This is a genomic window from Xanthomonas translucens pv. cerealis, assembly GCF_006838285.1.
Classification (GTDB): domain Bacteria; phylum Pseudomonadota; class Gammaproteobacteria; order Xanthomonadales; family Xanthomonadaceae; genus Xanthomonas_A; species Xanthomonas_A cerealis.
Genome location: NZ_CP038228.1, coordinates 2,748,142 through 2,803,940, shown reverse-complemented (window position 1 = coordinate 2,803,940; position 55,799 = coordinate 2,748,142). Strand labels below are relative to the sequence as shown.

Here is a 55,799-nt window from a genome sequence, read left to right as displayed (position 1 = left end):
CACGCACATCCCGAGAACGCGCGCATCTGCACGTCACGCGCGTGGCAATTGAATGGCAATATCAGAGGATGCACCGTGCCTAAAATCAGAACGACCAAGCAGACCCCACTGGATCCCTCGCAATCCACGCAATCTGCACCGCCCCCCCCGGACCCGGGGGCAAGCGCAAGTGCGTCTACTGACGTTGTGGCGCCCTCCGCGCAACTCCGTGGGCTTGCCATCAGGCCGCCGAGGCCGGTCAGAGCGTCCAGAGCAAATGCCTCATCGGCATCGTCGGCCAACGCCAGGGACCTCAGTGCTGTGCTCTTTGCCCCAACGCCTGCCTCGCAAGGACCAGATCCTTTCGACGTATTGACCAAGGCCTTGTCGAGGCTGGAACTGTTCAACCACTTGGCAACAAACGTAGCGCCGACCGATCCGGCGGACACAAAGGTCCTGGAAGCAAGACTCAGGTCCGGCGCGTCCGCCATCAAATCCGCTCGACAAGGGTTGCAGGCGCTGTCCGAGTTGAAGATCAAAGAGCGGATGCCACTCTCCAAACTCGAATACTACGAGAGTCGGTTGGTTATGAATCTCGGACAAGCCGCAGCGCTGAACAAGGAATCATGCCAAAATATGATCGATGAGAAGATGGAAAAGGAATTGGGCTATGTGCACACGGGAAGGTGCGCTATGGTGGCGTTTCCCCACGAAGCCATCCTTCTGCAACAGCCGGAATCATGGCTTGCGTTACGCGCTCATCTTCTTGATGCCATTGCAGCGTTGGAGGAAGTTTGCCGACGCATCAAGTCGCCGATGACGGATCAAGCGCCGCCCGACTCGCTCAAGGCCCAGCTGCCGATCGTCAAGGCGACGATAGGAGGTTGCCACGAGCTGATGCAGGCCGTCCGCGGAATAGTCGTCGAAATACATTCAAAGAGACTCTTCGAGCAGGCCAGCGATTGCGGCCTACCACAGGTGCTGGACGGACTTAGAGAGCTTGAAGAAGTCGATAGCTATATGGACGCCGAGGTGAGCGAAGCGCTCATAGAACTGATCAATGTCCATCTCGAACGCCTTTCCGCAACCGAGCACTCGCTGACACCGGAGGAGCTGGCCATGTACAAAGGCCTAGTTATCGAATACGCCGAGATTCGTGGCCGAGCAGGCATGCAGCTGTGTGTCGATGCTGCCGCGCTCATCGAGGAAGGGAATCATTCCAGAGATCATCTATGGCCGACCATGCTCGACCTCGCAAAGGCGCTCACCGATCAACGCCAGGCGTTTCTCGATCTGTGTCAGTTCGCTGTCCAAGACAGGCAGCTGATTGGCGCAGCGAAGGCCCCGGCCGAACAAGCATCCGCATCAGTGACGCCACGATTAGGGATAACGACATCAGGCGAATCGGCCAAGTCACGCAAGGTCCGCAAGGAGACGCCCGCTGCCTCCAGCTCGACGGCAGTGCCCGCACGGCTGGCAAACGATGATCGCAGCGCAGCGCAGAAACAGGCCGACGAGGTGCTGAGGGGTACCCCCTTGGAGCCGTCACTTGTGGCCGAACTCGGGGGAGATTTCATCAAGATCGCCAAACGCCTTGGCAAGGACACCACAAACGTAGAGCGACTGATCGGCGATTCCAGGCATGACGCTGCGACGGCCTTCGATTTTGCCAGGACCTCCATGCAGGGCTGGTTCGGATCGAGAGAGCGTCTGCTGCAACTCAAAAGCAAGCTTCCCAGGCAAGACCAACGCCTCGCGCAACTCGACACGCGGTTGCATCTTCTCCAGATGATCGAGCACGATTTCGATCGGCGCGAAGCCGATGCGCTCAAGACCGATCCGCAGCCGCGCGCGCCGCATTTGCAGCGCTTGTTGGCAATGAAGGGACTGGCACGCGTCGCGACTCCGAACCGCCTTCCCTCGGAGGGCGACCGCGGCAACCGTGGCAGGCTGTTCGAAGTGCGTATCGACCACATGCCGCAGTCGAATGGCAGCCTCCCTGCGCCCTGGTTCGTACACCTGCATACCGAAAACCTGGTAACCCCCGCTGCGCTGCGCTCGCTTCCCTATAAGGACTTTACCGCTGTCCACCTCAAGACGGCGAGGGAGGTGAACTTGGGCTCACGTTGGGAAGAAGTGATGCGCGCACTCGGGAACACCGATGCCAAGGTGCACCGGGCAACGATTGGCGTCAAGCTGCTCGGCCAGCTTTGGGCGGCTGGCTCTGGTGGACAGAGGTAACTGGCTCGACCAACCGGCTGGACCGGCCAGCCTTTCGTAAACACCTAAGAGCCATAACATAATTCAGGCAATCGAGGAGGTCCTGCATGAGCGGCAAGCGATATACGGATGAGTACAAGATCGAAGCGATCAAGCAGCCCAACTCTGAGTCTTGCGATAGAGCCGCACATCTTTTTCGTTGTCGATCTGCCAGCGCTCACTGACGGTGCCGTCTGGTGCTTGGGCGACGATGAAGGGATAGATCTTTCTGACTCTCGGCACGGGTCGAGCGCTCAACGAGCGCATCCACATCCTTGGTGCTCATCCGGTCCATCGACAGTCCCCGAACTGCGTTGAAGACCTGAGCATAGCTCGACGCAAGCCTGATGGCTTGGATCTGCGCTTGTCGCAGTTCGGTGGTTCGAAGCGTCCGCTTGATGACCCGTCTCCCAAGCCTGGCTTGGAGGTCAAGGAGCACTCTCTGTCGGAAAGACCATCGGCCAGAGGCGGAGCGAATCAAATGATGGGGAATTCTCATCGGGATGTCGACGTAATCAAAACTGGCTTTTGCAGTTGTTGGGGGAGGTAGGAAATCAGGTTTTCGTGAATTCCCCGAGCTCGGCTATTCGCGCAGACAACAAGATGCTTCAATTAAGGGCAGCGAGCGAAGTCGGTCTCTCACCACCCAAAAGCTACTTCGGATCAAGCATTGATCGGGTAAAGGAAATATTTGGCAATACAAACAAATTAGTTATCAAACCGTTCGAGCCGTTCAGCTGGCGCTATGCCGACGGCCGTACTAGGTGCGCCTTCGCATCAAGAGCCAGTATCAGTCTACTAGACAACTATGAGGCTGGGACGGTCTTGGCAGCGCCGGCCATATTCCAGGAAGAGATCGTCAAGGACTTTGACATTCGCGCATTTGTCTTTGGCGATCAAATTCACGCCTATAAAATTTATCAGACCTCTGGCCGGCTAGACTCTCGAGAAGATCTGACTGATAGCAACGTGACCACAATTAGCAAGATGGACCTTCCTTTAGAAGTTCAAGAAAAGGTAGGTCTTTTGATGTCAAAGATGGGTGTCGAGGTAGCCTGCATGGACCTCGTTCCAGATAGGAATGGCGAATACCACTTCTTGGATCTAAATCCGTCCGGAAACTGGTTGTTCCTGGAATCCAATGTTCCGGATTCAAGTATTCTTTCAAAATTTCCTGATTAGCCCCGACTCTCAGCCATGAAAATTGCTCGCTGCACGTAAAACCGGCTCTGGGCATGGTGTGGATTGCATCATGGCCGTGGCAAGTCGTGGCAGCATCTCGCGCAAGCGGAATCGACGATTAAAACGATAGGCCGCTTCTCCCAGGTAACGCCTTGCGTATTTGCCTTGCGCGATGGCGTGATACACGCCACTGATGGCGCGTTTGAGATTGCCCAGCACCACGTTGAGCCAACGTGCACCGGCCGTTTCGGTCGCGGCACGACCACCGCCAGTGTCCAGCGTGGTGTGCGCGTGGCCGGCGTCTTCTAGCCGGCGCAAGCAGGCCAGCCCATCGGTGTAGACCTCGCATTCGGGCGCCAAGCGACGGGCAATCCAGTCCTGCAGCGAGGTGTTATCGAAGCTGCGCACCGGCTCGATCACCACAAAGCGCGGCGCGGTGAAGGTGGCATCGGTCTGCACCGCAATCAGGAACGCTTGTTTGTTCTCTGATCCGCGTCCGGCCTTGCCACCGTTACGCTCGCCGCCGAGATAGGCATCGTCGATCTGCACGAAACCCGCCAGTTTCCGCATGGATTCGCGCTCGGCCATAACCTGCATGATCTTGTGTTTCATCCGCCAGGCCGTCTTGTAGTTGACGCCCAGATGCCGCATCAACTCCAGCGCGGCCATGTTGGTGTTGGTCGAGGTCAGCAGGTGCAACGCCAGCATCCAGGTGCGCAGCGGCAGTTTGGTGCCTTCGAACATCGTGCCAGCGATCAGGCTGGTCTGATGCCGGCACGCGCTGCATTGGTAGTAGATCGCAGCACCCCGCTTGAAACGCGACCGCGCCCGTCCAGCACAGGATGGGCAGCGAAATCCCTGCGGCCAGCGCCACTTGTAGAGCGCGCGATAGCACTTGGCCTGGGTGCCGTAGGACGCGAAGAACTCAGACATCGACAATCCAGCTTGGAACTGCACGGCATTGATGCTCATCAGGCCACCTCGTTGGCTTCAGGTGACAGCAGCATCCACCCAGCGCGGCGCAGATCCTGCGACAGGCAGCTGAAGGTCAGGGCTAATCAGGCAAAATTTTGCTCATACCTTGCAAGCAAGGCCGGTGTTCCTCTTCTCCAGACGCCTCCAAGCTACGCAGACTATAAGGCTTCCGTTGCCTTTGAGGAGATGCAGGATCGCATAAGTTCGCTTGGAGTAAAGTTCTCTGCTAGGCAACGAAATGATGAGTGGGTGGAACATTCATGAAACTACGATCGGCATCTCTACTTTTTATTGCTATTATTTTAGGAGCCGGGACTGTGACTGCATCGAACTTGGCGAATGAGTCTAGTGAGGTCGCGGGCCATCCAACTGACAAACCTTCATTTGCTGCGATCGCGCAGCAATTGATTGCTCTCGGCGAAGAAGATCAGCGTGATCGCAAGAAGGCCATGACCCCTGGATTCAATGACGCGCGACTTGCCGAGGCAGACCGGCGCCGCGAGGCAGCATGGCTTGAGATGACGTCCGGAAGGCTGCTGGGCCTGAGCGAAGTTGGCGAGGGCGCGGTGTCCGCGCAGTTTCTTATGCTCCAGCACTCTGGCGACCGCGCCCTACAAGCGAATATGGCTCGCCAGATGCAAGAGCTTGTAGAGAAGGGAGACTTCCCGAAGGATGCCTTCGCTACATTCATTGATCGCCAGCTGGTCTACGATGGAAAGCTGCAACGATTTGGCACACAAGCAAATGAATCTTTTGAGCTATATCCAATTGAAGACGAAAGCAGCGTAGACAAGCGGCGTGAATCCATGGGGCTGCCACCTATCGCTCAGTTGCGCGCAAAGCTACAGCAAGTCAAGAACGCCGTGGCGTCCGGCAAAGGTCTTGGCGAATAGCTTGGTGTCATGAGGCACCCCTGGTATCACTGCTCTTCTTGAAGATAGCGCTGCGCCTAAACAGCCTCACGGACCGACGCACCCGTCTACGATCGAGTGCGAAGCACCCATAGGCGCGATGGACGGCGGCCAGCCGTCCATGAACCTAGTCAAGAAACACGAAGCTTGCGGGCGACCCTGAACCGCCCCGGAAGGACCAGAGCCCGGAGGGCGAGCGAACGAGATGATGAGGGATGCGCATCGTGAGATGTGTCCCGATTTGTGTCCCGTCGAGGGTCACCCCAGAAAAGCAAAAACCCCTGCGTTAACAGGGGTTTGCTGAATCTGGCGGAGAGAGGGGGATTCGAACCCCCGAAGCGCGGTTTAGACGCTTACACACTTTCCAGGCGTGCTCCTTCAACCACTCGGACACCTCTCCGGGTCTGCCGGCGCGAGGTAGCCGACGGCAGGGGCGGGATTCTAGCCGTCGCGGGCGCGGTTAACAAGGAGATCGGCCTGCGGAGGCCGGACCTGCTGCCAGCGTCTGTTCCCGCTTGCGGAAGAATGCCGATCGGCGCCCGGACTCCTGGCGCCCGTCCGGCTGCCGCTCCCACTGAACGATCGACGCGGCGTGGCATGGCACAATGGCGGTTCAGATGAAGACGGTTGCCTGATGTCCTATCTCGTTCTCGCCCGCAAGTGGCGCCCCAAGCGTTTTGCTGAGCTGGTGGGGCAGGAGCACGTGGTCCGCGCGCTCACCAATGCGCTGGACAGCGGGCGCGTGCACCACGCGTTCCTGTTCACCGGTACCCGCGGCGTCGGCAAGACCACTATCGCGCGGATCTTCGCCAAGTCGCTGAACTGCGAGCAGGGCACCAGTGCCGACCCGTGCGGGCAGTGCCCGGCGTGCCTGGACATCGATGCCGGCCGCTACATCGACCTGCTGGAGATCGACGCCGCGTCCAATACCGGCGTGGACGATGTGCGCGAGGTGATCGAGAATGCGCAGTACATGCCCTCGCGCGGCAAGTACAAGGTGTACCTGATCGACGAGGTGCACATGCTGTCCAAGGCAGCGTTCAACGCGCTGCTGAAGACGCTGGAAGAGCCGCCGGAGCACGTCAAGTTCCTGCTGGCCACCACCGACCCGCAGAAGCTGCCGGTAACAGTGCTGTCGCGTTGCCTGCAGTTCAACCTCAAGCGTCTGGACGAGGAGCAGATCCAGGGGCAGATGACCAGAATCCTGGCCGCCGAGCAGATCGAGGTCGATGCCTCGGCGATCGTGCAGCTGGCCAAGGCCGCTGACGGCAGCCTGCGCGACGGCCTGTCGCTGCTCGACCAGGCCATCGCCTACGCCGGCGGCGCGCTGCGCGAGGACGTGGTGCGGGCGATGCTGGGCACGGTCGATCGCACCCAGGTCGGGGCGATGCTCGAGGCGCTGGCCGATGGCGACGGGCAGCGCCTGCTACAGGTGGTCGCCGGGCTGGCCGAGTTCTCGCCGGACTGGGGCGGGGTGCTGGAAGCGCTGGCCGAGGCCTTGCACCGGATCCAGGTGCGGCAACTGGTGCCGGGCGCGGCGGTGGCCGGCCTGGACGGGCTGGACCCGGCGCCGTTCGCCGAGCGCCTGCGTCCGGAAATCGTGCAGCTGTGGTACCAGATGGCCTTGAACGGTCGTCGCGATCTGTACCTGGCGCCGAGTCCGCGCGCCGGGTTCGAGATGGCGGTGCTGCGCATGCTGGCGTTCCGCCCGGCGGGCGCGGCGCCGCTGCCGGCTGCATCCGGGTCGGGTACGACGACGGAAGGCCGCAAGGCTTCGGTGGCAGTGGCCGAGGCACCCGCTGCTGCCGCAAACGTCGCGGTGGCGCCCCCGGTCGCCGCGCCCGCCGCGCCGATGATGGCGCCGGCGCCTGCCGTGGCCGCGGCGAAGCCGACACCCGCGCCTGCGCCGGTTGCCGCCGCCGCCGTGCTCGACCCGCCGTGGGAAACTGCGGCACCTGCATCCGCGCCTGCGCCGGCAACGACGCCCGCGGCGACTGCGGCGACTGCGGCGCCGCTCGCATCACGCCCCGCAGCCTCGCCCGAGCCTGAAATGGCGATGGTACCGCCGCTGACCGTCGCTGCGCGCAGGCCGCTCGACTACGCTGCACCGCGCGTGCTGCATGCGGCCGAGGACTGGCTGGAACTGGTCGCCGATTGCGGCCTGGCCGGGCCGTCGCGGCAGCTCGCCGCCAACGCGGCCTTCGTCAGCCACGCCGACGGCGTGCTGCGGCTGTCGCTGTCGCCGGGCTTCGAATACCTGCAGTCCGAGCGCTCGCTCGGCGAACTGTCCGCGGCGCTGGCCGATGCGCTTGGCAGCCGGCCGAAGATCGTGATCGAAAGCGGCATCGCGGTCGATGCTGAGACCCTGCACGAGCGCTCGCACCGACAACGCGGCGAGCGCCAGAGCGCGGCCGAAACCGCGTTCCTGCAAGACCCGGCGGTGCAAGCGCTGATCCAGCAGCAAGGCGCTCGGGTCGTGCCCGATTCCATCCGCCCTTACCAAGAGTAATCAAGCATGCGTGGAAACATCGCCCAATTGATGCAGCAAGCGCAGAAGATGCAGGAAAACCTGCAGCGCGCGCAGGAAGAACTGGCCCAGCTGGAAGTCACCGGCAGCGCCGGTGGCGGCATGGTCAGCGTGACCCTGACCGGCGCCAAGGAATGCCGCAAGGTACGCATCGATCCGAGCATCCTCTCCGACCAGGAGATGGCCGAGGATCTGATCGCCGCCGCCTTCAACGATGCGTCCAACAAGATCGACGCCGAGTCCAAGTCGCGAATGGGCGCGGCCACTGCCGGCATGCCGATCCCGCCGGGCATGAAGCTGCCGTTCTGAAGCCGGGACTCGGGACGGGGGACTCGTAGAAGCGGGCCATTGCGCGCGTCGCCTTTCAGGACATGGCACTGCGATCAGGTCCTACCCCCGCGTCGCTTTTTCGAGCCCCGAGTCCCCAGTCCCGACCAATAATGAGCTCCTCCCTGCTAGAACAACTCATCGACGCATTCCGCGTGCTGCCCGGCGTCGGCCAGAAGTCGGCGCAGCGCATGGCCTATCACGTGCTCGAGCGCGAGCGCGAGGGCGGGCTGCGCTTGGCGAACGTGCTTGCCGAGGCGGTGGTGAAGGTCGGCCATTGCACGCAGTGCCGCGATTTCAGCGAGACCGAGCTGTGCGCGATCTGCGCCAGCGCCAGCCGCGACCGCCAGCAGCTGTGCGCGGTGGAGTCGCCGGCCGACCGCCTGGCGATCGAGCACGCTACCGGCTATCGCGGGCTGTACTTCATCCTGCAGGGCCGGCTGTCGCCGCTGGACGGGGTCGGCCCGCGCGAGCTGGGCCTGGATGGACTCGCTGCGCGGCTGGCGCATGGCGAGATCGCCGAGCTGATCATCGCCACAAATTCCACCGTCGAGGGCGAGGCCACCGCGCATTACCTGGCGCAGCTGGCGCGCCGCCACGGGGTGCGCCCGAGCCGGCTGGCGCAGGGCCTGCCGCTGGGCGGGGAGCTGGAGTACGTGGACCGCGGCACGCTGTCGCACGCCTTCGGTAGCCGCAACGAGGTCCCGCGCGGCGGCGCAGGCGAGTAGCGGCACACTTGGCAATGGCGGCGTGCCGCCGAATTGGGCTATAACGACTGCCCATTTCCGCTGTGCGAGCCGGCCCATGGACACCATCTTCGGCAAGATCATCCGCCGCGAAATTCCCGCGAGCATCGTGTATGAGAACGACGATGTGCTCGGCTTCAAGGACATCGCGCCGCAGGCGCCGGTGCACGTGCTGTTAATTCCCAAGCAGGTGGAGATCCCCACCCTCGACGACCTGACGCCGGACCAGGCCACCCTGGTCGGCAAGCTGGTGCTGGCCGCGGCCGCCTACGCGCGCGAGCAGGGCCTGGCCGAGGACGGCTACCGGGTGGTGATGAATTGCCGCGAGCATGCCGGGCAGACCGTGTTCCATCTGCACCTGCACCTGTTGGCCGGGGCGCCGCTGGGCCGTTTCGGCACGCCCTGAGCGGCCGCAGCGGGGCGAGGTGCCGGGTAAACGGAAAACGCCGCTTTTCAGCGGCGTTTTCTTCTCCATCATGGCACAACGTGTGCCAGCAGGCTTACCACCAGCCGCGGCCCCAGCCCCAGCGCGGACCCCACGGATCCCACGGGCCATACGGACCGTAGGGGTAGGCGGGGACCACGTCGACCTGGCGCACCACCGGCCACAGGTAGACCACGTCGGCATCGATCTTGGGCAGACGGTAGTCGTACTCGCCGATGCGGGTGCTTTCGTAGCCGGACACGTGACCGATGAAGGTCACCTCGCGGCCCGGTTCGAACACCGCCGGATCGTAGAAGCCGGCGCGGCAGGCGACGAAGCGGCCGTCGCTGGCGTCGGCCGCATCGCTGTCCGGACGGCCGCTGGCGCTCAACGGCCGCGACAGGATCTGGAAGCAGGTTTCGCCCTGGCTGGGCTTGGTCTGGATGATCTTGCCGCCCCAGCGCACCGAGGCGCCGACCTGCTGGCCGGCAACCGAGTCGCGCGGGGTGACGGTGGCGAACTGACCTTGCAGCGGCTTGGGCGCGGTCGCGCAGGCGCCCAGGGCAAGCACCGCCATGACGGGGAACAGCAATCGGATCTTCATCGAGATGCTCCGGTATGCGGACGGTGCCTGCGCAGGTCGCGCAACAATGAAGCCCTGTCCGAATCCGCGCCAGCGTAGCGCGAATCGGCGAAACGCTGGCTGAGCGAAAGCAACGCGTTTGCCTCCCTCACCTGGTGGACACGCCGCGCCCACGCCAGCGCCGGTTCGTGCGCTTCGCGGCCCAGGCCGAGCCGGGCGTAGCGCCGGCCCAGCCGGCGCCAGGCGCGCAGCAGCGGGTCGCGCTCGCGTTCGCCGCGGGCCAGCAGCCAGGCCATCCAACCCAGCAGCAGCGCGGTGCAGCCGGCGAACAAGGCGACCAGCTGCGCCGGCTCGAGCCTGGCGATGCCCAGCTCGCTCAGCAGCCGCTGCTGGCGGTTGGCGTCGAACGACAGCACCAGGTCGTTCCAGCCGCGGCGCAGCCAGTCGCCGACGTCGCGCAGCTGCCAGTCGGCGCCGCCGCCCTGGGCGCCGGCATTGTTGCCGAGGCGGTCTTCGAGGGTGTCGTAGATGCGTTCCGGGGCGACCGCGGCGGTCGGGTCCACACGCACCCAGCCGCGCTGTGGCAGCCAGACCTCGGCCCAGGCATGAGCGTCCATGCGCCGCACCACCCAGTAGCCGCCGAACGGATTGCGGGTGCCGCCGGCATAGCCGGTGACCACGCGCGCGGGGATGCCGGCGCCGCGCATCAGCACCACGAATGCGGAACTGAAGTGCTGGCAGAACCCGGCCTTGTACTGGAACAGGAATTCGTCGACGCCGTTGCGGCCGGGCAGCGGCGTCTCCAGGGTGTAGGCGAAGTCGCGGCGGATCCACTGCAGCGCGCGCGCCACGATCGCGGCGTCGTCGGCGCCGGCCTGTTGCCGCCATTGCCGGGCCAGGGCCAGGGTGCGCGGGTTGTAGCCGGGCGGCAGCGCCAGCGCGCGCTGGCGTTGCGCCGGCGCCAGTGCGATCTCGAAGCGCAGCGGCGGCGCCGAGCGCAGGCGCCAGCGGGTCAGTGCGCCGAGCGGGCGCTCGCTGTGCAGCACGTAATCGGAGGAGAGGCGGGTGCCTTCCGGCACTTGCAGCGGCAGGTCCAGCGCGACAAGCTGGCGGCGGTCGGTCGGCTCCACTTCGATCTGGTAATCCCACGCGGCCGCACCGGTCTGTACCGCCGGCGCCGGCAGGTATGCGTTGCCGCGTTGCGCACGCCAGGTGCTGCCATCGAAATCCCACAGCACCGGCCCGCGCCAGTAGCGCTGCGCCGGCGCCGGCACGCGGCCGAAGAACTGCACGCGCAGCGCCGGGGTGTCGTCGGCCATCAGGTCCAGCCACTGGCCCGGGCTCATCGTGTCCGACAAACCAGGCCGCGCCAGCGCGCGCTCGGGCACGCCCCACAGCGGCGAGCCCAGGCGCGGGAACAGCCAGAACGCGGCCAGCGCCAGCGGCAGGCCCAGCGCCAGCAGCCGGCCGACGCCGCGCAGCTGGCCGCGCAGCGGCGGCGCGGCGCTGTGCCCTTCCTGGTCGGCCAGGCGCTGCATGCACAGCAGCGCGGCGATCACCGCGGCCAGCCCCAGCAGCATCGCGATCGGCCCCTGGTCGAGCAGGAACGCGGCGAACGGCGCGAACAGGGCGAAGCCGAGCAGGCTGCGCGCGTCGCGCAGCGTCTTCAGTTCCGACGGCTTGATCGCCAGCATCGCCGCGAGCATGGCGCAGCCGGTGTCGCGGCCGAAGCGCATGCCGACCTGCCAGTAGATCGCCGCCAGCATCGCCGCCACCAGCAGCAGGCGCAGCGCGGCCGGCAGCGGCCGCCATGCCGAGCTGGCGCCGATCAGCAGCGCGGTCGCCGCGAACAGCAGCGCCAGCGCGGTGGGCAACTGCAGCAGCAGCGGTAGCAGCGCCAGCAGGCCGGTACCCAGCGCCCAGTGGCGGCGGCTGTCGCGCAGCGCGGGCGAGCGCGACTCAGCCATGCGGCAGCAGCGCCAGCGCGCGCAGGCACAGGTGCCGGTGCTGCGGGCCGCGGCCCGGCCCCAGCGGCGGCTGTCCGGGCAGCAGCAGGCGGTAGCGGCGGCCGTCGCGCTCGGCCTCGTCGATCCAGCGCGCCAGCCGCGCGATGCGGCGTTCGTGGGGCAGCGCCGGCAGGGTGCGCCAGTCCAGCACCACGTCCACGCCGATCGGGCGTTCGTATTCGCGCACCAGCAGCGTGTCGCGGCGCGCCGAGTGCTTCCAGGAGATCGCGCGCGGCGCGTCGCCGGCGCGGTACGGGCGCAACTGCTGCAGTTCTTCGCCGAGCGCGTGCAGGCGGGTCTGGGTCGGGGTGCCGTCGCCGTGCGGCAGCGGCGGCCCGTCGTGTTCGGGGTTCGGATAGACCAGCAGCGGTGCGTCCGGCCAGAACCAGGCCCAGGCGCGCAGCAGGCCCAGCGGCTGGGTGGTGGAAATGCGGATGCGCTGCAGGTCGAGCCAGCCACGGCGTTCGGTGGGCAGTTCCAGATCGGCTTCGTTGGCGCCGTCGCCGTGCAGGTCGATGTAGGTGTGCCGGTCGGCATGCGCCACGCGCAGGCCGCGGCGCTGGCGGGCGTCGTCGGCGGCCAGCGCCAGGCGCAGCCGCAGCGGCGTGCCGGCCGCGACCGGCTCGGCCGACAGCGCGTCCAGGCGCAGTCCCGACAGCTGCAGGTGCGCCGCGATCGCGCTGGCGATGGCGGCCGCGCCGAGCAGCAGCGCCAGCAGCAAGGCGGGGTTGTTGTTGTAGTTCAGCGCGCCGAGCAGCATTGCGCCGAGCAGCAGCGCCAGGAAACCGCCGAACGGGGTGGGCAGGATGTAGATCCGACGCCGGTCCAGCCGCACCGGCAGCGGCTCGGGATCGCGCGGCCGCGCCAGCCGTGCCAGCGCCTGCCGCCACTCGCGCAGCCGTGCCCGCATCGGCCTCAGTCCACCGCCACGCTGTGCAGGATCGCCTTGGCCAGCGCTGGCCCGGAGGCCGATTCCTGTTCGGCCACCAGGCGGTGCTCGGCCACCGCCACGAACAGCGCCTGCACGTCTTCGGGCAACGCATGCGCGCGGCCGAGCAGCAGCGCGTGCGCCTTGGCCGCGCGCAGCAGCGCGATGCCGGCGCGCGGCGACAGGCCCACGCGCACGCCTGGATGCTGGCGGCTGCGCGCGAGCAGCGCCTGCACGTAGCCGATCAGCGCGTCGCTGGCGTGGATCTGCTCCACGCTGTGCCGCAGCGTGGCCATGTCGGTGTCGCTGAGTTGCGGTCGCGCCTGTGCGATCAGGTCGCGGCGGTCGCGGCCGCTGAGCAGCGCGCGTTCGGATTCGGGGCTGGGATAGCCCAGTGCCAGGCGCAGCAGGAAGCGGTCCAGCTGCGAGTCGGGCAGCGGGAAGGTGCCCGATAGGTCCACCGGATTCTGTGTGGCGATGACGAAGAACGGCGCCGGCAGCGGATGCGTCGTGCCGTCCAGGGTGACCTGCTGTTCGGCCATCGCTTCCAGCAGCGCGCTCTGCGTGCGCGGCGGCGCGCGGTTGATCTCGTCGGCGAGCAGCACGTGGGCGAACACCGGGCCGGGATGGAACTGGAACTGGCGCGATTGCGGGTCGTACACGGATACGCCGAGCACGTCGGCCGGCAGCAGATCCGAGGTGAACTGCACGCGCTGGAAGCTCAGGCCCAGGCTCGCCGCCAGCGCATGCGCCAGCGTGGTCTTGCCCAGTCCGGGCAGATCCTCGATCAGCAGATGTCCGCCGGACAGCAGCGCGACAAACGCCATGCGCACCTGTTGCGGCTTGCCCAGGACCAGCGCATTGACCTGCTGCTGGGCCTGCACGAGCGCCTCGCGCAGCGTATCGGTTAGCATTTCCGGCAAGCGGGGCGGAGTAGGCATCGCATTCTCGCAACGGGTTTAGGGGAGTCTAAGGGCAATGCAAGGCGAACAACGTGCACGCAACACCTTCATGGTGCTGTGGACGCTTGTCACCGCAGCCAAGCTGCTGGTGGCCGCGCGTCTGCCGTTGTTCGTGGACGAAGCGTTCTACTGGCAGGAAGGCCAGCACCTGGCCGCCGCCTATTCGGATCTGCCCGGATTGACCGCCTGGCTGGCGCGGCTGGGCGTGGCGCTCGGCGGCGATCACCTGCTGGCGCTGCGCGCGCCGTTCTTGTTGCTGTCGGCGCTGATGCCGTGGCTGATCGCGCGCATCGGCACGCGCTGGTTCGGCGCGGTGGCCGGCTGGCGTGCGGGCAGTCTGACCTTGCTGATGCCGCTGTCGGGCACGCTCGGCATCCTCGCCTTGCCGGACGTGCCGATGGCGCTGGCGACGATCCTGTGCATGGACGCCAGTGCGCGGCTGCTGCGCCAGATCGATGCGATGAGCGCGGTGGAACTGGCGCTGGGCCTGACCCTGGGCGCGCTGAGCCATTACCGCTTCGCCGGGGTGATCGGGGTCGGCGCGATCGCGCTGCTGCTGATCCCGCAGGGCCGGCGCATGCTGCGCGATCCGCAGGTGTGGGTGGCGCTGGCGATGGGCATCGTCGCCTGGCTGCCGTTGCTGGCCTGGAATGCCGACAACGGTGAGGCCGGGGTCAGGTTCCAGTTGATCGATCGGCACCCCTGGAGCTTCCAGCCCGGCGGCATCGCCTTCGTGCTGATCCAGGGCCTGCTGGTCACGCCGCTGCTGGCAGTGGCGATGTGGAAGGTGGCGCTGGTGGCCACGCGCGGCGGCGGCAGCGGCGGGGCGCGCGTGCAGTGGCGCTATTTCGGCCTGCTCGGCGGCGTGTCCACGCTGGGCATCTTTCTGCTCGGCTTCTTCACCGATGCAGAGCGCATCAGTTTCCATTGGCCGCTGCCGGGTTACCTGGCCTTGCTGATCGCTGCGCCGGTGATCCTGCACGGCTGGCCGAAACCGCTACGCCGCGCGACCTGGCTGCTGACCGGGATCGGCATGGTCGGCGCGTTCGGCTATTACCTTGCGGTGTCGGTGCCGTCGGTGCGCGAGCGTGCCGCCGGCGACAAGTACTACCCGCGCAACTTCGCCGGCTGGAAGCCGCTGGCCTCGGCGGTGCGCCGCGAACTGGCGGCGATGCCGGCGGGGACGCAGGTGCTGGCCGACAACTTCAAGGTCGGCGCCGAGCTCGGTTTCGAACTGGGCGATGCCGATATCCGGGTGCTGCCGCACGCGTTGAACGACAAGCACGGGCGCAGCGCGCAGCTGCGCCAGTGGGGCCTGCTCAGCGACGGCCGGCGCGATGGGCCGCGGCTGCTGGTGCTCTCGCCCAGCGACATGAAATACCGGCTGCTGCTGCAGCGCTATCACGCGGTGTGCGAGCTGGTCGGCCCGTTGCCGCCGCCGAAGGTGGTGTCCAGCGATCACGGCAACCAGCGCTTCCTGTTGTTCGCGCTGCCGGCGCAACGCTTGCCCGGGCCGTGCACGACGCCGGCGATGGCCTGGTTCAACGCGCCGGGCGCGGGCGCCAAGGTGGCACCGCATTTCGAGGTGTCCGGCTGGGCGTTCAAGGACGGCGTGGGCATCGCCCGGGTCGAGGTGCTGCTCGACGGCAAGGTCGTCGCGCAGGCGCGCTACGGCGAGAACTACGACATCACCGCGTTCTGGAAGATCTCCACCGATCCGGGCCATCCCAACGTCGGCTTCCGCGCCGAACTCGATGCAAGCGGATTGGCGCCGGGCACGCATTGGCTCGGCCTGCGCCTGCATGGCCGCGACGGCAGCGTCGAGGAGTGGTGGGAGCAGCCGATCGAACTGCGCCGCTGAGATGGATCGCGCGCCGTTCGGCACCGGCTTGGCGCCGTGCTTGCGGATCGCGATCCTGTACTCGGCGCTTGGAAAGCGCCATCGACATCGCAGCCGGCGACCGCCAGGCGCTGGTCTCGGCCGACCGGCAGCTGGCCCGCTACGGCCTGGCCTTGCAGCCGGAAAGCTGCGCGGTCAACGAAGTCCTGGATCGGGCAGGTGCGCTTCCCGTACCAGTGATGCCGGGTGAGCCGGCGCTGATCGCAGCGCGAGCTAGGGCAGCACGTAGCCGGCTTCGCGCAGCAGCCCGGCCAGGCCGATCAGCGGCAGCCCGACCAGCGCGGTGGGATCCTGGCTGTGGATCGCGCTGAACAGGCTGATGCCCAGGCCTTCGCACTTGAAGCTGCCGGCGCAGTCCAGCGGTTGCTCGGCAGCGACGTAGCGCGCGATCTCCTGGGCCTGCAGCGTGCGGAAATGCACTTCGGTCAGGTCGCACAGCTGCAGCGCCCGCTCGCCGCGCAGCAGGCACACCGCGGTATGGAAGCGCACGCTGCGCCCGGACATCGCCACCAGCTGCGCCTGTGCGGCGGCGACATGGCCCGGCTTGCCCAGCGGCTGGCCGTCGAGTTCGGCGACCTGGTCCGAGCCGATCACCCAGGCATCGGTGGCGCCAGCGGCCACCGCCGCGGCCTTGGCCCGCGCCAGGCGCTGGGCCAGCGCCCGTGGCGCTTCGCCCGGCAGCGGCGTCTCCTCGACCTGCGGGCGCACGCTGTCGAAGGGCAGGCGCAGGCGCTGCAGCAGTTCGCGGCGGTAGATGGAGGTGGAGGCCAGGATCAGGCGTGGCATCGGCGAGGTCGGACAGGGCGGCGCGTGCGCCGGGGCCGGCAGTCTGCGGCGCTGCGCGCGGCCGGGCAAGCAGGATGACGGAACGGTTTGACAGCGCCCCCGGCAGTCCTTAACATTCTGCGGCTTATGTCCGCGAACGTGCCCGAACTGTTGGATGCCTGGCGGATGGTCGCAGCGCGCAGGGTCTTCGAAGACCGCCTGCCGCTCTCGGCGATGACCCGTCTGCGAGGCAGTCTGGCCGATACCGAAGGCGAATGCCGCTACACGCTGGAATTCGGCCGCGATGCTGTACTGCAAGTGTCCTACGTCGAACTGACGCTCGAAACCGCGCTGCCGCTGATCTGTCAGCGCAGCCTGCAGCGCTTCCTGCTGCCGGTGTCGAGCGTGCAGCGGCTGGGGCTGATCCGCAGCGAGGCCGAGGAGGCCGCGTTGCCGCCGGAGTACGAGGCCTTGCTGGTGCCGGACGACGGCATGCTGCGGCCCGCCGATCTGGTCGAGGACGAGTTGGTGCTGGCGGTTCCACTGGTGCCGGTGGCGCCCGGAAGCGAGGCGGTCGAACAGGACTGGCCGGCGACCGAGGAAGAAATGAGCAAGGCCAACCCGTTCGCGGCGTTGGCGGCGCTGAAGAAACAGTAGCGGTCGGCCCTGCGGCCGGCCCGCTGCCTTGAAGGTTGTTGCCGGACGCGCGCGTCCTGCGCGACGTAATGACGACAGATGTAAACGAACCGAGTTTGGAGCAATCCCATGGCTGTGCAGAAATCCCGTGTCACCCCGTCCCGCCGCGGCCAGCGCCGTTCGCACGACGCCCTCAGCGCCAAGCAGCTGTCGACCGACCCGACCAGCGGCGAGATCCACCTGCGCCACCACATCACCGCCGACGGTTACTACCGCGGCAAGAAGGTGATCGCCACCAAGACCTCGCAGGTCGAAGAAGATTGATCCGTGCCCGTCCCCCGCGCCGCGGCGGACGGAGTCACCCATCTTCACAGGCCGCGCCACAGCGGGCGGCCTGCGTAACAGGCAACAGGAACCAGCATGAGCAAGCGGATCTATTCCAGGATCGCGGGCACCGGCAGCTATTTGCCTGAAAAAGTGTTGACCAACGACGATCTGTCGCACATGGTCGATACCAGCGACGAATGGATCCGTAGCCGTACCGGCATCCGCGAGCGGCACATCGCCGCGCCTGGCCAGACCGCCGGCGATCTGGGCTACGAAGCCGCGCTGAAGGCGATCGAGGCCGCCGGCATCGAAGTCGCCGCGCTGGACATGATCGTCGTCGGCACCACCACCCCAGACCTGATTTTCCCATCCACCGCCTGCCTGATCCAGGCGCGGCTGGGGGCGGTCGGTTGCGCCGCGCTGGACGTCAACGCCGCCTGCTCGGGCTTCCTCTACGCGCTCAGCGTGGCCGACAAGTTCATCCGCTGCGGCGACGCCAGGACCGTGCTGGTGATCGGCACCGAGACCCTCAGCCGCATCGTCGACTGGACCGAGCGCACCACTTGCGTGCTGTTCGGCGACGGTGCCGGCGCGGTGGTCCTGCGCGCCGATGCCGACGTCGGCATCCTCAGCACCCATTTGCATGCCGACGGCAGCAAGAAGGAATTGCTGTGGAATCCGGTCGGCATCGCCACCGGGCTCGGCGACGGCACCGGCGACGCTTCTGCCGGCGGCATCCAGATGAAGGGCAGCGAGGTGTTCAAGTACGCGGTCAAGGCGCTGGACGCGGTGGTCGACGAGACCCTCCACGCCAACGGCCTGAACAAGGGCGACCTGGACTGGCTGATCCCGCATCAGGCCAACCTGCGCATCATCGAAGCCACCGCCAAGCGCCTGGAGCTGTCGATGGAGCAGGTGGTGGTGACGGTGGATATGCACGGCAACACCTCGTCCGCCTCGGTGCCCATGGCGCTGGACGTGGCGGTGCGTTCCGGCCGCGTGCAGCGCGGCCAGCTACTGTTGCTGGAAGCCTTCGGCGGCGGCTTCACCTGGGGCTCGGCGCTGCTGCGCTACTGAGTCCGGGCATCCGCGCGGCATGGCGCCAGGCGTGCCATTGCCCACGGCAGGGCGGGCGCAGCGCGCGCCGCTCCGAATCACAGAATCTCGTTGCGACCGCTGCCCGCATGCGCCGACCTGGCGCATGGCGGCGGCGTTGCGGCGTGCGCGTCCAGCTGCGCGAGGGCATGCGCCGCAGGTCGCCGCGCGGGTGCGCGCAGCGCTGCCGTGGCCTGCGGCGGCGGCCCGCATCGGCTGTGGCGTTTGCCGTGGCCGCGGTCGCCCGGTGCCGCACAATACGCCCGGGTACAGACGCGCGGCCGGTTTCGCCCGTATCATCGCCGCTCGATTTTTGCAGGCGTATCCGCGTGACCGATTCCACACTCGCCTTCGTGTTCCCCGGCCAGGGCTCGCAATCGCTGGGCATGCTGTCCGAACTGTCCGAACTGCACCCGCAGCTGCGCGACAGCTTCGTCGAGGCCTCCGACGGCGCCGGCGTCGATCTGTGGGCGCTGACCCAGGGCGGCCCCGAGGAAATGCTCAACCGCACCGAATACACCCAGCCGGCGCTGCTGGCGGCGAGCGTGGCGCTGTGGCGGTTGTGGCTGGCCCAGGGCGGCGCGCGTCCGGCGCTGCTGGCCGGGCACAGCCTGGGCGAATACAGTGCGCTGGTCGCGGCCGGCGCGCTGTCGCTGCGCGACGGCGCCCACCTGGTGCGCCTGCGCGGCCAGCTGATGCAGGACGCGGCCCCGGCCGGGGTCGGCGCGATGGCCGCGGTGATCGGCGCCGAGGACGCGCTGGTCGAGGAGGTCTGCGCGCAGGCTGCCGGCAGCCAGGTGCTGGTCGCGGCCAACTACAACGCGCCTGGCCAGGTGGTGATCGGCGGCGACGCGGCGGCGGTCGAGCGCGCGCTGGCGCTGTTGGCCGAGCGCGGCGTGCGCAAGACGGTGAAGCTGGCGGTCAGCGTGCCCTCGCATACGCCGCTGATGCGCGAGGCGGCCAACCGCCTGGCCGAGGCGATGCGCGGCATGGCCTGGCACGCGCCGCAGCTGCCAGTGGTGCAGAACGTGGATGCGCAGGTGCACGACGGCGTCGATGCGATCCGCCAGGCGCTGGTCGAGCAGTTGTACCTGCCGGTGCGTTGGACCGGCTGCGTGCAGGCGCTGGCCGCGCGCGGCGCCACCCGCGTGGCCGAATGCGGCCCGGGCAAGGTGCTGACCGGGCTGATCAAGCGCATCGACAAGTCGCTGGACGGTCGCGCGCTCGCGACCCCGGCCGACTTCGCCAGCGCGCTCGAGACCTGGGCGGCCTGATCCCGCCGCAACCTCCTTTCCCCCCGGCGCTTCGTGCGCCGTCCTTCCCCAAGGAACAGCAGATGAGCAAGCCATTGCAGGGCGACGTCGCCCTCGTCACCGGCGCCAGTCGCGGCATCGGCGCGGCCATTGCCGACACACTGGCCGCGCAGGGCGCCACCGTCATCGGCACCGCGACCTCCGCCTCCGGCGCGCAGGCGATCGGCGAGCGGCTGGCCGCCCACGGCGGCCACGGCCGCGCGCTGGACGTTACCGACCCGGCCGCGGTCGAGGCACTGATCGAGGCGATCGGCAAGGAATTCGGCGCGGTCTCGATCCTGGTCAACAACGCCGGCATCACCCGCGACAACCTGCTGATGCGGATGAAGGAAGAGGACTGGCAGGCGATCATCGACACCAACCTGACCAGCGTGTTCCGCACCTCCAAGGCGGTGTTGCGCGGCATGATGAAGGCGCGCAAGGGCCGTATCGTCAACATTGCCTCGGTGGTCGGCGTGACCGGCAATCCGGGCCAGGCCAACTACGCCGCGGCCAAGGCCGGGATCATCGCCTTCTCCAAGTCGATGGCCAAGGAAATCGGTTCGCGCGGCATCACCGTCAACGTGGTCGCGCCGGGCTTCATCGACACCGACATGACCAAGGCGCTGCCCGAGGCGCAGCGCAACGCGCTTCTGGAGCAGATCGCGCTGGGCCAGCTCGGGCAGCCGGCCGACATCGCCAACGCGGTGGCGTTTCTGGTCGGCCCCGGCGCCGGCTACATCACCGGAGAGACCCTGCATGTGAACGGCGGGATGTACATGCCGTAAGCCTGCGGCGCAAGGACGGCGCCTAAGTGGCTGATCGGCAGGTGTTTGTACAGCGATGCAAGCGCCGGGCGGTTTCCACTACACTATCCAACGCGGCCATCGCAGCCCGATGGCGTATTCGAACCACCACTACTCCATCTGGAGCGATATCCCAATGAGCACCATCGAAGAACGCGTCAAGAAAATCGTCGTCGAACAACTCGGCGTCAAGGAAGAAGAAGTCACCAACAGCGCATCGTTCGTCGATGACCTCGGTGCCGACTCGCTGGACACCGTCGAGCTGGTGATGGCGCTGGAAGAAGAGTTCGAGTGCGAGATTCCGGACGAAGAAGCCGAGAAGATCACCTCGGTGCAGCAGGCCATCGACTACGTCAAGTCGCACGTCAAGAGCTGATACTTCGTTCGATCGCGATCGGCGCCTGCGTGGCCTCGATTCGCGTGACAATCCCATGGGGCCGCGCTTGCGGCCCTGTGTTTTTAAGGCGTCAACGCCGCGCGTACTGCGGCGAGGAGATTTCGCAATGAGTCGTCGCGTCGTCGTAACCGGCATGGGCTTGGTATCGCCGTTGGGCAATGACCTGGCCAGCAGTTGGGATGGAATCGTCAACGGGCGTTCCGGCATCGGCCCGACCACGCAGATCGATGCGTCGCAGTTCACCACCAGGATCGCCGGCGAGATCAAGGATTTCGATCCGACCAAGTTCATGTCCGCCAAGGACGTCAAGAAGATGGATTCGTTCATCCACTACGGCGTCGGCGCCTCGTTCATGGCGCTGGACGATTCGGGCCTGGTGATCGACGACAGCAACGCCGAACGCATCGGCGCGATCCTCGGTTCCGGCATCGGCGGCCTGTTCGGCATCGAGGAGCAGACCATCAAATTCCACGAGGGCGGCGCGCGCAAGATCTCGCCGTTCTACGTTCCCAGCACCATCATCAACATGCTGCCGGGGCAGGTGAGCCTGATCAAGGGCCTGAAGGGTCCGACCTTCTCGGCGGTGTCGGCCTGCGCCACCTCCAACCATTCGATCGGCACCGCGCTGCGCATGATCCAGCACGGCGATGCCGACGTGATGCTGGCTGGGGGCGCCGAGCGCGGTTCCGCGCCGACCTCGGTCGGCGGTTTCTGTGCGATGAAGGCCATGTCCACCCGCAACGACGATCCCGCCGCCGCCTCGCGGCCATGGGACAAGGGCCGCGACGGCTTCGTGCTCGGCGACGGCGCCGGCGTGCTGGTGCTGGAAGAATACGAACACGCCAAGGCGCGTGGCGCGCGCATTTACGCCGAGCTGGTCGGCTTCGGCGCCAGTTCCGACGCGTTCCACATGACCGCCCCGAGTGAGGACGGCGAAGGCGCCGCGCGCAGCATGCTGGCCGCGATCAAGGACGCCAAGCTCAACCCCGAGCAGATCGATTACCTCAACGCGCACGGCACCTCCACCCCGCTGGGCGACCTGGCCGAAACCTTGGCGATGAAGCGCGCGCTCGGCGACCACGCCTACACGACCATGGTCAGCTCGACCAAGTCGATGACCGGGCACCTGCTCGGCGCGGCCGGCGGCGCCGAAGCGATCTTCTCGGTGATGGCGCTGCACACCGGCATCATTCCGCCGACGATCAACCTGGAAGAACCCAGCGAAGGCTGCGATCTGGACTACGTGCCGAACGTGGCGCGCGAGAAGAAGATCGACGTAGCGATGTCCAATGGGTTCGGCTTCGGTGGGACCAATGGGACGTTGGTGTTCAGGCGGCTTTGAGGTTGGCTGAGTCGGGACCGGGGACTCGGGACTCGGGACTCGGGACTCATGGAGCCTAGCCGCTTGTTTGCATTGCGATCCGTTGATTCTCGGCTTGTTTTTTCTGATGCGGGAAAGGTGCTTGCACGGCGGGGATGACGCTTCCGGCGTTTCGCCGCCGTTCGCATGGCGGCATCGCATCACCTCCCATCCTTGTGCCGGATTCCCGATGCTGCGTACTGTTCCCCTGCCGGCCGATATAGATCTGCTGGCGCTGCACCGCCTGGCGCCGCAGCGTTATCCGTTGCTGCTGGAATCGGCGGCGTCGGGCACCGCACAGGGCCGCTGGGACCTGCTGCTGATCGCCAGCGGCGAGGGCCTGCGGCTGGACCGTGATGGCGTCGCCCGCGATCTGCGCGGTGCCGTCGCCGAAGGCGATTTCCTGGCCGCGCTGGACGCGCACTGGCAGGCCGAACGCTGCGCGCGCGACGAGCCGCGCTGGCCGTTTCGCGGCGGCTGGGCGCTGCTGCTGGATTACGAGCTGGCGGCGCAGGTCGAGCCGGTGCTGCAGTTGCCGCAGGCACAGGCGACGACGCCGACAGCGCTCGCGTTGCGCTGTCCGGCCGCGCTGCTGCGCGACCACGCCAGCGGCGAGTGCGTGGCGCTGGCGGAAATCGCGCATGCGGGGCTGCTGGACGCCGCACTCGCCGATCTGCAGGCGCTGCCCGCCGCCGCGCCGCTGCCGGCCTGGACTGCGCCGCTGGCGATCGACGAAGACCCGCCGCAGCGCTTCGTCGATGGCGTGCGCCGCATCCTCGATTACCTGTGCGCAGGCGACGTGTTCCAAGTCAACCTGTCGCGGCGCTGGTCGGCGCGTTTCGCCGCCGCCCTGGAGCCGGCCGCGCTGTACGCACAGTTGCGCCGCGCCAATCCGGCGCCGTTCGCCGGCCTGTTCGCCAGCCATGGCCGCGCCGTGGTCAGTTCCTCGCCGGAGCGGCTGGTGTCGGTACGCGGCGACGTGGTCGAGACCCGGCCGATCGCCGGCACCCGCCCGCGCGCGCCCGGCGACGACGAGGCCGCGCGCATCCGCGAGCTGGTCGGGCACCCCAAGGAACGCGCCGAGCACGTGATGTTGATCGACCTGGAGCGCAACGACCTGGGCCGGGTCTGCGCGCCGGGCAGCGTCGAGGTCGACGAGCTGATGACGGTGGAGAGCTACGCCCACGTGCACCACATCGTCAGCAACGTGCGCGGGCGGCTGCGCGCCGGGGTCAGCCCAGGCGAGGTGATCCGCGCCACCTTCCCTGGCGGCACCATCACCGGCTGTCCCAAGGTGCGCTGCATGCAGATCATCGCCGAGCTGGAACAGACCCCGCGCGGCGCCTACACCGGCGCCTTCGGTTGGCTCAACCGCGACGGCGACATGGACCTGAACATCCTGATCCGCACCGCCGAAGTCGACGGCGCACAGGCGCATTTCCGCACCGGCGCCGGCATCGTGGTCGATTCGCAGCCCGAGCGCGAACTCGACGAAACCCGGGCAAAGGCGCGCGGCCTGCTGCGCGCGCTGGAACCGTGAGCGGCACGCTGGCGATACCGGCCGATGCCGGCTGCGCGGTATCCTGCACCCCGTTGAATTCGCTTCGAGGTGGCCGTGGCTTGGGCTAAACGCGGGTGTCTGACCCTGCTGGCGACATTGCTGGTGCTTGGGCTGCTGGCCGCCGCGGCCGGTGCGTGGTGGTGGCAGGGCTATCGCGCCTTCGCCGAGCAGCCGCTGCACGCGGTGCAACCCAGCGTGGCGGTGGCGCGCGGCGATTCGTTCAGCGGCGTGCTGCGCAAGCTGCGCGCGGCCGGCGTCGAACAGGGCAGCAATCTGCAGTGGCAACTGCTGGCACGCCAGCTCGACGCAGCCGGCAAGCTCAAGGTCGGCGAATACGCGCTGCAGCCGGCGCTGACGCCGCGCGAACTGCTGCTGCGCATGCGCAAGGGCCAGGTGATCCACTACCGCTTCACCATCGTCGAAGGCTGGAACATCCGCCAGCTGCGCGCGGCGCTGAACGCGGCCACGCCGCTGCGCCACGTCGCCACCGAGCTCAGCGACAGCGCACTGATGGCCAGGCTTGGCCAGCCCGGGCAGCACCCGGAAGGCCGCTTCCTGCCGGAGACCTACCTGTACCAGCGCGAGGACAGCGATCTGGACGTGTTGCAGCGCGCCCATGCGGCGATGGACAAGGCGCTGGCCGAGGCCTGGGATGCGCGTGCCAGCGACTTGCCGCTGCAATCGCCGGAGCAGGCGCTGAGCCTGGCCTCGATCGTGGAGAAGGAAACCGGCCTGGCCGCCGAGCGCCCGCAGATCGCCGGCGTGTTCGTGCGCCGCCTGCAGCAGGGCATGAAGCTGCAGACCGACCCGACCGTGATCTACGGCATCGGCAGCGCCTACGACGGCAACATCCGCAAGCGCGACCTGGAAACCGATACGCCGTACAACACCTACACCCGCAGCGGCCTGCCGCCGACCCCGATCGCCATGCCCGGCCGCGACGCGCTGCGCGCGGCGACCAATCCGGCGCCCGGCGACAGCCTGTACTTCGTCGCGGTCGGCGACGGCAGCGGCGCGCACGTGTTTTCCGCCAGCTATGCCGAACACAGCGCGGCGGTGGCGCGCTATCTGCAGCGCTTGCGCCAGGCGCGCAGCGGCGCGGCGGTGACACCATGAGCGAGGCCGTGCTGCGCCACCATCGCTTCGTCAGCCTGGAAGGCGGCGAGGGCGCCGGCAAGACCACCGCGATCAACGCGATCCGCGACTGGCTGCAGGCGCAGGGCCACGAGGTGCTGCTGACCCGCGAGCCCGGCGGCACCCCGCTGGCCGAACGCATCCGCGAGCTGCTGCTCAACAACGCGCCGGCGCTGCAGCCGGCCGAGCCGCTGGCCGCCGAGACCGAACTGCTGCTGGTGTTCGCCGCGCGCGCCCAGCACGTGCGCGAGGTGATCCGCCCGGCGCTGCAGCGCGGCGCCTACGTGGTCAGCGACCGCTTCACCGATTCCAGCTACGCCTACCAGGGCGAGGGCCGCGGCCTGGACCTCGCCTGGATCGCCGACCTGGAACGGCGCGCGGTCGGCCTGCAGCCGGGCCTGACCCTGCTGCTGGACCTGGACGTGCAGATCGGCCGCGCCCGCACCAGCGGCCGCGACCTGTGGCCGGACCGGATCGAGAGCGAGCAGGACGATTTCTTCCAGCGCGTGCGCGCCGGCTTCCGCCAGCGCGCCGCGCAGGACCCGCAGCGCTTCCGCACCATCGACGCCAGCCAGCCGCCGCAGGCGGTGGCACAGGACGTGGCCGCCGCGCTGGCCGCCTGGGTGCAGCAGGAGCGCACGCCGTGAGCGCCGCTTCCACCGAAACGCTGCCCTTCGCGCCCTGGCAGCAGCGCGCCTACGAGCAGACCGTGGCCGCGCTCGACGCCGGCCGGCTCGGCCACGGACTGCTGATCTGCGGCCCCGACGGCTTGGGCAAGCGCGCGGTGGCGCTGCAGCTGGCCGCGCACGTGCTCGGCCAGGGCGAACCGGCCGCGAACCTGCGCAGCGCGCAGCTGATCGCCGCCGGCACCCATCCCGACCTGCAGCTGATCTCGTTCATTCCCAACCGCACCGGCGACAAGCTGCGCACCGAGATCGTCATCGAACAGGTGCGCGAGATCTCGCAGAAGCTGTCGCTGACTCCGCAGTACGGCATCGCCCAGGTGGTGGTGGTGGACCCGGCCGACGCGATCAACCGTGCCGCCTGCAACGCCCTGCTCAAGACCCTGGAAGAGCCGCAGCCCGGCCGCTACCTGTGGCTGATCAGCGCGCAGCCGGCGCGGCTGCCGGCGACCATCCGCAGCCGCTGCCAGCGCCTGGAATTCAAGCTGCCGCCGGCCGACGAGGCGATCGCCTGGCTGCTGGCGCAGGAGTTCCCCGAGAAGACCGCGCGCGAAGCGCTGGCCGCCGCGCGCGGCCACCCCGGCCTGGCCGCGCAGTGGCTGCGCGAGGACGGCTTGAAACTGCGCCGGCAGGTGGCTGCGGACCTGGAGCAGGTCGCCGCGGGCACGCTGGGCACGGTCGAAGCGGCGCAGCGCTGGAGCGCCGACGGCTTCGCCGAGCAGCGCCTGGGCCATGCCGCCGACCTGGCGCTGGCGCAGGCTTCGCAGGCCGGCTTGACCGACCCGGCGCGATTGCACAAGCTGGCCACCTGGTTCGACGCAGCCAATCGCACCCGCGACCTGCTGCGCACCACCGTCCGTGGCGACCTGGCCATCGCGGAACTGTTGTTGGCCTGGCGCGATGGCGATCGTCCGGTCCGGAGAGGGGCACAACGATGAGTGCGACGAGCGGACGTCAGGGCATCCTGTCGCTGGCGGTGAAGGACAAGCCAGCGCTGTACAACGCGTACATGCCGTTCGTGAAGAACGGCGGCATCTTCGTGCCCACGCCCAAGCGCTACTTCCTGGGCGACGAAGTGTTCCTGCTGCTGACCCTGCCCGATTCCAGCGAGCGCCTGCCGGTGGCCGGCAAGGTGATCTGGGTGACCCCGATGGGCGCCCAGGGCAACCGCACCGCCGGCATCGGCGTGCAGCTGCCGGACAACAGCGAAGGCGAGACCATCCGCAACAAGATCGAGACCCAGCTGGCCGGCACGCTCAACGCCGACAAACCGACCCAGACCATGTAGCGCGAGGCATAGGTGCGGCATCTGTGGGGGCCGTTGACGCCAGCCACGGCAGCCCTATAATGTGCGGCTCGCGACACGGGCGGTTAGCTCAGCGGTAGAGCATTGCCTTCACACGGCAAGGGTCGCAGGTTCGAACCCTGCACCGCCCACCAAAAAAGATCACTTGTTTCAGTAGGGATCCGCGAAACGGAAAAAGCCGGCCATGTGCCGGCTTTTTTGTTGCGCTTTATTTGTTTTGCGAACCGCTATTGGCGGCCGAGAGCCCGCACGCTGGAAGCGGCGAGACTACACGTAGTGGTAGCGCACCTGCGCGATCAGCAGGACGCCAGCCTCGACCTTGTACACGATGCGATGTTCGTCGTTGATGCGCCGCGACCAATAGCCGGCCAACGCATGGCGCAGCGGTTCTGGCTTGCCGACGCCCTGGAAGGGATCGCGTTGGATGGCTTTGATCAGATCGTTGACGCGCTTGAGCATCTTCTTGTCGGTTTGCTGCCAGTAGAGGTAGTCCTCCCAGGCATTGTCCGAGAACTGAAGCGTCACTCGGCCAGGTCCCGTGCCTTGCCGCGACCGGCCTCGAGCTGGGCGATGGATTCCAGCAGGCGCTGCGCGCTCTTCGGACTGCGCAGCAGGTAGGCGGTTTCCTCCATCGCCTTGTAGTCTTCAAGCGACAGCATGACCACGGATTGCTCGCGGCTGCGGGTGATGATCACCGGCTCGTGGTTGTTGACCACGCGCTCCATGGTGTCCGCAAGGGCAGCGCGTGCAGCGCTATAGGTGATGGTGTCCATGCTGGTCTCCAGTTGTACAAATAATTGTACATGTGGATTGGGGCGTGTCAATTTGGGCTTCCTGGGGTGACACGAAACAGTCCCAAGGAGGCGTCATGTCCATAGGTGGATCGTCGGCTCACGATCGGCTCACGGCCATTCCCGATACTGCGGCCATGCCCGAAGGTCCTTCGATCGTCATCCTGAAAGAAGAGGCGGCCGCGTTCGCGGGGCGCAAGGTGTTGCGGGTGTCCGGCAACAGCAAGCAGGAGCTGGCGCGGATGCGCAACCGCAAGATCCTGTCGCTGCGCAGTTGGGGCAAGCACTTCCTGATCGAGTTCGACGGGTTCAGCCTGCGCATCCATTTCCTGCTGTTCGGCAGCTATCGGATCAATGCGCGCGAGGAGGCGACGCCGCGGCTGAGCCTGGGGTTCGCCAAGGGCGAGGAACTGAATTTCTACGCGTGTTCGGTCAAGTTCATCGAAGGCGCGCTGGACGCTGCCTACGACTGGCGCGCCGACGTGATGAACCCGGACTGGGACGCGGCGCAGGCGCGGCGCAAGTTGCGCCTGCGGCCGCGCACGCTGGCCGCCGATGCGTTGCTGGACCAGGACGTCTTCGCCGGGGTCGGCAACATCATCAAGAACGAGGTGTTGCATCGCATCCGCGTGCATCCGGAAAGCGAAGTGGGGGCGTTGCCGCCGCGCAAGCTGGCCGAGCTGGTGACGCAGGCGCGCGAGTACAGCTTCGATTTCTACACCTGGAAGAAGGCCTTCGTGCTGAAGCAGCACTACCAGGTGCATACCAGGACCATCTGTCCGCGCGACGGCCATCTGCTGACCTATCGCAAGCAACTCGGCAAGGCGCAGCGGCGCGCGTTCTTCTGCGAGCATTGCCAGCGCCGCTATGCGCTGGACGCTTCAGTTGCTGAAACGCCTTAGCGATCCAGCGCGAGTTCGTCGCCGGTAAGCCGGTGGATTCCCAGTTCCGTATGCAAGCCGGCCCAGCCGCTGTCGGTGATGTGGATCGCGCGCGAGCCGTCGCTGCGGCGCAGCCAGCGTTTGGCGCAGAGTAGCGCAAGCAATTCGACGCCGAGCGAGCCGGCGAGGTGGTGCTTGCGTTCGGTCCAGTCCAGGCACTGCCGCGCTATGCCGCGCCTGCTCGAGGCGACACGCGAAACATCCAGGCCCATCTGCGCGAACCAGGTGGCGCCCTCGGTGGTCACCACGTATCGCTTGCCGCCGTCCCTGGCGATCAGCGCACGCTGTTCCAGCGCTTCGGCCACCGCCACGCCCAGTCGCCCGGCCAGATGGTCGTAACAGCATCGGGCCAGGCTCAGAGATTGTTGCTTGTGCCCGGCTTTCCGGCATCGCGGTGCGGCGGGTGCGGCGAGGGTCGCCAGGTTTTCCAGTGCGAACGCGACGTGGGAACCGGCCAGCCGGTAGTAGCGGTGGCGGCCTTGGGCTTCGACCGCCAGCAAGCCGCCGTCCAGCAGTTTCGCCAGGTGCGAACTCGCCGTCTGCGGGGTGACGCCGCCGGCGAAGGCGAGTTCCCCGGCAGGCAGTGCACGCCCGTCGATGAGCGCCATCAACATGGCGGCGCGGGCGGGATCGGCGATCAGGAACGCGGTCGCCGCAAGCTTGGGCTGTTCGACCGGCATGTGTGTACTCCTGGCGGGCGCCGTCATCATAGACCGCACCCTGCCGGAACGCTTCGATACGCATCGAAGCGACAGCGCCTGCCTGCCCCTAGACTGCGATGCACTACATCGGAGTCTTGCATGAGCGAAATCCAGGCGCAGTCGAACGGATCGGAGGGCGATGCCCGCCGCATCTTCGAGCAATGGCACCACAGCGTCGTCGAACGGGATCTGGACGCGCTGATGGCGCTGTATGCGCAAGACGCGCTACTGGAAACGCCGTTGGCGTATGTGGTCTGCGCAGGGCGGCAAGATGGCAGGCTGCAGGGGCGCGAGGCGATCAGGGCGTTCTTCGCGGCGTCTTTCGCACAGCCGGAGAACGGCCTTGGCCGCTGGTATCGCAGCGACCGTTGCCATGCGTCCCACCGCCAGGTGATCTGGGAATATCCGCGAGAAACGCCGGAGGGCGATCAGGTCGATCTGGTGGAAGTCATGGATCTCGATGCGCGCGGGCTGATCGCCTGCCATCGGGTGTACTGGGGCTGGAAAGGCGTGCAGACGCTGCTGGCGGGGCTGGGTAGATAGCCGTAGACCTCCGGCCTCTCCCAGGCTAAGTTCGCTCAGGTGATCGACGTGCAGATCGGCACGCTGGGCAATTGGGAGCAAGGTCGCCGGACGCCGACCGGCACCGCCAAGGCGTTGCTGCGCGCGATCAAGAACGATCCCGAGCACGTGCTCAAGGCGCTGTCCAGCTGAACACGTGGCTACAGCCTGGGTAAGCGCTTGCCCGGGGCGAGGTGGATATGGCTGTCCATCTTGATGTCTGCATGGCTAAGCAGTTTGCTCACGATTTGTCGCGCTCGACGCTAGCGACTATCAGTTTGAAAGTAGACGCTACCTATGCATCCCGATCATGCGGGAGATGGCTTGTGAACGGAATGCATCGTTGTGGGTGCGGTTCCGTCCAGGGCGGTGGATGAATTGTCTTCCTCTCCGATGGCCTGACGTATTCGATATCCCATCGCGCGATAGGCTCGCTGTCGCTTGTCCCACATCTTCAGCAGTGCAGGGTGGCCAGTGTCGACGAAATCGATGATCCGTACGTCGGTCTTGCTGGCGTGGTCTCGGTGCAGGCGGCCCGCATACTGCTGCAAAGTGCCCTGCCACGACACCGGCATGGTCAGTACCAAGGTGTCCAGCGGTGGATGGTCGAAGCCTTCGCCGACGAGCTTTCCGGTGGCGAGCAGGACGCGTGGCGCATCTGGCGGCAATGCGTCAAGCTCGCCAATCAGAGCGGCTCGCTGTTTTCTCGACATCCGCCCGTGCAGCACGAATGGTGTTGGCAATTGTCCCTGCAAAGCCAGGGTGAGGGCGTGTAGATGTTCCGTGCGTTCGGTCAATACCAACACTTTTCGGCCTTGCTCGAAGGCTGTCGCGATCTCGGTGGCGATGGCCTGGGTCCGGGATCGGTCAGCGGCCAAGTGTCTAAAGACATCTTGAATGCCTGCGCTAGCCGGAAGGTCGATGTGTGCGAGCCGTGATCGCGGTACGACCTCCAGATCGTGTGGCGCATTTTCCGGTCTGAGGGCTGTATGCCGGATTGGCCCGCACTGCATGAAGATGATGGGCTGTTGACCGTCGCGGCGAATCGGCGTCGCGGTAAGTCCCAGGACGAATTTTGCCTTGCTGCGCTTGAGGATGGCATCGAACGACGCGGCGCCTATGTGGTGGCATTCGTCGACGATGACCTGTCCGTAGCGTTCGACCAGCGCATTCACCTCCCCTCGTCGCGAAAGCGATTGCATCACGGCGATGTCGATTCTACCGGTAGGCTTGGCCTTGCCGCCGCCGATGGTGCCGACAACGCCCTTCTCGACGTCAAGAAAGGCTTGCAGCCGCTCCTGCCATTGCTTCAGCAATTCGGTGCGATGTACCAGTACCAAGGTGTTCACTGCGCGGCGAGCAATGATGGCCGCTGCCGTCACCGTTTTGCCGAATGCGGTCGGCGCGCACAGCACACCAGTCTCGTGGCGCAGCATGGCTGTGACGGCGGTCTGCTGGTCTGTGCGCAGTGTGCCGCCGAAGCTCGTATCGATGGGGTCGCCGGCGTAACGCTCGTCATGCAGATCGCAGCGGATGTCGTTCTCTTGCAGTAGCGTCAATGCTGCATCCAAACAGCCGCGCGGCAACGCGATGTGCTGCGGGTAGTTCTCGGCGTTGCCGATGACGCGCGGCTTGTTCCACACCGGCATGCGCATGGCCTGGGCCTTGTAGAACTCAGGGTTCTGAAAGGCGGCCAGCCGGATCAATCGATTGGCCAGCGCTTGCGGCAGCGCGTGCTTCTCGAAGTAGATGAGATTGGCCAGGGTCACGGTCAAGGCCTCGGGCATCGTGCCTGTCAGCTTTGGCGACCTGCCGGACTGGCTCCTCCATGGGGTAGCCAGATCTTCTTCGTCGATGAACGTCACATCCAGCGGATGTGTGCCGCCAGTAGCGCGAAGGATGGTAGGCTCTATGTCGTGCGGCACCATGGGTTGAATGGCTGCGAAAAACGCCCATTGGTCGCGGTGAGGGCGCAGTTCGGTGTCCACAAAGACGCTGCAGCCCCTTTCGCGCGGGTGCTTCTGTAGAGGAAGCGCGATCAGGTTGCCGAAGCCTCCCTTGGGCATCGTGTCCTGGTTGGGAAACAAACGGTCGTAAGATGCCAGTTTGAGTTGCCGGGTGCGCGCGCATGTGTGACTGATGACGGCGGTCCCGAGGCGCCGTGCATCCCGCGCCGAAACACGTTCTGCGAAGAATACCCAGGCATGTGCACCCTGGCCCGAGCGTGAGATCTCCAGCGTCGCTGGTATGCCTAGCTCGGTGCAAGACTGCATGAATGCCCTGGCATCCTGTCTCCAGTCGGCTTCGTCGAAATCGACCGCCAAAAAGTAACAGGTATCGTCTTCCAGCAGTGGATAGATCCCCACCGTATGCTCGCCGGCCAGGTGGTTGTAGATCACCGCATCCGATAGCGGCGTCAGTAGTCGGTGACTGCAGTCGCTGCACTTGATACGTGGCTTCTCGCAGACGCCGGCGCGCCACTCGTTGGCGCAAGCTGGCGCGTAGCCGGACTTGCCGGAGGCCTGGCTCTCCCAGCGCACCGGGTAGACATCCTTACGTCCTCGGAACAGCCGACGAAATAGCGCTACCTTCTGGTCGGTGGATAGGCTGGTGTGCGTCGCTTCCGGTGCTGCCGTGGCCGGCGCAGGCTGCGACGCCGTCAAGGATGGCTTGCGCCATTCGATACCGTGCGATTCCAGTAGCGCCACCAGCCGTGCGTTCTCGGCTCGCAGTGCGGCAAGGGCGTCACGCTCGATCATCGTCCTGTTGCGTGGCTAGCAGATCGTCCATGGCGTCACCCACGCCATAGCCGACGTTGTGGCAGGCTTTGCGAACGGCATCCAGGCGCGACCGCAGTGCCGGGCGCTGCGCAGGCGGCAAGCTGGCGATGGTATTCAGTGCCTGCTCGAACATTCTTGCCAGTGCGGCATAGTAGCCTTCGTCGTCCAGGCCGACATCGTTGCTGAAGCCTGCGGCCTGTTCGCAATAGAACACCATCAGCTCGGTAAGGCCTTCGGCCGTCCCCGCGGCCTTTTTGTAGTCCGCGATGGCCTTCTTGGCCTTGGTCACGGAAGTATCCTGGTGCTTGAACAGGTCCGGCCACAGCCAGCGGTCGATGGTGGTCTTGTACGGCTTGAGGACATCGCCGCCCAGGCGAAAGCGGGCATGCAGGAAGGCTTGGTTGTCCTTGCTGGCAGCGTAGAGGTCCTGTAGCAGGTCGAGCAGTCCGGCGCGGTCGACGTCGATCAGTTTGTCTTTGACATCGATCCAGGAGGGGGACGTCTTCTTTTTCGTAACCATGGCGAGAAAGTTTCGCGTGATCAATTGAGGTGGCCGCAGTGTTGAAAAACCTCGACGTGGCGACGCGCTTGGTCTGCGGCGAAGCGATCTTAGGTCAAACCCTTGGGGCTTGCGAGAGACTGGCCGTAGCAGGCTGGCGACCATCAGTGCATTGACGCCAGCTGCTTCGTCATGGCACGCGGCTAGTGGCAAGGTTTTGCAGGCCGCTGTTGTGTGCTTCGCTCAGCGGTATATCGGACCTCGTTGCTTTGCACTGGTGACAGACATGGTCGGCGAACCCGGTCGCAGCCCGAACATCGATGGTGGCGCCATGTCTGACATGGCCGTTGTCCGTGCCTGCGTGATCGGTCGCCATTGACGGTAGGGCTGCCGCATTTCGTTCCGCCGATTCGGTTTTTCGATCCGCCACCGCCAGGTTTCGTCGCAACGCGACAGGTTGCGGCGCCTGCCGTGGCTATCTTCCATCGGTGCTGTCTGCAACGGGGTGGATGGCGATACGCGCGGCTTGATGCCGTTGTGGACTGTTTCCAGGTGCTCTCGGCGCTGCGTGTGGCGATGCCGCCGCATGGCGCGCTGTAGTGATGTGCAGGGAGGTTCTGCAGCGCTTCAACTCTGCGTGGCCGCATGGGGACGGCGGTCTTCGTCTTCGCTTGGGAGTAGCTATGAGCAACGTATCTGCGGCGCTGGTTTTTTCGTGTTTGCTGATGGTGTGCGCGCCAGCACAGGCGGCACCGGTGGATTGCGCGAGCATGGCCGCGACGGCCAAGCTCGTGGCCAGATATCGCCAGCTGGGTGGGCCGCTGTCGGATATCGCCAGCCACGGTGCGATCGGGTCGAGCAAGGTCAGGCGCGAGCTGGCTGCCGCCATCTACCGCGAAGGCCTGGACGAAGCCGAGGCGGTGCAACGGGCGATGCAGGCATGCGGCAAGGCCGTGCAGGCGCCGTCGCAGTCGCCGTGACCTCCGTTCGCCGCGCAAGGCAGGTGTGGTTGCGCTTGCAGACTCAATGGAAATCGCGGCTGCGGATGTCCAGCCCCAGCAGCAGCGGGGTCAGGTCTTCGAGGTGGCCGGCAATCAGGTGGCGCACGCCATCGGCGCTTTCCAGGCGGCCGCGCACGGCCAACAGTCTGGATTCGATCAGGGCCTGACGCTGGCGTTCGGCCAGGCGTCGCCAGACCACCACGTTGACCAGGCCGTGTTCGTCCTCGAGGGTGAGGAAGGTGACGCCGCTGGCGGTCTGCGGGCGCTGGCGCATCGTCACCAGGCCGGCGATGGCGACCGCGCTGGCATGCGGCAGGGCGCGCAGTTCGCCGGAATGGCGATAGCGGCGCGCGCGCAGTTGCAGGCGTAGCAGCGACAGCGGGTGCTTGCCGAGGGTGGTGCCGATGGTCGCGTAGTCGGCGCGGATGTCCTCGCCGAGGCTGGGCAGCGGCAGCGCCACCTGGCGTTCCGGCGTGGCGGCGAGCGGCTCGAACAAGGGCCGCTGCGCTTCGACGCCGGCCACCGCCCAGCGTGCGCGGTGGCGGTGCCCGGCGAGCGCTTTCAGCGCGCCGGCGTCGGCCAGGCTGTCGCGTGCCTTGTCGTCGAGCGCGGCGCGATGGCACAGGTCGGCGAGGTCGTGGAACGGCGCCTGCGCGCGTGCCTGCTGCAGGCGCAATGCGGCGTCTTCGGCCAGGCCGCGGACCATGCGCAGGCCCAGGCGGATCGCCGGCTGCACCGTCGGATCGGCACTGTAGGCTTCCAATCCGCAATCCCAGTCGCTGTAGCGCACGTCCACCGGACGCACCTGCAGGCCGTGGCGGCGTGCGTCCTGCAGCAATTGGTCGGGGCTGTAGAAGCCCATCGGCCAGCTGTTGATCAACGCACAGGTGAAGGCCGCCGGTTCATGGCACTTGAGCCAGCAGCTGGCGTAGGTGAGCAGGGCGAAACTGGCGGCGTGGCTCTCGGGAAAGCCGTAGCTGCCGAAGCCCTTGATCTGTTCGAAGATGCGTGTGGCGAACTCGGCACTGTAGTTTCTCTCCAGCATGCCCTTCATCAGTTTTTCGCGATGCGGCTCCAGCCCGCCATGACGCTTCCAGGCGGCCATCGAGCGGCGCAACTGATCGGCTTCGCCAGGGGTGTAACCAGCAGCGTTGACGGCCAGTTGCATGACTTGTTCCTGGAACAAGGGGACGCCTAGAGTGCGTTTGAACACATCGCGCAGTTCCTCGGGCAATTCGTCGGGTATTTCCTCGCCGCTGCGGCGGCGCAGGTAGGGATGCACCATGCCGCCCTGGATCGGGCCGGGGCGCACGATCGCCACCTGGATCACCAGGTCGTAGAACTCGCGCGGTTTGAGTCGCGGCAGCATCGCCATCTGCGCGCGCGATTCGATCTGGAACACGCCGATGGTGTCGGCGCGCTGGATCATTTGGTAGGTGTCCGGGTCTTCGGCGGGAATGGTCGCCAGGCTGTAGTCCTGGCCGCGGTGCGCGCGCAGCAGATCCAGGGTGCGCCGCAGCGCGCTGAGCATGCCCAGCGCGAGCACGTCCACCTTCATCAGTCCGACCAGTTCCAGGTCGTCCTTGTCCCACTGGATCACGGTGCGCTCGGCCATCGCCGCGTTCTCCACCGGCACCAGCGTGTGCAGCGGATGTTCGGAGATCACGAAGCCGCCGGGGTGCTGCGACAGGTGCCGCGGGAAACCGATCAACTCGGCGCTCAGCGCCAGCAGCCGGCGCATCAGCGCAGTGTTGGGATCGAAGCCGCGTTCGCGCAGGCGTTCGTGCGGCGGGACTTCGTCGTCCCACTGGCCAAGCGTGGACGCCAGCGCGTCGATGCTGTCGCCGGGCAGGCCGAGGGCGCGCGCCACGTCGCGCACTGCGCTGCGGCCGTGGTACTGGATCGCCACCGTGGTCAACGCGGCGCGTTCGCGACCGTAGTGGTTGAAGATGTACTGGATCACTTCCTCGCGGCGGTCGTGCTCGAAATCGATGTCGATGTCCGGCCGTTCCTTGCGCTCTTCGGAAATGAAGCGCTCGAACAGCATGCCGATGCGGTCCGGGTCGATCGCGGTGATGCCCAGCGCGTAGCAGACGGCGGAGTTCGCCGCCGAGCCGCGGCCCTGGCACAGGATGTGGCGCGACCTGGCGAAGCGCACCAGGTCGTAGACGGTGAGGAAATACGATTCGTAGCCGAGCCGGGCGATCACGCCCAGTTCGTGTTCGATCAGGCGCCGCGCCTTTTCCGGCACGCCCTCCGGCCAGCGCGCGACGGCGCCCTGTTCGGTGAGCGTGCGCAGCCACTGCGTCGGGGTCTGCCCGGGCGGTACCAGTTCGTGCGGGTACTGGTAACGCAATTGACCGAGATCGAAGGTGCAGCGCTGGGCGATGCGCACCGACTCGGCCAGCAGCGCGTGCGGATACAGCGTGGCCAGGGCCGCGCGCGGACGCAGGTGGCGCTCGCCGTTGGCGAACAGATGCGCGCCGGCTTCGCTCAGCGGCAGGCGCTGGCGGATCGCGGTCAGGGTGTCCTGCAACGCGCGGCGACCGCGCGCGTGCATGTGCACGTCGCCGCTGGCCACCGCCGGCACGCGCAGGCGCTGCGCCAGTTGCAGGCGCGCGTGCAGCAGGGCGCCGTCGTCGGGGCCGCACAGCAGTTCCACCGCCAGCCACAGGCGCTCGGGAAAGCGTGCCTGCAGCCAGGCGCCGTCGTTTGCGTCGCCGTCGCCATCGGCGTCGCGCGGTAGCCACAGGCACAGCAGGCCGTCGAGGTCGTCGTCGAAGTCTGCGTGCAGCGCGCGGTAGCTGCCTTTGTCGGCGCGGCGGCGCGCCACGGTGATCAGCCGGCACAGCTGCTGGTAGCCGTGCAGGGTTTCGGCCAGCAGCACCAGCTTGGGGCCGTGTTCGATCTGTATCTCGCTGCCGACGATCAGCGCCAGGCCGGTGTCGCGGGCCGCCTGCCAGGCGCGCACGATGCCGGCCAGCGTGCACTCGTCGGTGATCGCCAGCGCGCGGTAGCCGTGCCGTGCGGCGCGTTCGAACAGTTCCTGTGCATGCGAGGCGCCGCGCTGGAAGCTGAAGTTCGACAGGCAATGCAGTTCGGCGTAGTCGGGCAATGCCGTGCGCGTGGACGTGGCGTCGTGCGCCGGGACAGATGGCGTGGCCGGTGCCTGTGCCGGCGCCGGCACGGCACGCAGGCGCGCGCGTGGCGGGCCGTGGCTCATGCGAACCAGCCGTGCAGCATCAGTGCGTCCGGCGCATCGGCCGGTGCGAACACCCAGGCGCGCTGGCCCTGGCGGGTGCGCACGATGTAGTAGTCGCGGCGCACGTCGCCATCGTCCCACCAGCCGCTTTCGATGCGTTCCGGGCCGGCCAGGCGTTCGGGGGCGCGCTCGCGCAACGGGATCGGCCGGGTCAGCAGCCAACCGGGGCGGGGCAGCGTGGCGGCGGCAGGCGCAGGGGCTTTGTTCGGCTTGCCCGACGCTGCCGGCTTGCCCGATTCGGCGCGCCAGGCCTGTTCGGGGCGATGGTCGGCATGCGCGCGCAGGCCGTGTACCGCGTCGTCGCCCAGGCGTGCGCGCAGGCGTTCGCGCAGCTGTTCCCAGGGCAGCGCCTGCTGCGCGCGGTCGTCGAACAGTTCGTGCGCGGCGGGCACGAACGGCGGCAGTTCGTCGGCGCGCAGGCGCATGGCCTGCACCGGCGCCGGCACGCTGGCGTGCTGCAGGCGGCCGCGGGCCAGTTCGAACAGCATCGCCGCATCGCGCTCGGCGGCGAGCAGCCCCACCGGCACCACGCTGTCGTCCAGGCCTTCGTGTTCCAGGTGCAACTGGAAGCGCTGCACGCCGCCGTCGCGCCCGGCCAGGAATGCGGCCAGGTCGGCAGTCAGCCGGCGCAGCGGGAACAGCAGGGCCTGGCTGGATTCCACCGCGTAGCCCAGTTCCAGCCGCGCATCGAAGCGGTCCGGCGGCAGGTAGTACTGCAGCGGCAGCGGCGCCTGCCCGCGCAGGGCGTCCAGGTGCTGCAGCAGCGCGGGCGGATAGCGCCGCGCCAGCGCCGTACGCGGCAGCGCGAACAGCTGCTGCAGCGTGCGCAGGCCCATCCGCGCGAAGGCCTCGGCCAGGCCCGGTTGCAGCCCCGCGCGGGCGATCGGCAATTGGCCCAGCGCGCACTGCAGCGCGGCGTTGTCGAGCAGGGCGATGCCGTCGTGCGCATTGGCCAGCACGCGCGCGGCCAGCGGATGCGGCGCGACCACGATGCGGTGGCGGAAACCCAGCGCGGTCAGTTCCTCGCGCAGGCGCGCCTCGAAGCGCGGCCAGGGCCCGAATAGACCCAGGCTGGCTTCGATTTCCAGCAGCAGCGCGCCGGGGTAATCGGTGCTGACCAGCGAGCTGAAGCGGTACGCCCACGCCGCCAGGAACTGCTGGCAGCGGCGGCTTTCCTCGGCATCGTGCAGGGCGGTGGCGAAGCGGTCGCACAGCGCCTGCGCGGTGGCCAGCGATTGCCCGGGCTGCAGGCCGCACGCGCGCGCGGCGGGGTTGACCGCCTTCAGCGTGCGCCGCTGCGGCGGGCCGGCGAGCAGCGCCAGCGGCTGGTCCGGCGTCGGCCAGCGCCGCAGCACCGTGTCGAGCGCCAGTTGCGGCAGCAGGATGCAGGCCCAGCGCATGCGCGTGTCCTCAAGCCGAGGCCGGCGCCGGCGCGGACAGCGCGATGGCGCGCGCCGGCGGCATGCCGCCGCGGCACTTGAGCACGCGCAGCTGTGCCGGTGCGGCATCGATGGCGATGCGCAACGCGGCCGGCGACGGATTGGCCGCGGCCTTCAGCGGCCGGTAGGCGAAGCCCAGCGCGCGCCCGGTCTCGGCCGCCACCTGCAGCCGCCGCAGGGTCTTGTCGTTGGCTTGCGCGGGCCAGCACAGCACCGCCGCGCAACTGCCCGAGCGCAGGCATTGTTCGGCGGCCCAGGCCGCGTCCGCGCCGGCGCGGACGATCTGCAGCCGCTGCAGCGCCACCCCGGCCTGTTCCCAGGCGCCGGGGTAGGGCAAGTAGGGCGGATCGACCAGCACGATGCGACCGCCGCCCTGCGACAGCCGCGCCAGCGTCGGCCACAGCAATTGCAGTTCGCCGATGCCGTCGGCGGCGTGCAGCAGTTCGGTCAGCGCCATCTCTGGCCAGCCGCGCGCCGGCAGCGCGGCGTCGAGCGCGGCATGCCCGGTGGGCTGCGCGCTGGGCGGCAGCGCGGTCGGCTGGCCGCGCCAGATCCGGCGTTCGGCCAGCAGGCGGTCGAGGGCGACGACGGCCGCCATCAGCCTTGCCGGATCAGCCCGCAGTAATGGCCTTCGATGGCGAAGTCCTGCCCCGGCTGCACCACGATCGGCGCATAGGCCGGATTGCGCGGCAGCAGCTGGATGCGTTCGCCGTCGTGCCGGTAGCGCTTGATGGTGAGTTCGCCGTCCAGCCGCGCCACCACGATCTGCCCGTTGCGTGCATCGGCGGCACGGCGCACTCCGACCAGATCGCCGTCGAGGATGCCGTCGTCGATCATCGAATCGCCCTGCACGCGCAGCAGGTAGTCCGGACGCAGCGCGAACAGCGCGCGGTCCAGCCGCAACTGCTGGTCCAGGCCGATATCGGCGCCGATCGGCGTGCCGGCGGCGACCCGGCCCAGCACCGGCAGCCGCAGCAGCCCGCTGCGCGGCTGCGCCTGCGCCGGTCGCAGGCTGCGTGCCTGCTGCGGCACATGCTCCAGCAGCCCGGCCTCGACCAGCGCCTGCACATGTTTGCGCGCGGCATTGCGCGAGGCGAAGCCGAAGCGTTCGGCGATCTCGGCCAGGCTTGGTGGCCGCCCGTCCTGCTCGGCGCAGTCGTGGACGTAGGCGAGGATGGCGGCGCGCTGCGGGGAGAGGGTGTCCATGGTGTACATTTGTACACCGTTGTGGACAGTTTGGCGATGCAGGTCAGCATCGGGTCAGCTTCTTTTTGCCTTGCAGGGGCAGTTGATGCGTGCGGCCGCTGACGCGATGGCGGTGGGCAATAGGTGCGAACGGCGGGGGCGCCTGCTGCGCAGGCGCCCCACTCAGCCCGACGCCACGCCATCGGGCATCACCCCGGCATAGCGCGCGCGCGGGCGGATCAGCTTGCCCAGCGCCTGCTGTTCCAGCGCATGCGCCAGCCAGCCGGACAGCCGGGCGGCGGCGAACAGGACCAGGGCGTGGGCGGCGGGCAGGTCGTGGATGAGGCACAGCGCTGCGAGCATGCCGTCGATGTTGGGCGCCTGGCCGCTGCAGTCCTGCGCCGCGGCGAGCACCGTTTCCACATGCCGCATCTGCGGATGCTGGCCGCAGCGTTCGCGCAGCAGGCGCAACGCTTCGGCCGCGCGTGGGTCGCCGTGCGGATAGAGCGCGTGGTGGAAGCCGGGCAGGTCGTCGCCGCGCTGCCAGCGTTCGGCGACGAAGGCGGCCGTGTCGGTGGCGTCCTGTGCATCGCGCAGCAGGGCGTGGGCGCGGGCGGTGGCGCCGCCATGGCGCGGGCCGGACAGCGCGGCCAGGCCGGCGCTGACGGTGGCGTGCAGCGGCGCGCCGGTGGAAGCGACCACACGCGCGGCGAAGGCCGAGACGTTGAGTTCGTGGTCGGCGCACAGCACCAGGGTGGCACGCACCAGTTCGGCGAAGTCGGCATCGCCGGGGCGCCAGTGGTCGGCGATCAGGCGGTGCACCGGACGGGTGTCCGGCGCGGTGCCGACCAGCAGCGCCGCGTTCTGCCGCAGCAAGGTGGCGGCGATCTCGCGGCGCACCGTCGGCGCGGCGTTGAGCGGCTGGCGCAGCTCCAGGGCCAGCAGCGGGATGCAGGCCATGGCGCGCTCCAGCGGCGGCAGGGTGGCGTCGCCGGCCAGGGGGGCCACGCGTGGCGGCCACGGCGCGACCGCGGCCGTGGCGAACGGGTCTTCGTCCTGGCACTCCCACAGCAACCTTGCGATGTCTTCCAGGCCGGCGCCTGCGCGCACCGCGGCGACCGCCGAGCGCCCGCGGTAGTAGGGGCTGTCGGGGCGGATCAGCGAGATCCGCGTCTCCAGCACCGGCAGGCCGCGGTCCAGGCTCTGCGCGGCGCCGCGCGCTGCACCGCGGCCGGCGCGCTTGCGCTGCGCCAGGCGCTCGACCTCCGCGCGCAGATAGGTGCGGCTGCGGTGGTCGCTGCCGGCGCGCGAACTGAGCAGGCCGCGGCTCACGTAGGCGTACAGCGTGGCGCTGCGGACGCCGAGCAGGGCGCAGGCCTCGGCGGCGCAGATCAGGTTGCGGTCGGCGGTGCTGGGCATGGCGATCCGTTGATAGGTTGATTGATTGAATCAAGATTGATCGGCGCGACCGAGAGTGCCAGATTGGAAGGCATCGCGAAACGGTCCTGCGCGGGCCGCCGCTCTTCTCAGGAGTCCGTCATGTCGCACGTTTCCGCCGGCGCCCGTTTCCGCGCCGCGTTGGCCGCCGAATCGCCGCTGCAGGTGATCGGCGCGATCAACGCCAACCATGCACTGCTGGCGCAGCGTGCCGGCTATCGGGCGATCTACCTGTCCGGCGGCGGGGTCGCCGCCGGGTCGCTGGGCCTGCCGGACCTGGGCATCAACACCCTGGACGACGTGCTGATCGACGTGCGCCGCATCACCGATGTCTGCGACCTGCCGCTGCTGGTGGACATCGACACCGGCTTCGGCCCGAGCGCGTTCAACATCGAGCGCACCATCAAGTCGCTGATCAAGGCCGGCGCGGCCGCCTGCCATATCGAGGACCAGGTCGGCGCCAAGCGCTGCGGCCACCGCCCCGGCAAGGAGATCGTCAGCCAGGGCGAGATGGCCGACCGGGTCAAGGCCGCGGCCGATGCCAGGACCGATGCCGATTTCTTCCTGATCGCGCGCACCGATGCGATCCAGGTGGACGGCGTGGACGCGGCGATCGCGCGCGCCATCGCTTGCGTGGAGGCCGGCGCCGACGGCATCTTCGCCGAGGCCGCCGACGACCTGGACACCTACCGCCGTTTCGTCGACGCGGTGCAGGTACCGGTGCTGGCCAACATCACCGAATTCGGCAAGACCCCGTTATTCAGCCGCGACGAACTGGCCCAGGCCGGGGTGGCGATCCAGTTGTTCCCGCTGTCGGCGTTCCGCGCCGCCAACAAGGCCGCCGAGGCGGTGTATACGGCGATCCGCCGCGACGGCCACCAGCACAACGTGGTGGACACGATGCAGACCCGCGAGGAACTGTACGAACGCATCGGCTACCACGCCTTCGAGCAGCGCCTGGACGCCTTGTTCGCCGGCAAGGGCGCATGATCCACGCCGGTTCCCCTGCCCGAGCACGTCCATGAACATCCACGCCGGTACCACGCCGCCACACGGCCGCATCGACCGCATCGACCGCCGCCAGACCGCGCGGCAGTTGCTGCAGACCGAGCTGGAGAAACTGCCCGACGCCGAGCGCGAGGTGGTGGAGCGTTTCATCGCCAAACGCCACGTGGCGCGCGACATCGTCAAGCAGGCCGATCACGACCGTTCGCTGGGCGAGCGCATCGCCGACCGCGTGGCCGAAGTCGGCGGCAGCTGGAGTTTCATCATCTCCTTCGGCGTGTGCCTGCTGTTGTGGATCGTGCTCAACAGCGTGGTGCTGGGCGGCGGCTTCGATCCGTATCCCTACATCCTGCTCAACCTGTGCCTGTCGTGCCTGGCCGCGATCCAGGCGCCGGTGATCATGATGAGCCAGAACCGCCAGGCCGCGGTGGACCGCCTGCGCGCGCAGAACGATTACGAAGTGAACATCAAATCCGAGCTGGAGATCCTGCAGGTGCACGAGAAGCTCAACCAGCTGCGCGAGCAGGACTGGGCGACGCTGGTCGAGCTGCAGAACCGCCAGATCGCCATGCTGCAGCAATTGCTCGAGCGCGCTGGCGGCTTGCCGCCGGACGTCTCCGTGCGCTGATTGCTACGCCGACACGACCGCGAACATCCGGGAGATTTTCCAATGAACGACACGACCGCCCCGCAGAACGCCACGCCCTTCAAGCCGAAGAAATCGGTGGCCCTGTCCGGTACCGCCGCCGGCAACACCGCGCTGTGCACGGTGGGCCGCAGCGGCAACGACCTGCACTACCGCGGCTACGACATCCTGGATCTGGCGCGCAGCAGCCAGTTCGAGGAGATCGCCTATTTGCTGGTGCACGGCAAGCTGCCCAGCAACAGCGAGTTGCGCGGCTACAAGGCCAGGCTGCGTTCGCTGCGCGGGGTGCCGGCGGCGGTCAAGGCGGCGCTGGAGCAACTGCCGCCGTCGGCGCATCCGATGGATGTGATGCGCACTGGCGTGTCGGTGCTCGGCTGCGTGCAGCCGGAGAAGGACGACCACAACCATCCCGGCGCGCGCGACATCGCCGACAAACTGATGGCGTCGCTGGGCTCGATGCTGCTGTACTGGTACCACTACAGCCACAACGGCAAGCGCATCGAGGTGGAAACCGACGACGATTCGATCGGCGGCCATTTCCTGCACCTGCTGCACGGCTTCAAGCCGCACGAGGAGTGGGTGCAGGCGATGCACACCAGTCTGATCCTTTACGCCGAGCATGAGTTCAACGCATCCACCTTCGCCTGCCGGGTCATCGCCGGCACCGGCAGCGACATGTACAGCGCCATCGCCGGCGGCATCGGCGCGCTGCGCGGCCCCAAGCACGGCGGCGCCAACGAGGTCGCGTTTGAGGTGCAGAAGCGCTACGGCACGCCCGACGCGGCGGAAGCCGACATCCGCGCGCGGGTCGCGCGCAAGGAAGTGATCATCGGCTTCGGCCATCCGGTGTACACCGTGTCCGACCCGCGCAACCAGGTGATCAAGGACGTGGCGCGCGAGCTGTCCGACGCGCAGGGCAGCCGCAAGATGTACGACATCGCCGAGCGCCTGGAAGCGGTGATGTGGGAGATCAAGAAGATGTTCCCGAACCTGGATTGGTTCAGCGCGGTCAGCTACCACATGATGGGCGTGCCGACTGCGATGTTCACGCCGCTGTTCGTGATCGCACGCACCGCCGGCTGGAGCGCGCACATCATCGAGCAGCGCATCGACGGCAAGATCATCCGCCCCAGCGCGAACTACACCGGGCCGGAGGATCAGACCTTCGTGCCGATCGACCGACGCAGCTGAAGTCTCCCCTCTCCCATCGGGAGAGGGGTCGGGGGTGAGGGTACGGGCGCAGCCTCGTGGCGTTTGGTTGGACCAGGCTTCGTTCGTGTCCTCATCCGCTTCATGTGGGCTCTCATTCGCATGAGGCTTCGCCCGTACCCTCATCCGCCCCTTCGGGGCACCTTCTCCCGATGGGAGAAGAGGTCTTCTTCGCTTTCTTCTACTGTAGCCAGCCATGAACAGCCACTACCGCAAACCTCTGCCCGGCACTTCGCTGCATTACTTCGATGCGCGCGCTGCGGTCGATGCGCTCCGCCCCGGTGCCTATGCCACGCTGCCGTACACCTCGCGGGTGTTCGCCGAGAATCTGGTACGGCGCTGCGATCCGGCCACACTGGACGCCTCGCTGACGCAGCTGATCGAACGGCGCCGCGACCTGGATTTCCCGTGGTTCCCGGCGCGCGTGGTGTGCCACGACATCCTCGGCCAGACCGCGCTGGTGGATCTGGCCGGGCTGCGCGATGCGATCGCCGAGCGCGGCGGGGATCCGGCGCAGGTCAATCCGGTGGTGCCGACGCAGCTGATCGTGGACCATTCCCTGGCGGTGGAGTTCGGCGGCTTCGACCGCGCTGCGTTCGCCAAGAACCGCGCGGTGGAAGACCGCCGCAACGCAGACCGCTTCCACTTCATCGACTGGACCAAGCGCGCGTTCGAGAACGTCGATGTGATTCCGCCGGGCAACGGGATCATGCACCAGATCAATCTGGAGAAGATGTCGCCGGTGGTGCAGGTACGCGATGGCGTGGCGTTCCCGGATACCTGCGTGGGCACCGACAGCCACACCCCGCACGTGGACGCGCTGGGCGTGCTGGCGATCGGCGTCGGCGGGCTGGAAGCGGAGAGCGTGATGCTCGGGCGTGCGTCGTGGATGCGGCTGCCGGACATCGTCGGCGTGGCGCTGCGCGGGCGGCCGCAGCCGGGCATCACCGCTACCGACGTGGTGCTGGCGCTGACCGAATTCCTGCGTGCGCAGAAGGTGGTCGGCGCGTATCTGGAGTTCCACGGCGAAGGCGCAGCGGCGCTGACCTTGGGCGATCGCGCCACGATCTCCAACATGACCCCGGAGTTCGGCGCCACCGCGGCGATGTTCGCGATCGACCGGCAGACCATCGACTACCTGCGCCTGACCGGCCGCGACGATACCCAGGTCGCGCTGGTGGAAACCTATGCCAAGGCCGCCGGACTGTGGGCCGACGACCTGGCCGCGGCGCAGTACGAACGCGTGCTGCCGTTCGACCTGTCCAGCGTGACCCGCAACATGGCCGGCCCGTCCAATCCGCACAAGCGCGTGGCGACCAGCGACCTGGCCGCGCGCGGCATCGCCGACGAGGCCAAGCTGGCATCGGGCAAGGCCGAACAGGCGCAAGGCCTGATGCCCGACGGCGCGGTGATCATCGCCGCGATCACCAGCTGCACCAACACCAGCAATCCGCGCAACGTCATCGCCGCCGGTCTGCTGGCGCGCAACGCCAATGCGCGCGGGCTGCTGCGCAAGCCGTGGGTCAAGACTTCGCTGGCGCCGGGCTCCAAGGCGGTGCAGCTGTATCTGGAAGCATCCGGGCTGCTGCCGGAGCTGGAACAGTTGGGTTTCGGCATCGTCGGTTTCGCCTGCACCACCTGCAACGGCATGAGCGGCGCGTTGGATCCGGCGATCCAGCAGGAAGTGATCGCGCGCGACCTGTACGCCACCGCGGTGCTGTCGGGCAACCGCAATTTCGACGGGCGCATCCATCCCTACGCCAAGCAGGCGTTCCTGGCTTCGCCGCCGCTGGTGGTGGCGTACGCGATCGCCGGCACCATCCGCTTCGACATCGAGAAGGACGTGCTGGGCGTGGACCAAGACGGCCAGCCGGTGACGCTGAAGGACCTGTGGCCTAGCGACGCGGAGATCGATGCGATCGTCGCCGCCAGCGTCAAGCCCGAACAGTTCCGCCAGGTCTACGAGCCGATGTTCGCGCGCAGCGGACTGGCCGCCGCGCAGGTGGCGCCGCTGTACGCATGGCGCCCGCAGAGCACCTATATCCGCCGCCCGCCGTACTGGGAAGGCGCGCTGGCCGGCGAACGCACGCTGCGCGGCATGCGCGCGCTGGCCGTGCTCGGCGACAACATCACCACCGACCATCTGTCGCCGTCCAACGCGATCCTGGCCGACAGCGCCGCCGGCGAATACCTGACGCGGATGGGCGTGCCGGAAGAGGACTTCAATTCCTACGCCACCCACCGCGGCGATCACCTCACCGCGCAGCGCGCCACCTTCGCCAATCCGCAATTGCTCAACGAAATGGCCGTGGTCGATGGCCAGCCGCAGCGCGGTTCGCTGACCCGGCTGGAGCCGGAAGGGCAGGTGCTGCGCATGTGGGAGGCGATCGAAACCTATATGGCGCGCAAGCAACCGCTGCTGATCGTGGCCGGCGCCGACTACGGGCAGGGCTCCTCGCGCGACTGGGCGGCCAAAGGCGTACGCCTGGCCGGAGTCGAGGCGATCGTGGCCGAGGGCTTCGAGCGCATCCACCGCACCAACCTGGTCGGCATGGGCGTGCTGCCGCTGGAATTCCGGCCCGGCACCACGCGCAAGACCCTGCGCATCGACGGCAGCGAGGTGTTCGACGTGCTCGGCGCGCGCACCCCCGGCGCGATGCTGACGCTGTCCATCGCCCGCGCTGACGGTACGCGCGTGGAGGTGCCGGTGACCTGCCGCCTGGACACCGCCGAGGAACTGGCGATCTACGAGGCCGGCGGCGTGCTGCAGCGTTTTGCGCAGGATTTCCTCGCGGCGTCCGCTACCTGATGTCTGGGGCGTTCTTCGGAAGCGACGTCGGTCGCGGCTTGCACCTGTCGGCTTGGCGATGCAGACTTTGGCAATCTTTGCCATTGGAGTGCGTATGGCTACCATGAATATCTCCCTGCCCGACGAGCTCAAGCAGTTCGTCGACCAGCAGGTCGCCGAACACGCCTACGGTTCCAGCAGCGAATACCTGCGCGAGTTGATCCGCCAGCAGCGCGATGTGCAAAAGCTGCGCGGGCTGCTGCTGGACGGCGCCAATTCCGGGCCGGCCATGGCGATGGAACCCGACTTCTTCGACACGATGCGCAAGCGCGCGCGGGATCGGGCTGCCGCCAAGTGAAGCCGGTGCGCTGGCGGCCATTGGCGCGGCGCGATGCCGATGAGGCCGCGGCGTGGTACGGCGAACAAGGCGGCCCGACACTGGAACTGGCGTTCGTCGATGCGCTTGAAGCGGCGATCAAGACAATCGCACGGCATCCGGGTATCGGCTCCAGTCGCCATGCCGTTTTACTAAAGCTGCAGCACATGCGATTCTGGCCTCTCACAGGTTTCCCGTATCTGGTCTTCCATGTCCAACGCCAGACGCATATCGATCTCTGGCGCGTTTTGCATGTGCAGCGGGATATCCCGGCATGGATCGGGGAAGAGACATGAATCTGTCGAAGAAGTCGCCCTGCGGCGTGCTGCAACGCTTCGCACGGGATTTTTCGTGGCGCTGTCGGAACTGGCTTCACCTCCGTCGGCGTCATGAGCGCGTGCCATTGCGCGCGTGCCATCTCGGCTGGCAGGAGTCCCTGACCCTGCTGGCGCAGCGGGTCGAGGCCGAGATTCCCGCCAACCCTTGAGCTATTCGCCGCTTGCGCGTCGATTGGAAAAAAGCCATGTCCCACGTTCCCCAACTCCGCATTCCCGCCACCTACATGCGCGGCGGCACCTCCAAGGGCGTGTTCTTCCGCCTGCAGGATCTGCCGCCCGCCGCGCAGGTGCCTGGTGCGGCGCGCGATGCGCTGCTGCTGCGGGTGATCGGCAGTCCCGATCCCTACGCCAAGCAGATCGACGGCATGGGCGGGGCGACCTCGAGCACCAGCAAGACGGTGATCGTGGCCCCGAGCACGCGCGCCGACCACGACGTGGACTATCTATTTGGGCAGGTGGCGATCGACCGCCCGTTCGTCGATTGGAGCGGCAACTGCGGCAACCTGTCGGCGGCGGTGGGGCCGTTCGCGATCGCCGCCGGCCTGGTCGATGCGGCGCGCATTCCGCACGACGGCATGGCCACGGTGCGGATCTGGCAGGCCAATATCGGCAAGACCATCCTCGCGCAGGTGCCGATCGTGGCCGGCGCGGTGCAGGAGAGCGGCGATTTCGAGCTGGACGGGGTGACCTTCCCGGCGGCCGAGATCCAGCTCGACTTCCTCGATCCGGCCGCGGACGCGGACGGCGCGGACGGGGCGATGTTTCCCACCGGCAACCTGGTCGATACGCTGGACGTGCCGGGCGTGGGCAGCTTCGAAGCGACCCTGATCAACGCCGGCATCCCGACCATCTTCCTCGACGCGCAGGCGCTGGGCTACCGCGGCACCGAACTGCAGGACGCGATCAACGGCGATGCGCAGGCGCTGGCCAGATTCGAGACCATCCGCGCGTATGGCGCACTGCGCATGGGCCTGATCGCCACGCTGCAAGACGCGGCGACGCGGCAGCACACGCCGAAGCTGGCCTTCGTCGCGCCGCCGGCCGACTACGTGGCCTCCAGCGGCAAGCCGGTCGCCGCCGCCGACATCGACCTGCTGGTGCGGGCGATGTCGATGGGCAAGCTGCACCACGCGATGATGGGCACCGCCGCGGTGGCGATCGGCACCGCCGCGGCGATTCCGGGCACGCTGGTGAACCGCGCGGCCGGCGGCGGTGCACGTCAGGCGGTGCGCTTCGGCCATCCTTCGGGCACCTTGCGGGTCGGCGCCGAAGCGCAGCAGCAGGGGGGCGGCCAGTGGAGCGTCACCAAGGCGATCATGAGCCGCAGCGCGCGGGTACTGATGGACGGCTGGGTGCGGGTGCCGGGCGATATTTGTTGAGCTCGCAGCGGCGGCGTGGCTGCATCGCCGTGGCGCCGCAATCCGGGTCTTGTTTTTTGTAGGCGGCTTCAGTCGCGACACGTTCTAACCGTAGTTCCTGTCGCGGCTGAAGCCGCTCCACAGGATGCGGGTGCAGTGCGATTTTGATAGACCGGGGCCGTCTGGACAGCGCACTTGCAGTGCACATGTGACAACGCATTGCGTGCCAATAGCCTTAACACGTTCAAATGACCGGGACATGCACGGCATGTGTATTTTGTGTTAATTATGCTGCGGCGCCACATCGCTTGCCGGCGGCGCGCACCCGCTCTTGCCCATTCCACTCCGGAGTTCCCATGTCCGCCAGTTGGTCGCTGCGCACCAGCGCACTTGCCGTCGCCGTCGTTTCCGCACTTTCGTTCTCCGCCGCCGCCCAGCAGGCGGACAGCACGGACGGGGTCGCCCGCCTGGATACGGTCAAGGTCACCGCCGAACGGCGTTCGGAAGACTCCAAGGACGTGCCGATCTCGGCCAGCGTGCTGCGCCCGGAATACCTGAATGCGATCTCCACCAGCGGCTCTGACGTGCGCGTGCTGGCCGGCAAGGCGCCCAGCCTCAATGTCGAATCCTCCAACGGCCGCGTGTTCCCGCGCTTCTACATCCGCGGCTACGGCAACACCGACTTCAACACCTACGCCTCGCAGCCGGTGTCGCTGGTGTACGACGACGTGGTCGCCGAGAACGCGTTCCTGAAGGGCTTCCCGATCTTCGATCTGGAAGGCCTGGAAGTGCTGCGCGGCCCGCAGGGCACGCTGTTCGGCCGCAACACGCCTGCCGGCGTGGTCAAGTTCAACTCGGTCAAGCCCAGCATCGGCGCCAACGACGGCTACGCCAGCCTGTCCTATGGCAGCTACGGCACCATGACCATGGAAACCGGCCTGAGCATCGCCATGGGCGACACGTGGGCCGCGCGCGTGTCGGCGCTGGGCCAGCGCCGCGACGACTGGGTCGACAACACCGTGGACGACCGCGCGTTCGAGGGCTACACCGACTCGGCGGTGCGGGTGCAACTGCTGTTCCAGCCGGGCGAGGATTTCAGCGCGCTGTTCAACGCGCACGCACGCCATCTCGACGGCACCGCGCGGCTGTTCCGCGCCAACATCTTCCAGCCGGGCAGCAACACGCTGGTGGACGGCTTCGATCCGGACAAGGTCTCCATCGACGGTGGCAACACCCAGGAACTGCAGACCTACGGCGGCAGCGCCAACCTGACCTGGCACCTGGGCGACATCGTGCTGCACTCGATCACCGGCTACGAGGGCATCGGCAAGTACTACAGCCGCGGCGACATCGACGGCGGCTACGGTGCGGTGTTCGCGCCGCCGTCTGGCCCTGGCGTGATCGCGTTCCCAGTGGAAACCGCCGGCGGCATCAAGAACCTGGACCAGTACTCGCAGGAGCTGCGCGCCGAATCGCAGTACGCCGGCCCGGTGAACTGGCAGGCCGGCCTTTACTACTTCCACGATTCGGTGGAAGGCGAGAACTACACCTACAACACCTTCGGCGGCGGCACCCTGAGCAGCGACCAGCTGACCCGCCAGCGCAACACCTCGTGGGCGGCGTTCGGCTCGCTGAATTATGCCGCCACCGACCGCCTGAACCTGCGCGCCGGCATCCGCTACACCTACGACAAGAAGACCTTCGACGTGCTTGCGCTGGACCGCGTCACCCTGCTCGAGCCGTCCACCGGCAGCACCGACAACTCCAAGGTCACCGGCGACCTCAGCGCGACCTACACCATCAATGACGCGGTCAACGTCTACGCCCGCGCCGCGCGCGGTTTCCGCGGCGCCAGCTTCGGCGTGCCGTCGGCGACCGCGCCGCTGACCGTGGCCGCGCCGGAGACCGTGGATTCGTACGAGATCGGCATCAAGTCCGACCTGTTCGACAAGCGCGCGCGGATCAGCTTCGATATCTACGATTTCCGGGTGAAGAACCAGCAGCTGACCGCGGTCGGCGGCACCTCCAACGACGTGCGCCTGCTCAACGCCGACACCTCCAAGGCACGCGGCGCCGAGTTCGACTTCGAGGCGCTGCTCACCCAGAACCTGCGCGTCACCCTGGGCGGCGCCTACAACTGGACCCGCATCGAGGATCCGACCCTGTCGGTCGGCGTGTGCCGCACCTGCACCGTGACCGATCCGCTCAACGCCGCCGGCAACGCCATCATCGACGGCAACGCGCTGCCGCAGGCGGCCAAATGGATGGGCAACGCCACGCTGCGCTACGGCATCCCGGTCGGCGACGACGCCGAGTTCTTCTTCTACACCGACTGGTCCTACCGCAGCGCGATCAACTTCTTCCTGTACGACTCGCGCGAGTTCGTCGGCCAGCCGCTGCTCGAAGGCGGCGCAAAGATCGGCTACACCTGGGGCGCCGGCGCCTACGAGGTGTCGGTGTTCTGCCGCAACTGCACCAACCAGATCCGCGCCACCGGTGCGATCGACTTCAACAACCTCACCGGCTTCATCAACGATCCGCGCATCGTTGGCGCGCAGTTCCGCGCCAATTTCTGATCGACGCCTTGCACTGCGATGCACCACGGACCGCCGGCTATCATGCCGGCGGTTTCTTTTTTAGGGAGGCGCGCATGCGCAGTCTGAAACGGTGGGTGGCGCTGGTGCTGCTGGCCCTGGCATCGGTTGAGGCTGCGGCGGCGCCTCCAGCCGCGCCGTCGGCGCAGAAAGTGGTGGTGTCCACCGACATCGGCGACGACATCGACGACGCGTTCGCGCTGGCGCTGTTGCTGCGCAGCCCGGAACTGGACGTGCTCGGCATCGCTTCGGCCTGGGGTGACACCGCACTACGCGCGCAGTTGCTGCAGCGTTTATTGCAAGAGGCCGGACGCAGCGCGATCCCGCTGGCGATTGGCCATGCCACGAGCAGCACGATTCCCTTCAGCCAGGCGCGCTGGGCGGCGCAGGGCACGCTGCAGCGCAAGGCGCCGGACGCGGCGGACTTCATCCTGGCGCAGGCGCGGCGCCATCCCGGGCAGGTCACCTTGCTGGTGCTTGGCCCGCTGACCGACGCGGCGCGCGCCTTGCAGCGCGACCCCCAGGGCTTCGCCCAGCTCAGGCAGGTGGTGCTGATGGGCGGGTCGGTGCGTGCGGGCTACGGCAAGTCGCGCTACCGGCCGGCGAACCCGCCGGCGCCCGAGTACAATATCGTGTCCGACATCGGCGCCGCGCAGCGCGTGTTCGGCGCCGGCGTGCCGATCGTGATGCTGCCGCTGGACGCGACCCAGGTGACCCTGGAGGAACCGGAGCGGGTGGCGCTGTTCGCGCATGGCGATCCGCTGACCGACGCCCTGACCCAGCTCTACTACCAGTGGCGCGACACCGACCAGCCCTGGGCCAGCGCCACGCCGACCCTGTTCGACGTGGTGCCGGTGGCGCAATTGCTCGATCCTAGCCTGTGCCCGACCGTGCCATTGCGCATCGCGATCGACGCCCAGGGCTACACGCGGGAGGTGCCGCCTGGCGGCGTTGCCGGCGCCGCCGCCGCAAGCGGCCATGCCGCGGGGGGCGGCGCCAACGCCCAGGTCTGCCTGGCGCTGGACCGGCCGCGGCTGATCGCGCTGTACATGCAGCGCTTGCTGCGCTGAAGCGGCGGCAGGTGCGCCGCTTCGCGCGTCGCGGCTGAAGCCGCTCCCTCAGGGACCTGCGGCCATCCAGCCGGGTGCACCGTAGGAGGGACTTCAGTCCCGACTGCATCCAGCCTGGGGGAACCCCTTTGCCCCTCGGCGGCTTCCACGGCGATGTTCGGCGACGACGATTGCATGTCGGCCGGGGTGGGGGCGCGAGCGGTGTGCGCCGCCGCCATACGCCCGCAACCGGCGCGTAGACATCGGCGCCGGCACGGTCCGGCGCGCCCGCCCGCCGCCGTCCCCGGCCGCCTTGCCAGGCGCCGGCGAACGCCGCGTGCGCAATCCCGATTCCGCGCCTGCGGCGGTCGTGTCCGCGTTCTATACTCGCGCCACATTCACGGAGCGAACGTATGCACACGGATTCGAAGCGGCAGTGGCGCCTCGTGCGCGCGGGGCTGTTGAGCACCGTCCTGCTGCTGGGCCTGGTGCTGGCGCTGGGCGGCTGCAAGCGTAACGAATCCGGGCAGCTGCCCGATGCCAGCGGCGAGCCAGTGAAGGGCCAGAAGGAAGCGATGAAGGGCTTCGGCCTGGTCCGCGCCTATCCCGACCAGAAGCGCGACGGGCTGTCGCTGGCGCTGGAGTTCTCGCGCCCGCTGGTCGGCACCCAGGACTTCGACACGCTGCTGCGCTTCGAACAGAAGGTCGGCACCGACGAGAGCGCCTGGTCGCTGTCCGACGACGGCAAGACCCTGCGCTATCCGTACGTGGAGGCGGCCAAGGACTACACCGTGCTGATCTCCGCCGACCTGCTCGCCGCCGACGGCAGCCGCCTGGGCAAGCCGCTCAAGCAGAAGGTCTACACCGGCGAACTGCAGCCGGCGGTCGGCTTCGCCTCGCAGGGCAGCGTGCTGCCGGCGCGCGAGAGCCGCGGTCTGCCGGTGGTGTCGCTCAACGTGCCGGAAGTGGACGTGGAGTTCATGCGGGTCAAGGAAGGTGCGCTGCCGGCGTTCTTCGCCCAGTACCAGCGCGGCGGCCGCCGCGGCAGCTGGGAAATGGACAGCGACTACAGCGACCGCACCCCGATTGCGCAGTTGGCCGAGTCGGTCTACGTCAACCGTTTCGTGCTCGGCGGCGACAAGAACGAGCGCGCGCTGACCTATCTGCCGATCCAGGACATCAAGGAGCTGCAGGCGCCGGGCCTGTATTTCGCGGTGATGAAGCGCCCGGGCCGGTTCGAGAACGAATACGACACCGCGTTCTTCGCCGTCAGCGACATCGGCCTGCACGCGCGTGCTTGCAAGGACACGCTGTTCGTGCACACCGCCTCGCTGCAGAGCGGCGAGCCGTTGAAGAAGGTGGAGCTGCGCGTGCTCGACGCCAAGGGCGAACTGTTCCTGAAAGGCGAGACCGACGCCAACGGCAACGCGCTGCTGAACTACACGCTCGACGCCGGCCAGGTGCTGGTGGCGCGCAGCGGCACCGACCTGTCGATGCTGCCGTTCAACCAGCCGGCGCTGGACCTGAGCGAGTTCGCCGTGGCCGGGCGCGAGAACGCATGGTTCGACGTGTTCGCCTGGTCCGGCCGCGACCTGTACCGCCCCGGCGAGACGGTGCGCGTGTCGGCGCTGCTGCGCGACAACGACGGCAAGCCGGTGGCGACCAGCGGTAAGGGCGGGCAGCCAGCCGGCGGTCAACCGGTATTCCTGCGCTTGAAGCAGCCCGACGGCAAGATCTTCCGCGAGACCCGCCTGCAGCCGGGCGAGCAGGGCTATTTCAGCTTCGAACAGCTGATTCCCGCCGATGCGCCGACCGGGCGCTGGCAGGTGGAGTTCCGCACCGACCCGTCCAGCAAGGAAGCGGTGCAGGGCATGACCCTGCGCATCGAGGAGTTCCTGCCCGAGCGCATGAAGCTGGACCTGGACAGCGCGCAGAAGACGCTCAAGCCGGGCCAGCCGTTCAAGCTGCAGGCCACCGCCGCCTATCTGTACGGCGCGCAGGCCGACGGCAACCGTTTCACCGCCAAGCTGGCGGTGGCGGTCGAGCAGCATCCGGTCGAGGCGCTGCCCGGCTATTTCTTCGGCGACCCGACGCTGCAGCTGCCGCGCGAAGCCAAGGACATGATCGATACCGAATTCGGCGCCGACGGCAAGCTCGCCGAAGACCTGGCGCTGCCGGACGAAGCCAAGCCGACCAGCACCATCGCCGCGCTGGTCTCGGCCAGCGTGTACGAGACCGGCGGCCGCACCGTCACCCGCACGCTCAAGCGCGTGCTGTGGCCGGCGCCGGCGCTGGTCGGGGTACGCCCGTTGTTCGACGACAAGGACGGCGCCGATGCCAACGCCAACGCACGCTTCGAGCTGATGCGGGTGGATGCGCAGGGCAAGCCGCAGCCGGCCAAGGGGTTGAAGGTGACCCTGGTACGCGAGCTGCGCGACTACCACTGGGCATTCGCCGACAACCGCTGGGACTACGACTTCACCCGCCGCTTCGAGAACAAGCAGAGCATCACCGTCGATGCCGGCAGCGGCGCGGCCAAGTTCGATTTCCCGGTGGAGTGGGGCGAGTACCGCGTGGACGTGTTCGATCCGTCCACCGGCCTGACCACGCGCTATCCGTTCCGTGCCGGCTGGAGCTGGAACGACGAGAACCGTGGCCTGGACGCGCGCCCGGACAAGGTCAAGCTGGCGCTGGACAAGACCGGCTACAAGGCCGGCGACACGCTCAAGGTCACCCTGACCCCGCCGCATGCCGGACCCGGCGTGCTG

51 protein-coding genes, 2 tRNA genes and 2 pseudogenes (1 of these 55 running past the window's edge) are annotated in these 55,799 nt (G+C 67.6%); 36 read left to right on the top strand and 19 right to left on the bottom strand.

Features of this window, described 5'->3' with window-relative positions:
• Positions 1-75: 75 nt before the first annotated feature.
• Positions 76-2,220, top strand: a complete 2,145-nt coding sequence (gene xopP, locus E4A48_RS12225; RefSeq protein WP_142743167.1) for a type III secretion system effector XopP — start codon at positions 76-78, stop codon at positions 2,218-2,220.
• A gap of 129 nt (positions 2,221-2,349) precedes the next feature.
• On the opposite strand, the gene E4A48_RS21115 is transcribed toward xopP, so the two are convergent.
• Together E4A48_RS21115 and E4A48_RS21620 are read right to left on the bottom strand one after the other, a co-directional pair.
• Entirely contained in the window at positions 2,350-2,496 is a 147-nt protein-coding gene (locus tag E4A48_RS21115) for a hypothetical protein (RefSeq protein ID WP_230812977.1), read from the bottom strand.
• Between the two features lie 106 nt (positions 2,497-2,602).
• A pseudogene (locus tag E4A48_RS21620) lies at positions 2,603-2,737 on the bottom strand (DUF6538 domain-containing protein); the annotation flags it as partial.
• A 65-nt stretch (positions 2,738-2,802) separates the two neighbouring features.
• Between E4A48_RS21620 and E4A48_RS12215 the strand changes: the two are divergent.
• A complete protein-coding gene (locus E4A48_RS12215; RefSeq protein ID WP_142742514.1) occupies positions 2,803-3,420 on the top strand; it encodes an ATP-grasp domain-containing protein in 618 nt (205 codons plus the stop codon).
• A gap of 9 nt (positions 3,421-3,429) precedes the next feature.
• Here E4A48_RS12215 and E4A48_RS12210 read toward each other — a convergent pair whose 3' ends face one another.
• Positions 3,430-4,392 (bottom strand): IS1595 family transposase, encoded by a 963-nt coding sequence (locus E4A48_RS12210; protein WP_039006527.1) that lies wholly within the window; start codon positions 4,390-4,392, stop codon positions 3,430-3,432.
• A gap of 263 nt (positions 4,393-4,655) precedes the next feature.
• Here E4A48_RS12210 and E4A48_RS21110 point away from each other — a divergent pair, with 263 nt between their 5' ends.
• Positions 4,656-5,288, top strand: a complete 633-nt coding sequence (locus E4A48_RS21110; protein WP_260607949.1) for a DUF6624 domain-containing protein — start codon at positions 4,656-4,658, stop codon at positions 5,286-5,288.
• Positions 5,289-5,613: 325 nt separating this feature from the next.
• Here E4A48_RS21110 and E4A48_RS12200 read toward each other — a convergent pair.
• A tRNA-Ser gene (locus E4A48_RS12200) sits at positions 5,614-5,706 on the bottom strand.
• A 234-nt stretch (positions 5,707-5,940) separates the two neighbouring features.
• Between E4A48_RS12200 and dnaX the strand changes: the two genes are divergently transcribed.
• From dnaX to E4A48_RS12180, 4 genes are all read left to right on the top strand, one after another.
• On the top strand, positions 5,941-7,815 hold the full coding sequence (gene dnaX / locus E4A48_RS12195; RefSeq protein ID WP_039007371.1) for a DNA polymerase III subunit gamma/tau: 1,875 nt from the start codon (positions 5,941-5,943) through the stop codon (positions 7,813-7,815).
• Between the two features lie 6 nt (positions 7,816-7,821).
• Complete coding sequence (locus tag E4A48_RS12190; RefSeq protein WP_003479775.1) at positions 7,822-8,142, top strand: YbaB/EbfC family nucleoid-associated protein; 321 nt, start codon at positions 7,822-7,824, stop codon at positions 8,140-8,142.
• A 131-nt stretch (positions 8,143-8,273) separates the two neighbouring features.
• Positions 8,274-8,888: a recombination mediator RecR gene (recR, locus tag E4A48_RS12185; RefSeq protein ID WP_039007369.1), complete on the top strand. Its 615-nt coding sequence runs from the start codon at positions 8,274-8,276 to the stop codon at positions 8,886-8,888.
• 76 nt (positions 8,889-8,964) lie between these two features.
• Positions 8,965-9,312 (top strand): histidine triad nucleotide-binding protein, encoded by a 348-nt coding sequence (locus E4A48_RS12180; protein ID WP_142742513.1) that lies wholly within the window; start codon positions 8,965-8,967, stop codon positions 9,310-9,312.
• A 94-nt stretch (positions 9,313-9,406) separates the two neighbouring features.
• Here the strand turns inward: E4A48_RS12180 and E4A48_RS12175 are convergent, their stop codons facing one another.
• From E4A48_RS12175 to E4A48_RS12160, 4 genes are read right to left on the bottom strand one after another with little or no spacing between them, the layout of a single operon-like run.
• Positions 9,407-9,934: a Slp family lipoprotein gene (locus E4A48_RS12175; protein ID WP_053836357.1), complete on the bottom strand. Its 528-nt coding sequence runs from the start codon at positions 9,932-9,934 to the stop codon at positions 9,407-9,409.
• On the bottom strand, positions 9,931-11,880 hold the full coding sequence (locus E4A48_RS12170; protein ID WP_142742512.1) for a transglutaminase family protein: 1,950 nt from the start codon (positions 11,878-11,880) through the stop codon (positions 9,931-9,933). Before E4A48_RS12170 ends, E4A48_RS12175 begins: the two co-directional genes overlap by 4 nt.
• Positions 11,873-12,829 (bottom strand): DUF58 domain-containing protein, encoded by a 957-nt coding sequence (locus E4A48_RS12165; protein WP_142742511.1) that lies wholly within the window; start codon positions 12,827-12,829, stop codon positions 11,873-11,875. The genes E4A48_RS12170 and E4A48_RS12165 overlap by 8 nt, the downstream gene beginning before the upstream one ends.
• A 5-nt stretch (positions 12,830-12,834) precedes the next feature.
• Positions 12,835-13,788, bottom strand: coding sequence for an AAA family ATPase (locus E4A48_RS12160; protein WP_039007361.1), 954 nt, complete (start codon positions 13,786-13,788; stop codon positions 12,835-12,837).
• 37 nt (positions 13,789-13,825) lie between these two features.
• Here E4A48_RS12160 and E4A48_RS12155 point away from each other — a divergent pair, with 37 nt between their 5' ends.
• The gene (locus E4A48_RS12155) at positions 13,826-15,670 is read left to right on the top strand and encodes a glycosyltransferase family 39 protein (protein ID WP_039007359.1); all 1,845 of its coding nucleotides are present in this window, start codon (positions 13,826-13,828) and stop codon (positions 15,668-15,670) included.
• Positions 15,671-15,922: 252 nt separating this feature from the next.
• Here E4A48_RS12155 and E4A48_RS12150 read toward each other — a convergent pair whose 3' ends face one another.
• A complete protein-coding gene (locus E4A48_RS12150) occupies positions 15,923-16,495 on the bottom strand; it encodes a Maf family nucleotide pyrophosphatase (protein WP_039009236.1) in 573 nt (190 codons plus the stop codon).
• A gap of 126 nt (positions 16,496-16,621) precedes the next feature.
• Between E4A48_RS12150 and E4A48_RS12145 the strand changes: the two genes are divergently transcribed.
• The 13 genes from E4A48_RS12145 (at position 16,622) to E4A48_RS12085 (ending at position 27,205) form a co-directional block, all read left to right on the top strand.
• A complete protein-coding gene (locus E4A48_RS12145; protein WP_039007356.1) occupies positions 16,622-17,131 on the top strand; it encodes a YceD family protein in 510 nt (169 codons plus the stop codon).
• 108 nt (positions 17,132-17,239) lie between these two features.
• Positions 17,240-17,434 (top strand): 50S ribosomal protein L32, encoded by a 195-nt coding sequence (gene rpmF, locus E4A48_RS12140; protein WP_009608206.1) that lies wholly within the window; start codon positions 17,240-17,242, stop codon positions 17,432-17,434.
• A gap of 96 nt (positions 17,435-17,530) precedes the next feature.
• Entirely contained in the window at positions 17,531-18,514 is a 984-nt protein-coding gene (locus E4A48_RS12135) for a beta-ketoacyl-ACP synthase III (RefSeq protein ID WP_039007352.1), read from the top strand.
• 347 nt (positions 18,515-18,861) lie between these two features.
• Entirely contained in the window at positions 18,862-19,806 is a 945-nt protein-coding gene (gene fabD, locus E4A48_RS12130; RefSeq protein ID WP_039007351.1) for an ACP S-malonyltransferase, read from the top strand.
• Between the two features lie 62 nt (positions 19,807-19,868).
• Complete coding sequence (gene fabG / locus E4A48_RS12125; RefSeq protein WP_039007349.1) at positions 19,869-20,612, top strand: 3-oxoacyl-ACP reductase FabG; 744 nt, start codon at positions 19,869-19,871, stop codon at positions 20,610-20,612.
• Positions 20,613-20,766: 154 nt separating this feature from the next.
• On the top strand, positions 20,767-21,006 hold the full coding sequence (acpP, locus tag E4A48_RS12120) for an acyl carrier protein (RefSeq protein WP_003468806.1): 240 nt from the start codon (positions 20,767-20,769) through the stop codon (positions 21,004-21,006).
• Positions 21,007-21,133: 127 nt separating this feature from the next.
• On the top strand, positions 21,134-22,369 hold the full coding sequence (fabF, locus tag E4A48_RS12115) for a beta-ketoacyl-ACP synthase II (RefSeq protein WP_058196364.1): 1,236 nt from the start codon (positions 21,134-21,136) through the stop codon (positions 22,367-22,369).
• Positions 22,370-22,577: 208 nt separating this feature from the next.
• The gene (locus E4A48_RS12110) at positions 22,578-23,927 is read left to right on the top strand and encodes an aminodeoxychorismate synthase component I (RefSeq protein ID WP_039007346.1); all 1,350 of its coding nucleotides are present in this window, start codon (positions 22,578-22,580) and stop codon (positions 23,925-23,927) included.
• A 75-nt stretch (positions 23,928-24,002) separates the two neighbouring features.
• Positions 24,003-25,064, top strand: coding sequence for an endolytic transglycosylase MltG (gene mltG / locus E4A48_RS12105; protein ID WP_142742510.1), 1,062 nt, complete (start codon positions 24,003-24,005; stop codon positions 25,062-25,064).
• Positions 25,061-25,729 (top strand): dTMP kinase, encoded by a 669-nt coding sequence (gene tmk / locus E4A48_RS12100; protein WP_142742509.1) that lies wholly within the window; start codon positions 25,061-25,063, stop codon positions 25,727-25,729. The genes mltG and tmk overlap by 4 nt, the downstream gene beginning before the upstream one ends.
• Positions 25,726-26,703 carry a DNA polymerase III subunit delta' gene (locus tag E4A48_RS12095; protein ID WP_142742508.1) on the top strand — a complete coding sequence of 326 codons (978 nt, stop codon included), beginning with the start codon at positions 25,726-25,728 and terminating at the stop codon, positions 26,701-26,703. Before tmk ends, E4A48_RS12095 begins: the two co-directional genes overlap by 4 nt.
• Complete coding sequence (locus E4A48_RS12090; protein ID WP_039007341.1) at positions 26,700-27,053, top strand: PilZ domain-containing protein; 354 nt, start codon at positions 26,700-26,702, stop codon at positions 27,051-27,053. Before E4A48_RS12095 ends, E4A48_RS12090 begins: the two co-directional genes overlap by 4 nt.
• Positions 27,054-27,130: 77 nt before the next feature.
• Positions 27,131-27,205 (top strand) — tRNA-Val (locus E4A48_RS12085).
• A gap of 133 nt (positions 27,206-27,338) precedes the next feature.
• Here E4A48_RS12085 and E4A48_RS12080 read toward each other — a convergent pair.
• Both E4A48_RS12080 and E4A48_RS12075 read right to left on the bottom strand, forming a co-directional pair.
• Complete coding sequence (locus E4A48_RS12080) at positions 27,339-27,596, bottom strand: Txe/YoeB family addiction module toxin (RefSeq protein WP_058196367.1); 258 nt, start codon at positions 27,594-27,596, stop codon at positions 27,339-27,341.
• The gene (locus tag E4A48_RS12075) at positions 27,593-27,844 is read right to left on the bottom strand and encodes a type II toxin-antitoxin system Phd/YefM family antitoxin (protein ID WP_003468816.1); all 252 of its coding nucleotides are present in this window, start codon (positions 27,842-27,844) and stop codon (positions 27,593-27,595) included. The genes E4A48_RS12080 and E4A48_RS12075 overlap by 4 nt, the downstream gene beginning before the upstream one ends.
• A gap of 155 nt (positions 27,845-27,999) precedes the next feature.
• Here E4A48_RS12075 and E4A48_RS12070 point away from each other — a divergent pair, with 155 nt between their 5' ends.
• On the top strand, positions 28,000-28,764 hold the full coding sequence (locus tag E4A48_RS12070; RefSeq protein WP_142742507.1) for a DNA-formamidopyrimidine glycosylase family protein: 765 nt from the start codon (positions 28,000-28,002) through the stop codon (positions 28,762-28,764).
• Here the strand turns inward: E4A48_RS12070 and E4A48_RS12065 are convergent.
• Positions 28,761-29,483 carry an ArsR/SmtB family transcription factor gene (locus E4A48_RS12065; RefSeq protein ID WP_058196369.1) on the bottom strand — a complete coding sequence of 241 codons (723 nt, stop codon included), beginning with the start codon at positions 29,481-29,483 and terminating at the stop codon, positions 28,761-28,763. The genes E4A48_RS12070 and E4A48_RS12065 overlap by 4 nt on opposite strands.
• A gap of 120 nt (positions 29,484-29,603) precedes the next feature.
• Between E4A48_RS12065 and E4A48_RS12060 the strand changes: the two genes are divergently transcribed.
• Complete coding sequence (locus E4A48_RS12060; RefSeq protein ID WP_142742506.1) at positions 29,604-30,047, top strand: nuclear transport factor 2 family protein; 444 nt, start codon at positions 29,604-29,606, stop codon at positions 30,045-30,047.
• 24 nt (positions 30,048-30,071) lie between these two features.
• Positions 30,072-30,218: pseudogene (locus E4A48_RS12055) on the top strand (helix-turn-helix domain-containing protein); the annotation flags it as partial.
• 155 nt (positions 30,219-30,373) lie between these two features.
• Here E4A48_RS12055 and E4A48_RS12050 read toward each other — a convergent pair.
• The gene (locus E4A48_RS12050; protein WP_080763442.1) at positions 30,374-32,824 is read right to left on the bottom strand and encodes a TOTE conflict system archaeo-eukaryotic primase domain-containing protein; all 2,451 of its coding nucleotides are present in this window, start codon (positions 32,822-32,824) and stop codon (positions 30,374-30,376) included.
• Complete coding sequence (locus tag E4A48_RS12045) at positions 32,811-33,365, bottom strand: hypothetical protein (protein ID WP_142742505.1); 555 nt, start codon at positions 33,363-33,365, stop codon at positions 32,811-32,813. Before E4A48_RS12045 ends, E4A48_RS12050 begins: the two co-directional genes overlap by 14 nt.
• Positions 33,366-34,114: 749 nt before the next feature.
• Between E4A48_RS12045 and E4A48_RS12040 the strand changes: the two genes are divergently transcribed.
• Positions 34,115-34,324 carry a hypothetical protein gene (locus E4A48_RS12040; protein ID WP_235444032.1) on the top strand — a complete coding sequence of 70 codons (210 nt, stop codon included), beginning with the start codon at positions 34,115-34,117 and terminating at the stop codon, positions 34,322-34,324.
• Positions 34,325-34,367: 43 nt separating this feature from the next.
• Here E4A48_RS12040 and E4A48_RS12035 read toward each other — a convergent pair whose 3' ends face one another.
• From E4A48_RS12035 to E4A48_RS12015, 5 genes are all read right to left on the bottom strand, one after another.
• Complete coding sequence (locus E4A48_RS12035) at positions 34,368-37,568, bottom strand: error-prone DNA polymerase (protein WP_142742504.1); 3,201 nt, start codon at positions 37,566-37,568, stop codon at positions 34,368-34,370.
• On the bottom strand, positions 37,565-39,007 hold the full coding sequence (locus E4A48_RS12030; protein ID WP_142742503.1) for a Y-family DNA polymerase: 1,443 nt from the start codon (positions 39,005-39,007) through the stop codon (positions 37,565-37,567). Before E4A48_RS12030 ends, E4A48_RS12035 begins: the two co-directional genes overlap by 4 nt.
• A 10-nt stretch (positions 39,008-39,017) precedes the next feature.
• Positions 39,018-39,644: a translesion DNA synthesis-associated protein ImuA gene (gene imuA / locus E4A48_RS12025; RefSeq protein ID WP_142742502.1), complete on the bottom strand. Its 627-nt coding sequence runs from the start codon at positions 39,642-39,644 to the stop codon at positions 39,018-39,020.
• Positions 39,644-40,252, bottom strand: coding sequence for a transcriptional repressor LexA (gene lexA / locus E4A48_RS12020; RefSeq protein ID WP_003468833.1), 609 nt, complete (start codon positions 40,250-40,252; stop codon positions 39,644-39,646). The genes imuA and lexA overlap by 1 nt, the downstream gene beginning before the upstream one ends.
• Before the next feature lie 162 nt (positions 40,253-40,414).
• Positions 40,415-41,650 (bottom strand): citrate synthase family protein, encoded by a 1,236-nt coding sequence (locus E4A48_RS12015; protein WP_142742501.1) that lies wholly within the window; start codon positions 41,648-41,650, stop codon positions 40,415-40,417.
• Between the two features lie 120 nt (positions 41,651-41,770).
• Here E4A48_RS12015 and prpB point away from each other — a divergent pair, with 120 nt between their 5' ends.
• The 11 genes from prpB to E4A48_RS11960 all read left to right on the top strand — a co-directional run.
• A complete protein-coding gene (prpB, locus tag E4A48_RS12010) occupies positions 41,771-42,658 on the top strand; it encodes a methylisocitrate lyase (RefSeq protein ID WP_142742500.1) in 888 nt (295 codons plus the stop codon).
• Positions 42,659-42,689: 31 nt separating this feature from the next.
• Positions 42,690-43,301: a DUF1003 domain-containing protein gene (locus E4A48_RS12005; protein WP_039007315.1), complete on the top strand. Its 612-nt coding sequence runs from the start codon at positions 42,690-42,692 to the stop codon at positions 43,299-43,301.
• Positions 43,302-43,343: 42 nt separating this feature from the next.
• Positions 43,344-44,510 carry a bifunctional 2-methylcitrate synthase/citrate synthase gene (prpC, locus tag E4A48_RS12000; protein ID WP_039007314.1) on the top strand — a complete coding sequence of 389 codons (1,167 nt, stop codon included), beginning with the start codon at positions 43,344-43,346 and terminating at the stop codon, positions 44,508-44,510.
• A gap of 214 nt (positions 44,511-44,724) precedes the next feature.
• Positions 44,725-47,337: a Fe/S-dependent 2-methylisocitrate dehydratase AcnD gene (gene acnD, locus E4A48_RS11995; protein WP_142742499.1), complete on the top strand. Its 2,613-nt coding sequence runs from the start codon at positions 44,725-44,727 to the stop codon at positions 47,335-47,337.
• 94 nt (positions 47,338-47,431) lie between these two features.
• A complete protein-coding gene (locus E4A48_RS11990) occupies positions 47,432-47,674 on the top strand; it encodes a type II toxin-antitoxin system ParD family antitoxin (RefSeq protein ID WP_039007310.1) in 243 nt (80 codons plus the stop codon).
• Positions 47,671-47,988, top strand: a complete 318-nt coding sequence (locus E4A48_RS11985) for a type II toxin-antitoxin system RelE/ParE family toxin (RefSeq protein WP_142742498.1) — start codon at positions 47,671-47,673, stop codon at positions 47,986-47,988. The genes E4A48_RS11990 and E4A48_RS11985 overlap by 4 nt, the downstream gene beginning before the upstream one ends.
• Entirely contained in the window at positions 47,985-48,179 is a 195-nt protein-coding gene (locus E4A48_RS21105; protein ID WP_230812523.1) for a hypothetical protein, read from the top strand. The genes E4A48_RS11985 and E4A48_RS21105 overlap by 4 nt, the downstream gene beginning before the upstream one ends.
• A 36-nt stretch (positions 48,180-48,215) precedes the next feature.
• Positions 48,216-49,409 carry a 2-methylaconitate cis-trans isomerase PrpF gene (gene prpF / locus E4A48_RS11975; RefSeq protein ID WP_039007308.1) on the top strand — a complete coding sequence of 398 codons (1,194 nt, stop codon included), beginning with the start codon at positions 48,216-48,218 and terminating at the stop codon, positions 49,407-49,409.
• 335 nt (positions 49,410-49,744) lie between these two features.
• A complete protein-coding gene (locus E4A48_RS11970) occupies positions 49,745-51,964 on the top strand; it encodes a TonB-dependent receptor (protein ID WP_039007306.1) in 2,220 nt (739 codons plus the stop codon).
• A 74-nt stretch (positions 51,965-52,038) separates the two neighbouring features.
• Positions 52,039-53,052, top strand: a complete 1,014-nt coding sequence (locus E4A48_RS11965) for a nucleoside hydrolase (RefSeq protein WP_142742497.1) — start codon at positions 52,039-52,041, stop codon at positions 53,050-53,052.
• A gap of 392 nt (positions 53,053-53,444) precedes the next feature.
• Positions 53,445-55,799, top strand: partial view of an alpha-2-macroglobulin family protein gene (locus E4A48_RS11960; RefSeq protein ID WP_142742496.1) — the 5' portion only. 2,598 nt of this gene lie beyond the right edge of the window; the window shows 2,355 of its 4,953 coding nt (coding positions 1-2,355); it begins with the start codon at positions 53,445-53,447; the stop codon falls past the right edge of the window.

Excerpts from the sequence above, each read along its gene's own strand:
- E4A48_RS12155 (WP_039007359.1), top strand. The coding sequence starts at position 13,826 with ATGCAAGGCGAACAACGTGCACGCAACACCTTCATGGTGCTGTGGACG.
- prpC (WP_039007314.1), top strand. The coding sequence starts at position 43,344 with ATGAACGACACGACCGCCCCGCAGAACGCCACGCCCTTCAAGCCGAAG.
- tmk (WP_142742509.1), top strand. The coding sequence starts at position 25,061 with ATGAGCGAGGCCGTGCTGCGCCACCATCGCTTCGTCAGCCTGGAAGGC.
- prpB (WP_142742500.1), top strand. The coding sequence starts at position 41,771 with ATGTCGCACGTTTCCGCCGGCGCCCGTTTCCGCGCCGCGTTGGCCGCC.
- E4A48_RS12075 (WP_003468816.1), bottom strand. The coding sequence starts at position 27,844 with ATGGACACCATCACCTATAGCGCTGCACGCGCTGCCCTTGCGGACACC.
- E4A48_RS12145 (WP_039007356.1), top strand. The coding sequence starts at position 16,622 with ATGTCCGCGAACGTGCCCGAACTGTTGGATGCCTGGCGGATGGTCGCA.
- imuA (WP_142742502.1), bottom strand. The coding sequence starts at position 39,644 with ATGGCGGCCGTCGTCGCCCTCGACCGCCTGCTGGCCGAACGCCGGATC.
- E4A48_RS12005 (WP_039007315.1), top strand. The coding sequence starts at position 42,690 with ATGAACATCCACGCCGGTACCACGCCGCCACACGGCCGCATCGACCGC.
- fabG (WP_039007349.1), top strand. The coding sequence starts at position 19,869 with ATGAGCAAGCCATTGCAGGGCGACGTCGCCCTCGTCACCGGCGCCAGT.
- E4A48_RS12210 (WP_039006527.1), bottom strand. The coding sequence starts at position 4,392 with ATGAGCATCAATGCCGTGCAGTTCCAAGCTGGATTGTCGATGTCTGAG.
- prpF (WP_039007308.1), top strand. The coding sequence starts at position 48,216 with ATGTCCCACGTTCCCCAACTCCGCATTCCCGCCACCTACATGCGCGGC.
- E4A48_RS12015 (WP_142742501.1), bottom strand. The coding sequence starts at position 41,650 with ATGCCCAGCACCGCCGACCGCAACCTGATCTGCGCCGCCGAGGCCTGC.
- E4A48_RS11965 (WP_142742497.1), top strand. The coding sequence starts at position 52,039 with ATGCGCAGTCTGAAACGGTGGGTGGCGCTGGTGCTGCTGGCCCTGGCA.
- E4A48_RS12135 (WP_039007352.1), top strand. The coding sequence starts at position 17,531 with ATGAGCAAGCGGATCTATTCCAGGATCGCGGGCACCGGCAGCTATTTG.
- E4A48_RS12040 (WP_235444032.1), top strand. The coding sequence starts at position 34,115 with ATGGCCGCGACGGCCAAGCTCGTGGCCAGATATCGCCAGCTGGGTGGG.
- recR (WP_039007369.1), top strand. The coding sequence starts at position 8,274 with ATGAGCTCCTCCCTGCTAGAACAACTCATCGACGCATTCCGCGTGCTG.
- E4A48_RS12030 (WP_142742503.1), bottom strand. The coding sequence starts at position 39,007 with ATGCGCTGGGCCTGCATCCTGCTGCCGCAACTGGCGCTCGACACGGTG.
- E4A48_RS12070 (WP_142742507.1), top strand. The coding sequence starts at position 28,000 with ATGCCCGAAGGTCCTTCGATCGTCATCCTGAAAGAAGAGGCGGCCGCG.
- E4A48_RS12045 (WP_142742505.1), bottom strand. The coding sequence starts at position 33,365 with ATGGTTACGAAAAAGAAGACGTCCCCCTCCTGGATCGATGTCAAAGAC.
- lexA (WP_003468833.1), bottom strand. The coding sequence starts at position 40,252 with ATGGACACCCTCTCCCCGCAGCGCGCCGCCATCCTCGCCTACGTCCAC.
- E4A48_RS12160 (WP_039007361.1), bottom strand. The coding sequence starts at position 13,788 with ATGCCTACTCCGCCCCGCTTGCCGGAAATGCTAACCGATACGCTGCGC.
- E4A48_RS21105 (WP_230812523.1), top strand. The coding sequence starts at position 47,985 with ATGAATCTGTCGAAGAAGTCGCCCTGCGGCGTGCTGCAACGCTTCGCA.
- E4A48_RS12150 (WP_039009236.1), bottom strand. The coding sequence starts at position 16,495 with ATGCCACGCCTGATCCTGGCCTCCACCTCCATCTACCGCCGCGAACTG.
- acpP (WP_003468806.1), top strand. The coding sequence starts at position 20,767 with ATGAGCACCATCGAAGAACGCGTCAAGAAAATCGTCGTCGAACAACTC.
- fabF (WP_058196364.1), top strand. The coding sequence starts at position 21,134 with ATGAGTCGTCGCGTCGTCGTAACCGGCATGGGCTTGGTATCGCCGTTG.
- E4A48_RS21110 (WP_260607949.1), top strand. The coding sequence starts at position 4,656 with ATGAAACTACGATCGGCATCTCTACTTTTTATTGCTATTATTTTAGGA.
- E4A48_RS12035 (WP_142742504.1), bottom strand. The coding sequence starts at position 37,568 with ATGAGCCACGGCCCGCCACGCGCGCGCCTGCGTGCCGTGCCGGCGCCG.
- E4A48_RS11990 (WP_039007310.1), top strand. The coding sequence starts at position 47,432 with ATGGCTACCATGAATATCTCCCTGCCCGACGAGCTCAAGCAGTTCGTC.
- E4A48_RS12050 (WP_080763442.1), bottom strand. The coding sequence starts at position 32,824 with ATGATCGAGCGTGACGCCCTTGCCGCACTGCGAGCCGAGAACGCACGG.
- E4A48_RS12180 (WP_142742513.1), top strand. The coding sequence starts at position 8,965 with ATGGACACCATCTTCGGCAAGATCATCCGCCGCGAAATTCCCGCGAGC.
- E4A48_RS12110 (WP_039007346.1), top strand. The coding sequence starts at position 22,578 with ATGCTGCGTACTGTTCCCCTGCCGGCCGATATAGATCTGCTGGCGCTG.
- E4A48_RS12170 (WP_142742512.1), bottom strand. The coding sequence starts at position 11,880 with ATGGCTGAGTCGCGCTCGCCCGCGCTGCGCGACAGCCGCCGCCACTGG.
- E4A48_RS12060 (WP_142742506.1), top strand. The coding sequence starts at position 29,604 with ATGAGCGAAATCCAGGCGCAGTCGAACGGATCGGAGGGCGATGCCCGC.
- E4A48_RS11970 (WP_039007306.1), top strand. The coding sequence starts at position 49,745 with ATGTCCGCCAGTTGGTCGCTGCGCACCAGCGCACTTGCCGTCGCCGTC.
- E4A48_RS12175 (WP_053836357.1), bottom strand. The coding sequence starts at position 9,934 with ATGAAGATCCGATTGCTGTTCCCCGTCATGGCGGTGCTTGCCCTGGGC.
- acnD (WP_142742499.1), top strand. The coding sequence starts at position 44,725 with ATGAACAGCCACTACCGCAAACCTCTGCCCGGCACTTCGCTGCATTAC.
- E4A48_RS12065 (WP_058196369.1), bottom strand. The coding sequence starts at position 29,483 with ATGCCGGTCGAACAGCCCAAGCTTGCGGCGACCGCGTTCCTGATCGCC.
- dnaX (WP_039007371.1), top strand. The coding sequence starts at position 5,941 with ATGTCCTATCTCGTTCTCGCCCGCAAGTGGCGCCCCAAGCGTTTTGCT.
- rpmF (WP_009608206.1), top strand. The coding sequence starts at position 17,240 with ATGGCTGTGCAGAAATCCCGTGTCACCCCGTCCCGCCGCGGCCAGCGC.
- E4A48_RS12090 (WP_039007341.1), top strand. The coding sequence starts at position 26,700 with ATGAGTGCGACGAGCGGACGTCAGGGCATCCTGTCGCTGGCGGTGAAG.
- E4A48_RS12190 (WP_003479775.1), top strand. The coding sequence starts at position 7,822 with ATGCGTGGAAACATCGCCCAATTGATGCAGCAAGCGCAGAAGATGCAG.
- E4A48_RS12165 (WP_142742511.1), bottom strand. The coding sequence starts at position 12,829 with ATGCGGGCACGGCTGCGCGAGTGGCGGCAGGCGCTGGCACGGCTGGCG.